Source organism: Nocardia sp. XZ_19_231 (genome assembly GCF_015355705.1).
Taxonomy (GTDB): Bacteria; Actinomycetota; Actinomycetes; order Mycobacteriales; family Mycobacteriaceae; genus Nocardia; species Nocardia salmonicida.
On sequence record NZ_JACUZI010000002.1, the window covers coordinates 1,199,696 to 1,256,748 of the forward strand.

General features: G+C 67.4%; 52 protein-coding genes, 1 tRNA gene and 1 pseudogene (2 of these 54 running past the window's edge). 24 read left to right on the plus strand and 30 right to left on the minus strand.

Annotation, left to right across the window (positions count from 1 at the left end):
- Positions 1 to 1,487, minus strand: partial view of a glycerol kinase GlpK gene (glpK, locus tag IBJ82_RS12620; protein WP_194826042.1) — the 5' portion only. The gene continues 10 nt to the left of window position 1, outside the view; only the first 1,487 of its 1,497 coding nucleotides appear in the window; it begins with the start codon at positions 1,485 to 1,487; its stop codon lies off the left edge, out of view.
- Between the two features lie 203 nt (positions 1,488 to 1,690).
- On the opposite strand from glpK, the gene glpD reads away from it, so the two are divergent.
- Entirely contained in the window at positions 1,691 to 3,481 is a 1,791-nt protein-coding gene (gene glpD, locus IBJ82_RS12625; protein ID WP_228536862.1) for a glycerol-3-phosphate dehydrogenase, read from the plus strand.
- Positions 3,482 to 3,484: 3 nt separating this feature from the next.
- On the opposite strand, the gene IBJ82_RS12630 is transcribed toward glpD, so the two are convergent.
- From IBJ82_RS12630 to IBJ82_RS12640, 3 genes are all read right to left on the minus strand, one after another.
- Positions 3,485 to 3,865 carry a VOC family protein gene (locus IBJ82_RS12630; RefSeq protein ID WP_194826043.1) on the minus strand — a complete coding sequence of 127 codons (381 nt, stop codon included), beginning with the start codon at positions 3,863 to 3,865 and terminating at the stop codon, positions 3,485 to 3,487.
- A gap of 94 nt (positions 3,866 to 3,959) precedes the next feature.
- Complete coding sequence (locus IBJ82_RS12635; protein WP_194826044.1) at positions 3,960 to 4,733, minus strand: Fpg/Nei family DNA glycosylase; 774 nt, start codon at positions 4,731 to 4,733, stop codon at positions 3,960 to 3,962.
- A 4-nt stretch (positions 4,734 to 4,737) separates the two neighbouring features.
- Positions 4,738 to 9,741 carry a DEAD/DEAH box helicase gene (locus IBJ82_RS12640; protein ID WP_194826045.1) on the minus strand — a complete coding sequence of 1,668 codons (5,004 nt, stop codon included), beginning with the start codon at positions 9,739 to 9,741 and terminating at the stop codon, positions 4,738 to 4,740.
- A gap of 136 nt (positions 9,742 to 9,877) precedes the next feature.
- On the opposite strand from IBJ82_RS12640, the gene IBJ82_RS12645 reads away from it, so the two are divergent.
- Positions 9,878 to 10,426, plus strand: a complete 549-nt coding sequence (locus IBJ82_RS12645; protein WP_194826046.1) for a histidine phosphatase family protein — start codon at positions 9,878 to 9,880, stop codon at positions 10,424 to 10,426.
- Positions 10,427 to 10,469: 43 nt separating this feature from the next.
- Here the strand turns inward: IBJ82_RS12645 and IBJ82_RS12650 are convergent.
- Positions 10,470 to 10,543 (minus strand) — tRNA-Met (locus IBJ82_RS12650).
- Between the two features lie 120 nt (positions 10,544 to 10,663).
- Positions 10,664 to 12,181: an aldehyde dehydrogenase family protein gene (locus tag IBJ82_RS12655; RefSeq protein ID WP_194826047.1), complete on the minus strand. Its 1,518-nt coding sequence runs from the start codon at positions 12,179 to 12,181 to the stop codon at positions 10,664 to 10,666.
- A 118-nt stretch (positions 12,182 to 12,299) separates the two neighbouring features.
- Between IBJ82_RS12655 and IBJ82_RS12660 the strand changes: the two genes are divergently transcribed.
- Together IBJ82_RS12660 and lat are read left to right on the plus strand one after the other, a co-directional pair.
- A complete protein-coding gene (locus IBJ82_RS12660) occupies positions 12,300 to 12,752 on the plus strand; it encodes an Lrp/AsnC family transcriptional regulator (protein ID WP_194826048.1) in 453 nt (150 codons plus the stop codon).
- Between the two features lie 66 nt (positions 12,753 to 12,818).
- Positions 12,819 to 14,156, plus strand: coding sequence for an L-lysine 6-transaminase (lat, locus tag IBJ82_RS12665; RefSeq protein ID WP_194826049.1), 1,338 nt, complete (start codon positions 12,819 to 12,821; stop codon positions 14,154 to 14,156).
- 62 nt (positions 14,157 to 14,218) lie between these two features.
- Here lat and IBJ82_RS12670 read toward each other — a convergent pair whose 3' ends face one another.
- From IBJ82_RS12670 to IBJ82_RS12685, 4 genes are all read right to left on the minus strand, one after another.
- The gene (locus IBJ82_RS12670; RefSeq protein WP_194826050.1) at positions 14,219 to 14,563 is read right to left on the minus strand and encodes a hypothetical protein; all 345 of its coding nucleotides are present in this window, start codon (positions 14,561 to 14,563) and stop codon (positions 14,219 to 14,221) included.
- A gap of 36 nt (positions 14,564 to 14,599) precedes the next feature.
- Positions 14,600 to 15,571: a patatin family protein gene (locus IBJ82_RS12675; protein WP_194826051.1), complete on the minus strand. Its 972-nt coding sequence runs from the start codon at positions 15,569 to 15,571 to the stop codon at positions 14,600 to 14,602.
- Positions 15,572 to 15,671: 100 nt separating this feature from the next.
- Positions 15,672 to 17,471, minus strand: coding sequence for an acetyl/propionyl/methylcrotonyl-CoA carboxylase subunit alpha (locus tag IBJ82_RS12680; RefSeq protein ID WP_194826052.1), 1,800 nt, complete (start codon positions 17,469 to 17,471; stop codon positions 15,672 to 15,674).
- A 188-nt stretch (positions 17,472 to 17,659) separates the two neighbouring features.
- Complete coding sequence (locus IBJ82_RS12685) at positions 17,660 to 18,550, minus strand: sulfurtransferase (protein WP_194826053.1); 891 nt, start codon at positions 18,548 to 18,550, stop codon at positions 17,660 to 17,662.
- A gap of 148 nt (positions 18,551 to 18,698) precedes the next feature.
- Here IBJ82_RS12685 and IBJ82_RS12690 point away from each other — a divergent pair, with 148 nt between their 5' ends.
- Positions 18,699 to 19,463 (plus strand): metalloregulator ArsR/SmtB family transcription factor, encoded by a 765-nt coding sequence (locus IBJ82_RS12690; RefSeq protein WP_194826054.1) that lies wholly within the window; start codon positions 18,699 to 18,701, stop codon positions 19,461 to 19,463.
- On the opposite strand, the gene IBJ82_RS12695 is transcribed toward IBJ82_RS12690, so the two are convergent.
- The 3 genes from IBJ82_RS12695 to IBJ82_RS12705 all read right to left on the minus strand — a co-directional run bounded on the left by IBJ82_RS12695 (position 19,389) and on the right by IBJ82_RS12705 (position 22,145).
- Positions 19,389 to 20,024 (minus strand): nucleoside triphosphate pyrophosphatase, encoded by a 636-nt coding sequence (locus tag IBJ82_RS12695; RefSeq protein ID WP_056818052.1) that lies wholly within the window; start codon positions 20,022 to 20,024, stop codon positions 19,389 to 19,391. The two genes, IBJ82_RS12690 and IBJ82_RS12695, sit on opposite strands and share 75 nt — an antisense overlap.
- 21 nt (positions 20,025 to 20,045) lie before the next feature.
- Positions 20,046 to 20,375 carry an acyl-CoA carboxylase epsilon subunit gene (locus IBJ82_RS12700; protein WP_194826055.1) on the minus strand — a complete coding sequence of 110 codons (330 nt, stop codon included), beginning with the start codon at positions 20,373 to 20,375 and terminating at the stop codon, positions 20,046 to 20,048.
- A 129-nt stretch (positions 20,376 to 20,504) separates the two neighbouring features.
- Entirely contained in the window at positions 20,505 to 22,145 is a 1,641-nt protein-coding gene (locus IBJ82_RS12705) for an acyl-CoA carboxylase subunit beta (protein WP_194826056.1), read from the minus strand.
- A 190-nt stretch (positions 22,146 to 22,335) separates the two neighbouring features.
- On the opposite strand from IBJ82_RS12705, the gene IBJ82_RS12710 reads away from it, so the two are divergent.
- Positions 22,336 to 23,124, plus strand: a complete 789-nt coding sequence (locus IBJ82_RS12710) for a biotin--[acetyl-CoA-carboxylase] ligase (RefSeq protein ID WP_194826057.1) — start codon at positions 22,336 to 22,338, stop codon at positions 23,122 to 23,124.
- A 36-nt stretch (positions 23,125 to 23,160) separates the two neighbouring features.
- On the opposite strand, the gene IBJ82_RS12715 is transcribed toward IBJ82_RS12710, so the two are convergent.
- Positions 23,161 to 24,129 carry an acyl-ACP desaturase gene (locus IBJ82_RS12715; protein ID WP_194826058.1) on the minus strand — a complete coding sequence of 323 codons (969 nt, stop codon included), beginning with the start codon at positions 24,127 to 24,129 and terminating at the stop codon, positions 23,161 to 23,163.
- A 127-nt stretch (positions 24,130 to 24,256) separates the two neighbouring features.
- Between IBJ82_RS12715 and IBJ82_RS12720 the strand changes: the two genes are divergently transcribed.
- The 3 genes from IBJ82_RS12720 (at position 24,257) to IBJ82_RS12730 (ending at position 26,910) form a co-directional block, all read left to right on the plus strand.
- A complete protein-coding gene (locus tag IBJ82_RS12720) occupies positions 24,257 to 24,790 on the plus strand; it encodes a PH domain-containing protein (RefSeq protein ID WP_194826059.1) in 534 nt (177 codons plus the stop codon).
- A 107-nt stretch (positions 24,791 to 24,897) separates the two neighbouring features.
- Positions 24,898 to 25,596 carry a response regulator transcription factor gene (locus IBJ82_RS12725; RefSeq protein WP_194826060.1) on the plus strand — a complete coding sequence of 233 codons (699 nt, stop codon included), beginning with the start codon at positions 24,898 to 24,900 and terminating at the stop codon, positions 25,594 to 25,596.
- A gap of 6 nt (positions 25,597 to 25,602) precedes the next feature.
- Positions 25,603 to 26,910, plus strand: coding sequence for a HAMP domain-containing sensor histidine kinase (locus IBJ82_RS12730; protein WP_194826061.1), 1,308 nt, complete (start codon positions 25,603 to 25,605; stop codon positions 26,908 to 26,910).
- A gap of 1 nt (position 26,911) precedes the next feature.
- Here the strand turns inward: IBJ82_RS12730 and IBJ82_RS12735 are convergent, their stop codons facing one another.
- Positions 26,912 to 27,460 carry a GtrA family protein gene (locus tag IBJ82_RS12735; RefSeq protein WP_194826062.1) on the minus strand — a complete coding sequence of 183 codons (549 nt, stop codon included), beginning with the start codon at positions 27,458 to 27,460 and terminating at the stop codon, positions 26,912 to 26,914.
- A gap of 39 nt (positions 27,461 to 27,499) precedes the next feature.
- Between IBJ82_RS12735 and IBJ82_RS12740 the strand changes: the two genes are divergently transcribed.
- Positions 27,500 to 28,723, plus strand: a complete 1,224-nt coding sequence (locus IBJ82_RS12740) for a 5-(carboxyamino)imidazole ribonucleotide synthase (RefSeq protein WP_194826063.1) — start codon at positions 27,500 to 27,502, stop codon at positions 28,721 to 28,723.
- 43 nt (positions 28,724 to 28,766) lie between these two features.
- A complete protein-coding gene (gene purE / locus IBJ82_RS12745; protein ID WP_370585284.1) occupies positions 28,767 to 29,276 on the plus strand; it encodes a 5-(carboxyamino)imidazole ribonucleotide mutase in 510 nt (169 codons plus the stop codon).
- A 16-nt stretch (positions 29,277 to 29,292) separates the two neighbouring features.
- On the opposite strand, the gene IBJ82_RS12750 is transcribed toward purE, so the two are convergent.
- Both IBJ82_RS12750 and IBJ82_RS12755 read right to left on the minus strand, forming a co-directional pair.
- Complete coding sequence (locus IBJ82_RS12750) at positions 29,293 to 30,201, minus strand: hypothetical protein (protein ID WP_194826064.1); 909 nt, start codon at positions 30,199 to 30,201, stop codon at positions 29,293 to 29,295.
- 53 nt (positions 30,202 to 30,254) lie between these two features.
- On the minus strand, positions 30,255 to 31,286 hold the full coding sequence (locus tag IBJ82_RS12755) for a hypothetical protein (RefSeq protein ID WP_194826065.1): 1,032 nt from the start codon (positions 31,284 to 31,286) through the stop codon (positions 30,255 to 30,257).
- Between the two features lie 561 nt (positions 31,287 to 31,847).
- On the opposite strand from IBJ82_RS12755, the pseudogene IBJ82_RS34665 reads away from it, so the two are divergent.
- The 6 genes and pseudogenes from IBJ82_RS34665 to IBJ82_RS12780 form a co-directional block, all read left to right on the plus strand.
- Positions 31,848 to 31,928 (plus strand): annotated as a pseudogene (locus tag IBJ82_RS34665) (TetR/AcrR family transcriptional regulator); the annotation flags it as partial.
- A gap of 15 nt (positions 31,929 to 31,943) precedes the next feature.
- Entirely contained in the window at positions 31,944 to 32,369 is a 426-nt protein-coding gene (locus IBJ82_RS12760) for a hypothetical protein (RefSeq protein WP_228537097.1), read from the plus strand.
- A gap of 15 nt (positions 32,370 to 32,384) precedes the next feature.
- Complete coding sequence (locus IBJ82_RS12765; RefSeq protein WP_194826067.1) at positions 32,385 to 33,044, plus strand: TetR family transcriptional regulator; 660 nt, start codon at positions 32,385 to 32,387, stop codon at positions 33,042 to 33,044.
- Positions 33,045 to 33,217: 173 nt separating this feature from the next.
- Positions 33,218 to 34,378: an acyl-CoA dehydrogenase gene (locus IBJ82_RS12770; RefSeq protein ID WP_067447997.1), complete on the plus strand. Its 1,161-nt coding sequence runs from the start codon at positions 33,218 to 33,220 to the stop codon at positions 34,376 to 34,378.
- Between the two features lie 144 nt (positions 34,379 to 34,522).
- A complete protein-coding gene (locus IBJ82_RS12775; RefSeq protein ID WP_194826068.1) occupies positions 34,523 to 34,960 on the plus strand; it encodes an SgcJ/EcaC family oxidoreductase in 438 nt (145 codons plus the stop codon).
- A 169-nt stretch (positions 34,961 to 35,129) separates the two neighbouring features.
- Entirely contained in the window at positions 35,130 to 35,813 is a 684-nt protein-coding gene (locus tag IBJ82_RS12780) for a hypothetical protein (RefSeq protein ID WP_194826069.1), read from the plus strand.
- A 10-nt stretch (positions 35,814 to 35,823) separates the two neighbouring features.
- On the opposite strand, the gene IBJ82_RS12785 is transcribed toward IBJ82_RS12780, so the two are convergent.
- A complete protein-coding gene (locus IBJ82_RS12785) occupies positions 35,824 to 36,108 on the minus strand; it encodes a GNAT family N-acetyltransferase (protein WP_194826070.1) in 285 nt (94 codons plus the stop codon).
- A gap of 19 nt (positions 36,109 to 36,127) precedes the next feature.
- A complete protein-coding gene (locus IBJ82_RS12790) occupies positions 36,128 to 37,501 on the minus strand; it encodes an FAD-linked oxidase C-terminal domain-containing protein (RefSeq protein ID WP_194826071.1) in 1,374 nt (457 codons plus the stop codon).
- A gap of 324 nt (positions 37,502 to 37,825) precedes the next feature.
- Between IBJ82_RS12790 and IBJ82_RS12795 the strand changes: the two genes are divergently transcribed.
- On the plus strand, positions 37,826 to 38,137 hold the full coding sequence (locus IBJ82_RS12795) for a hypothetical protein (RefSeq protein ID WP_228536864.1): 312 nt from the start codon (positions 37,826 to 37,828) through the stop codon (positions 38,135 to 38,137).
- Between the two features lie 65 nt (positions 38,138 to 38,202).
- Positions 38,203 to 38,694: a GtrA family protein gene (locus tag IBJ82_RS12800; protein ID WP_370585285.1), complete on the plus strand. Its 492-nt coding sequence runs from the start codon at positions 38,203 to 38,205 to the stop codon at positions 38,692 to 38,694.
- A gap of 3 nt (positions 38,695 to 38,697) precedes the next feature.
- Here the strand turns inward: IBJ82_RS12800 and IBJ82_RS12805 are convergent, their stop codons facing one another.
- From IBJ82_RS12805 to IBJ82_RS12815, 3 genes are read right to left on the minus strand one after another with little or no spacing between them, the layout of a single operon-like run.
- Positions 38,698 to 39,339, minus strand: coding sequence for a Type 1 glutamine amidotransferase-like domain-containing protein (locus tag IBJ82_RS12805; RefSeq protein ID WP_194826073.1), 642 nt, complete (start codon positions 39,337 to 39,339; stop codon positions 38,698 to 38,700).
- On the minus strand, positions 39,339 to 40,178 hold the full coding sequence (locus tag IBJ82_RS12810) for a maleylpyruvate isomerase N-terminal domain-containing protein (protein ID WP_194826074.1): 840 nt from the start codon (positions 40,176 to 40,178) through the stop codon (positions 39,339 to 39,341). The genes IBJ82_RS12805 and IBJ82_RS12810 overlap by 1 nt, the downstream gene beginning before the upstream one ends.
- The gene (locus IBJ82_RS12815) at positions 40,175 to 40,627 is read right to left on the minus strand and encodes an HIT domain-containing protein (protein WP_194826075.1); all 453 of its coding nucleotides are present in this window, start codon (positions 40,625 to 40,627) and stop codon (positions 40,175 to 40,177) included. The genes IBJ82_RS12810 and IBJ82_RS12815 overlap by 4 nt, the downstream gene beginning before the upstream one ends.
- Positions 40,628 to 41,021: 394 nt before the next feature.
- Between IBJ82_RS12815 and IBJ82_RS12820 the strand changes: the two genes are divergently transcribed.
- The 4 genes from IBJ82_RS12820 (at position 41,022) to IBJ82_RS12835 (ending at position 45,149) form a co-directional block, all read left to right on the plus strand.
- Positions 41,022 to 42,140, plus strand: coding sequence for a Re/Si-specific NAD(P)(+) transhydrogenase subunit alpha (locus IBJ82_RS12820; RefSeq protein WP_194826076.1), 1,119 nt, complete (start codon positions 41,022 to 41,024; stop codon positions 42,138 to 42,140).
- Positions 42,140 to 42,442 carry an NAD(P) transhydrogenase subunit alpha gene (locus IBJ82_RS12825; protein WP_056818017.1) on the plus strand — a complete coding sequence of 101 codons (303 nt, stop codon included), beginning with the start codon at positions 42,140 to 42,142 and terminating at the stop codon, positions 42,440 to 42,442. The genes IBJ82_RS12820 and IBJ82_RS12825 overlap by 1 nt, the downstream gene beginning before the upstream one ends.
- 17 nt (positions 42,443 to 42,459) lie before the next feature.
- The gene (locus IBJ82_RS12830) at positions 42,460 to 43,878 is read left to right on the plus strand and encodes an NAD(P)(+) transhydrogenase (Re/Si-specific) subunit beta (RefSeq protein ID WP_194826254.1); all 1,419 of its coding nucleotides are present in this window, start codon (positions 42,460 to 42,462) and stop codon (positions 43,876 to 43,878) included.
- A gap of 119 nt (positions 43,879 to 43,997) precedes the next feature.
- Entirely contained in the window at positions 43,998 to 45,149 is a 1,152-nt protein-coding gene (locus IBJ82_RS12835) for a mechanosensitive ion channel family protein (protein ID WP_228536865.1), read from the plus strand.
- Here IBJ82_RS12835 and IBJ82_RS12840 read toward each other — a convergent pair.
- Genes IBJ82_RS12840 through IBJ82_RS12850 form a run of 3 tightly spaced genes read right to left on the minus strand, consistent with a single transcriptional unit; the run spans position 45,101 to position 47,787 of the window.
- Positions 45,101 to 45,769: an isochorismatase family protein gene (locus IBJ82_RS12840; protein ID WP_194826077.1), complete on the minus strand. Its 669-nt coding sequence runs from the start codon at positions 45,767 to 45,769 to the stop codon at positions 45,101 to 45,103. The two genes, IBJ82_RS12835 and IBJ82_RS12840, sit on opposite strands and share 49 nt — an antisense overlap.
- 32 nt (positions 45,770 to 45,801) lie before the next feature.
- On the minus strand, positions 45,802 to 46,989 hold the full coding sequence (locus tag IBJ82_RS12845) for an isochorismate synthase MenF (protein WP_194826078.1): 1,188 nt from the start codon (positions 46,987 to 46,989) through the stop codon (positions 45,802 to 45,804).
- 9 nt (positions 46,990 to 46,998) lie between these two features.
- Positions 46,999 to 47,787, minus strand: a complete 789-nt coding sequence (locus IBJ82_RS12850; protein WP_194826079.1) for an SDR family oxidoreductase — start codon at positions 47,785 to 47,787, stop codon at positions 46,999 to 47,001.
- Between the two features lie 87 nt (positions 47,788 to 47,874).
- Between IBJ82_RS12850 and IBJ82_RS12855 the strand changes: the two genes are divergently transcribed.
- Complete coding sequence (locus IBJ82_RS12855; protein ID WP_194826080.1) at positions 47,875 to 49,524, plus strand: AMP-binding protein; 1,650 nt, start codon at positions 47,875 to 47,877, stop codon at positions 49,522 to 49,524.
- Between the two features lie 85 nt (positions 49,525 to 49,609).
- On the opposite strand, the gene IBJ82_RS12860 is transcribed toward IBJ82_RS12855, so the two are convergent.
- The 5 genes in view from IBJ82_RS12860 to IBJ82_RS12880 are tightly spaced (at most 38 nt apart) and all read right to left on the minus strand, a layout consistent with a single transcriptional unit that may run on beyond the window.
- Positions 49,610 to 49,825 carry a phosphopantetheine-binding protein gene (locus IBJ82_RS12860; protein ID WP_194826081.1) on the minus strand — a complete coding sequence of 72 codons (216 nt, stop codon included), beginning with the start codon at positions 49,823 to 49,825 and terminating at the stop codon, positions 49,610 to 49,612.
- Positions 49,826 to 49,828: 3 nt separating this feature from the next.
- Entirely contained in the window at positions 49,829 to 50,668 is an 840-nt protein-coding gene (locus IBJ82_RS12865) for a siderophore-interacting protein (RefSeq protein WP_194826082.1), read from the minus strand.
- On the minus strand, positions 50,665 to 51,894 hold the full coding sequence (gene entS / locus IBJ82_RS12870; RefSeq protein ID WP_194826083.1) for an enterobactin transporter EntS: 1,230 nt from the start codon (positions 51,892 to 51,894) through the stop codon (positions 50,665 to 50,667). Before entS ends, IBJ82_RS12865 begins: the two co-directional genes overlap by 4 nt.
- Complete coding sequence (locus IBJ82_RS12875; protein WP_228536867.1) at positions 51,891 to 52,907, minus strand: ABC transporter substrate-binding protein; 1,017 nt, start codon at positions 52,905 to 52,907, stop codon at positions 51,891 to 51,893. Before IBJ82_RS12875 ends, entS begins: the two co-directional genes overlap by 4 nt.
- Positions 52,908 to 52,945: 38 nt before the next feature.
- Positions 52,946 to 57,053 carry the 3' portion of a non-ribosomal peptide synthetase gene (locus tag IBJ82_RS12880; protein ID WP_194826084.1) on the minus strand. Its footprint extends 3,467 nt past the window's final position, so 4,108 of the gene's 7,575 nt are visible here — the last part of the coding sequence; its start codon lies off the right edge, out of view; it ends in the stop codon at positions 52,946 to 52,948.

Sequence of the window (57,053 nt, forward strand, 5' to 3'; positions counted from 1 at the left end):
TTGTAGGTGCGTTCGACGGCCTTGTTCCAGTCGGCGTAGCGCTGGGTCCGTTCCTCCTCCGACATCGAGGGGGTCCAGGTTCGATCGGCGGACCAGTTGGCGCGGAGGTCGTCGAGGCCGGACCAGTAGCCGACCGCCAAACCGGCGGCGTAGGCGGCGCCGAGGGCAGTGGTTTCGCGGACTACCGGGCGGACGACGGGGACGTCGAGGATGTCGGCTTGGAATTGCATGAGCAGGTCGTTGCCGGTCATGCCGCCGTCGACCTTGAGGGTGGTCAGTTCCAGGTCGAGGCGTTGGGCGGCGGCGTCGGCGCGCATGGCATCCACGACCTCGCGGGTCTGGAAGGCGGTGGATTCGAGTGCGGCCCTTGCCAGGTGGGCCTTGGTGACGAAGCGGGTGAGGCCGGCGATGACGCCGCGGGCATCGGGGCGCCAGCGGGGGGCGAACAGACCGGAGAAGGCCGGAACGAAGTGGGCGCCGCCGTTGTCGTCGACGCTGCGGGCCAGCGGTTCCACTTCCTCGGCGGAGGAGATGATGCCGAGGTTGTCGCGCAGCCACTGGACCAGCGAGCCGGTGACGGCGATGGAGCCTTCGAGGGCGTAGACGGCGGGCGCGTCACCGAGCTGGTAGCAGGCGGTGGTGAGCAGACCGTGCTGGCTGAACACCGGGGTGGTGCCGGTGTTGAGGAGCATGAAATTGCCGGTGCCATAGGTGTTCTTGGCTTCGCCGGGGGACAGACACGCTTGGCCGAAGGTGGCCGCCTGCTGGTCGCCGAGAATGCCGGCGACGGGGATTCCTTCGAACGGACCGGAGGCGATGTCGGCGTAGACCTCCGACGAGCTGCGGATCTGCGGCAGCAGCGACATCGGGATGCCGAAGTCCGCGCAGATCCGCGAATCCCATTGCAGGGTACGAAGATCCATCAGCATGGTGCGTGAGGCGTTGGTGACGTCGGTGAGGTGCTCACCGGTCAGCTTCCACAGCACCCAGCTGTCCATGGTGCCGAAACACAGGTCGCCGGCTTCGGCGCGTGCCCGGACGCCGTCGACATTGTCGAGAATCCAGCGCAATTTCGGACCGGCGAAGTAGGTCGACAGCGGCAGCCCGGTGCGGTCCGCATAGCGTTGCGGTCCTTGCTCACCGGCCAGTTCGGTGCACAGTTGATCGGTGCGGGTGTCCTGCCAGACGATCGCGTTGTACACGGGCTCGCCGGTGGCCCGGTCCCACACCACCGTGGTCTCGCGCTGATTGGTGATCCCCACCGCGGCCAGATCCCCGGCCGAGCACCGGCTGTTGCCCAATGCCGCACCGAGCACCGACTCGGTATTGCGCCACACCTCCGCCGGATCGTGCTCCACCCAGCCGGGCTTCGGAAAGATCTGCCGATGCTCCCGCTGCGCGGTCCCGACGATCCGACCCTGCCGATCGAAGATGATGCACCGACTCGAAGTCGTGCCCTGATCGATGGCAGCCACATAGCGACGCATTGCTGCAGGTTACCGAAAGCGGAGCCCGCGGCCGCGGGATTTGTCGTCGCCGACGAATTTCGCGGCCGCGCCCCGCCGCGCACGTCCCGAGCGTCGAGCGGGCACTACGTTTAGCCTGTACGCAGCGGCGCCGCCGAACGCGGCGCTCGCCCCCACTGTCGACTGGGACCGGCCGTTCCTCGGCCGGCGGCGAGGAGTCGAGGATGTCGCAGACACCGGAGTTTCCGTTCCTGCACCCGGGTGAGCTGGTCGCGGGCGGGAAGCGGGACCGGCTCGGGCCGGGTGAGCTGGGGCCCGAGCATCGACGCAGCGCCTGGGAGCGGTTGGGCAAGGATCAGTTCGATGTCCTGGTCGTCGGCGGCGGAGTTGTCGGCGCCGGTATCGCGCTCGACGCCGCGACGCGCGGTCTGTCGGTCGCGCTGGTCGAAGCCCGTGATCTCGCGTCGGGCACGTCGAGTCGCTCGTCGAAGATGTTCCACGGCGGCCTGCGCTACCTCGAACAGCTCGAATTCGGGCTGGTCAGGGAAGCGCTGAAGGAACGTGAGCTGGCGCTGTCGACCTTGGCGCCGCACCTGGTGAAGCCGCTGCGCTTCCTCTACCCGCTGACCCACCGCGTGTGGGAGCGACCGTACGTTGCCGCCGGTCTGACCCTGTACGACTCCATGGGCGGCGCGAAATCGGTTCCGGGACAGCATCATCTGACCCGGCACGGCGCGCTGCGCCTCGCTCCCGGCCTGCGCCGGGATTCGATGATCGGCGGCGTCACCTACTACGACACCGTGGTCGACGACGCCCGCCACACCATGACGGTCGCCCGCACCGCCGCCCACTACGGCGCGGTCATCCGTACCTCCACCCAGGTCGTCGGGTTTCTGCGCGAAGCCGACCGGGTCGTCGGGGTGAAACTGCGTGACACCGAGGACGGGCGCACCGCCGAGGCGCGCGCGAATGTGGTGATCAACGCGACCGGCGTCTGGACCGACGAAGTGCAGGGTCTGTCGAATCAACGCGGCCGATTCCATGTGCGCGCGTCCAAGGGTGTGCACATCGTGGTGCCGCGCGACCGCATCGTCAGCGATGCCGCGATCATTCTGCGCACCGCCACCTCTGTGCTGTTCATCATCCCGTGGGGCGCGCACTGGATCGTCGGCACCACCGACACCGACTGGAATCTCGACCTCGCCCACCCCGCGGCGACCAAGGCCGATATCGACTACCTGCTCGGCAGGGTCAACGAGGTGCTGGTCACCCCGCTCACCCACGCCGACATCGACGGGGTCTACGCGGGCCTGCGCCCCTTGCTCGCGGGGGAGAACGACGAGACGTCCAAGCTCTCGCGCGAACACGCCGTGGCCAGGGTCGCGCCCGGACTGGTCAGCATCGCCGGCGGCAAGTACACCACCTATCGGGTGATGGCAGCCGACGCGATGGATGAAGCCGCACAAGACATTCCGGCGCGCGTCTCGCCCTCGATCACCGAAAAGGTCGCGCTGCTCGGCGCCGACGGCTACTTCGCGCTGGTCAACCAGACCGTGCAGCTCGCCGAGCACTACCGCATCCACCCGTACCGGATGACGCACCTGCTCGACCGCTACGGCTCCCTGGTCGACGAGGTCCTCGCCATGGCCACGGGCAAACCCGAACTGCTGCAACCGATTACCGACGCCCCCGCCTACCTGCAGGTCGAAGCGGTGTACGCGGCCGCAGCGGAGGGCGCGCTGCACCTCGACGACATCCTGGCCCGTCGCACCCGCATCTCGATCGAATACTCCGATCGCGGCGCGAACAGTGCCGAACAGGTGGCCCACCTCGTCGCACCCGTACTCGGTTGGGACGCCGACGATATCGACCGCGAGGTATCCACGTACCAGGCGCGCGTGCTGGCCGAAATCGAATCGCAGACCCAACCCGACGACAAGTCGGCCGACGCACTACGCGCCGCCGCCCCCGAGCCGCGCCCGCAACTACTGGAACCGGTACCGCAGGACCGCTGAGTCTCAGACCGGGTCGATGCGAGCCTTCAGCAGGCAGAACGCATTGTCCTCGGGGTCGGCCAGGACATGCCACGGCTCCTGGCCGGTCTGGCCGACGTCGACCGGGCGAGCCCCGAGCTCGAGCAGGCGCTGGAGCTCGGCATCCTGATCGCGGTCGGTGGGGTTGACGTCGAGGTGCAGTCGGGATTTCCCGTGCTCGGGATCTTCCCTGCTGCTCAGGATGATCGTGGCCTGCGGACCACCGAAACCCCCGCGCGGCCCGATCTCCACCGTGCCGTCGTCCTCCCGATCGAGCACCACGAAGTCCAGTACCGCGCACCAGAATTGGGCGAGAGCTTCGGGGTCGCGGCAACCGAGCACGAGCTCACTGATCCGACATGCCATCACGAAACCTGCTCTCTATCCGGGGAACCGGGTCCTTAGCGATGAAAACGATCCCGCGATCGTATCGGACGAACAGTTGCTCAGCGAGGTGTTTTCAGGGAGGAGGCTGACAGCTCGGGCAGAAGAAGATGCCGCGTTCGCGCTGGGTGATGCGGTCGGCGGGATCGTCCTCGCCGAGGAGTTGGGAGGCGATGGGGGTGCCGCAGCGGGGGCAGGAACGGCGGGTGCGGCCGTAGACCATGGCGCGCCATGGTGGTTGGTGTGCGGCCTTGCCGAGGACGCGGTGAGCTTCGTCGACGAGCGCCACGAGATCGGGGATGTCGCCGACGGGGGTCACCGGGTGGACTTTGCGCAGGAAGCAGATCTCGCTGCGGTAGATGTTGCCGATGCCTGCCAGATTGCGCTGGTCGAGCAGGGCGAGACCGATGGCGCGGCGGGGGTACTCGGTGAGCCTGCGCAAGGCCTCGGCCGCATCCCAGTCCGGACCGAGGAGATCGGGGCCCAGGTGGTCGATGACCGTGTGTTCGTCGGCGCGCGGCAGCACTTGAACCTTGCCGAGCGAGAAGCCGACGGCCTCGAACTCGTCGTTGGCGAGCACCAGTCGCGCGGTGACCGCGGGTTTGGTCCAGCGCTGGCCGCGGTGGAACACCCGCCATACGCCTTCCATCTTCAGGTGGGTGTGGATGCTCGCGCGGTCGGTGCGGATGAACAAGTGCTTGCCGTAGCTGGCGACCTCATCGACGAGCTCGCCGACCAGATTCACGGTGGCGTAGCGCGGTACCCGGAAGTCGCTGCGGGTCAGAGTTCTACCGACCAGGGCCTTGCGTAGGCGCTTCGCGGCGTGGAAGACGGTGTCGCCCTCGGGCATTCGGCTACACCTGCCTTCGCAGTCGCAGACCGCTGGGGGTCATCGAGAAACCGGCTTCGATCAGGACTTCGACGAAAAGGTTGCCGTGCACTGTTTCTCCGTTGATCTTGTCGATCACCAAGCTGTCGACCCTGCGGTCGCGCACCAGTCCGGCCAGCGCGATCGCTGCCGCACGGCGCAGGCCGATGTCCTCGGTGAAACTGAGCAGAGTCTTGCCGCCGCGCTCGGAGTAGAGCACCAACTCGCCGCCGACCAGCACCACCACCGCGCCCGCTTTGCGGCCCGGCCGATGACCGCCCTCGGCGTCGCCCTTCGGCCACGGCAGGGCCGCGCCGTAGGGATTGGCGGGGTCGCACGCCGCGAGGGCGAGCGCGACGCCCGCTCTGGTGTTGTCACGGTCGGTGTCGAACGAACGCAGGCGATCGACGGTATCGGTGGTGGAGAACTGGGCTCCGCCGAGCGTGTCGACGAAATAGCCGCGCCGGCAACGGCCGCGATCCTCGAACTCGGTGAGCACCCGGTACATCAGCTGGAACCCACCGGAGATCCCTTCGTTCTGCACCGAACCACGAGTCAGCACGCCGTAGCGTTCGACGAGCTGATCGGCGGTGGCGTGGGCGCGCACGGTGTTGTCCTGCACGCGTTCGGGCAGGATCGACCAGCGACCCGCCAGCGTGGGCGGACCGGACCGGGTCGGCATCGACGGTCGCGGCAGGTACGCGCGGCCTCGGGGAGCGCGGCGCGGGGTGCGGTGCGCGGTGGTGCTCCGGGCGGTGCCGGACAGCAGGGCGCGCACCGGGGCGAAGGTGTCACCGGAGACGTATCCGGCCCAGACCAGCTGCCACAGTGCGTCCGCGGCCGCCTTGTCGTCGAGCAGACCGGCGGCATCGGAGAGCTGGCGGAAGAAATAGGCGCCGCCGCCGGTCAGCGTGGGTGGTAATCGTGTGGCACCACCGGACTCGGTCGGCGTCGGCTCGGCGGCGTCGAGGTTCACGACCTTGTCGGCGGATGCTTTTCCACGAGCAGCCTTCGCGCGCGTGCCGGGCGCCTTCGAGTCGGTGCCGGGTGGGGGCCATGGCTCCAGGTTCGCGCCGAGGGCAACCAGAAGGCTGAGCTGGATCTCGGTGGGGTCGATGTCATCGGCGGGAGGCAGCGTGAACGGGGCCTGGTCGGCCAGGTGCAGGGCGATCCAGCCGTCGCGAGCGGTGATGGCGCCGTGGCCCGACCACACCACCTCACCGGTCGCCATCAGCTCGTCCAGCATGGCGGGGGAGTAGTCGCGCACTCGCGTCGGCAGGATCAGCGACTCCCATGCCGAGGCCGGAATCGGCACGCCCGCAAGCTGTTCCACCACTGTCGCCACACCGTCGACGCCGCGCAGCTCGCCGGAACCGACGTGTTGCCAGGCGGGCAGGAAGCGTGCGAAGGCAGCGGTGGACACCGGCTCGACCTCGTGCCGGGCGGCAGCCAGCGAACGGCGGCGCAACCGACGCAAGACCTGGGCATCACACCACTCGCCGCCGGCGGTACCCGGCGTGAACTCACCTTCCACGACCCGCTTTTCGGCGAGCAGGCGGTGCAGCGACGTCGCGGCGACGGCGGTACCCAAGCCGAAGCGGTCGGCGACAGCTGCCGTCGTGAACGGCGCATGGGTGCGCGCGTAGCGGCCGACGAGGTCGCCCAGCGGATCGGGCACCGGTTCGATGAACGCCGCGGGCACCCCGATCGGCAGAGGCACCCCGAGTGCGTCCCGCAGGCGCGCCGCGTCTTCGACCGCCACCCACCAGGTTCGACCCGCGAACGAAACCTCCAGCGCCCGACGCGAATCCCGTAGTTCCGCGAACCACGCGGGCGCGTCGGAGTCGATGAGGAGGTCACGCTCACCCTGACCGGAAGCTAGACCACCATCTACCCCGTCGACGGAAGGGGTAGTACTCGCTGCGGTTGCAGCGAGATCGGACGGCTCGGCTGCGAGCGCACCCCCGTTGGGTCCTACGGCGAGCTCACCGGACTCCGAGGCGCGTTCATGCGTGCGGTAGTCGTCGGGTGCTCGGCTTTCCATGGCCTCGGCGTAGCGGGCGGCGGATGCGGTGCCGGGCCGGGGGACACAGCGGGCCGCGGCTTCGGCGGGCGTGAGGGGTCCGAGCAGACGGAGGAGATCGGCCAGACCTTCGGCATCGCGTGCTCGACGTTCGGGGGTGAGGCGTTGGAGTTCTTGTTCGGTCAGGGTGATGACGTCGGGGTCGAGGAGTTCGCGGAGCTCGACCCGGCCGAGGAGTTCGGCGAGCAGGCTGGAGTCGAGGGCCAGTGCGGCGGCTCGGCGTTCGGCCAGCGGGCTGTCGCCGTCGTAGAGGAATTGGCCGATGTAGGAGAACAGCAGCGCGCCCGCGAAAGGCGACGGGCTCGCGGTTTCGACCTCGATCAGGCGGATCTCGCGGCGGGCCACCTTGGTGAGCAGGTCGCGCAGGGCAGGCAGGTCGTAGACGTCGCGCAGGCATTCGCGGACGGTTTCCAACAGGATCGGGAACTGCGGGAATTTGCGTGCCACGTCCAGCAATTGGGCCGAGCGCTGCCGCTGCTGCCACAGCGGTGCGCGCTTGCCGGGATCGCGACGCGGCAGCAGCAGCGCCCTGGCGGCGCATTCGCGGAAGCGGGACGCGAAAAGGGCTGAGCCGCCGACCTGTTCGGTGACGATGTCGTCGATCTCGTCGGGCTCGAAGGCGAACAGTTCGGCGCCGGGCGGTTGATCGGTGGTGTCGGGGAGGCGCACCACGATGCCGTCGTCGGAGGCGGTCGGGGTGGCGTCGATGCCGAACTGTTCCTGGAGGCGCGCGCCCACCGCCAGTGCCCACGGTGCGTGCACCGGGGTGCCGTAGGGGGAATGCAGGACCAGGCGCCAATCGCCGAGTTCGTCGCGGAACCGTTCCACGACCAGCGTGCGGTCGGTGGGCAATTGACCTGTCGCACTGCGCTGTTCTTCGAGCAGACCCACCAGGTTCGCCGTCGCGTTCTGATCGAGTCCAGCGGTACGCACCAACTGCTCGAGCTTTACCGCGGGCTTGCTCTGCTCGGCGGACGACTTCGCCTTCTTGGCAGTGCCGACCTGCCCCTCGGCGTCGCCGGAGCCCATGTTCGCCACGATCCGAGACAGCTCGTCGCCTGGTACCTGACCCGCCGTGCGCACGAATTCACCCAGCGCGGCGCCTAATTCGGCCGGGCGACCCAAACCGTCACCATGCCAGAACGGCAACCTGCCCGGCAGTCCGAACGCGGGCGAGACCAGCACCCGATCGAAGGTGATCTCCTCGATCCGCCAACTGGTCGCACCGAGCGCGAACACATCGCCGACGCGTGATTCGTAGACCATCTCCTCATCGAGTTCGCCCACCCGAGAAGCCTTTTCCCCCACCATGAACACCGCGAACATGCCACGGTCGGGGATCGCGCCGCCGGAGGTCACCGCAAGGCGTTGCGCACCGGGACGACCGGTGATGGTGCCCGCGTCGCGGTCCCACACCACGCGCGGCCGCAGTTCGGCGAACTCGTCGGACGGATAGCGTCCGGCCAACAGGTCGAGCACCGATTCGTAGGCCGAGCGCGGCAGGTTCGCGTAGCTGCCGGTGGATCGGACGATATCGAACCAGCCGTCGACGTCGATCGGTTCGAGCGCGCAGGCCGCCACCGTCTGCTGGGCGAGGATGTCGAGAGGGTGCGCGGGGATCTGGAGCTTCTCGATCTCACCCGAGAGCATGCGCTGGGCGGCCACGGTGCAGTGGATAACATCGGTGCGGTGCTTGGGAAACAGCACGCCCCGCGAGATCTCACCCACCTGGTGCCCGGCGCGGCCGACTCGCTGCAGTCCGCTCGCCACCGACGGCGGCGCCTCCACCTGCACCACCAGGTCCACCGCGCCCATATCGATGCCGAGTTCGAGACTGCTGGTGGCCACCACACAGCGCAGGCGACCGGTCTTGAGATCATCCTCGATGATGGCGCGTTGTTCCTTGCTGACCGACCCGTGATGCGCGCGCGCCAACAGGTGCTCGGCCCCGTGGATCACCTCGGTGGACGGCCCCAGCTGGGCGGGTGGCTTGTGCTCGGTGTCCACCGGCTCGCCGAGTCGGGCGGCGTAGGTCTCGTTGAGTCGCGCGGTCAGCCGCTCGGAAAGCCGTCGCGAGTTGGCGAATACGATCGAGGATCGGTGCTCGAGCACCAGGTCGACGATCGCCTCGTCGACATGCGGCCAGATCGAGCCCGGCTGATCGGAGTCGCCCCCCGGGTCGGTCATATCGGCCACCGGCACCCGCACCGACAGGTCGAAGGTCTTCGGCGCGGGCGGGCGCACGATGGTGATCGGCGCGTTCCCCACCAGGAACCGGCCGACCTCCTCGGGCGGGCGCACCGTCGCCGACAACCCGATCCGCTGCGCGGGCTTCTCGGTGAGCTGGTCGAGCCGGGCCAGTGACAGCGCCAGGTGGGCACCGCGCTTCGACCCGGCGATGGCATGCACTTCGTCGACGATCACCGTGTCGACCTGGGCGAGCGTCTCGCGAGCCGCCGAGGTCAACAGCAAGAACAGCGACTCGGGAGTGGTGATGAGAATGTCCGGCGGCGTGCGCAGCATGGCCCGGCGCTGAGCAGGCGGAGTGTCACCGGAGCGTACTCCCACCGAGATCTCCGGTGGGTCGAGTCCCAACCGTTTCGCCGTCTGCGTCACGCCGACCAGCGGCGCCCGCAGATTGCGCTCCACATCCACGGCCAGCGCCTTCAACGGCGAGACATAGAGCACCGACGTGCCACGGGACGCTCCCGGCTCCGGTGGGTCCCGGTGCGCCAGCTGGTCGATGGCCCACAGGAACGCCGACAAGGTCTTGCCCGATCCCGTCGGCGCGATCACCAGCGTGTTCTCCCCGGCGGCGATCGCGTCCCACGCGCCGAGCTGGGCCGGCGTCGCGCCGGGGAAGGCGCCGTCGAACCACTGTGCCGTCGCGGGGGAGAACCGATCCATAGCACCAAGTGTGCACCGACCCACCGACAACTTCGCCGACATCATGCACCCCCACCTGCGTGGATATGCCGATGACCGGGGCGGCCCTCGGACCGGGTTGTGGCGTGGATCGCATTCGTCGCTACCCTCGACTCTCGTGCAAACGGTGCTGAGAGTCGACCTTGTCGGCCATGGCCTTACCGAGGCGGTACGTAAGGCGCGTTTTCCTGTCGACGAACCCCTGGACGAGTCGGGGCGGGCCGCTGTGCGTGCCTGTGTGCCGCTCGATGAAGCGTTGGTGCGGACAGGGCCGGAGCGGCGGGCTCGGGAGACGGCGGAGGAATTGGGCCTCGTCGGCGAACCGGACGTGCGATTACGCGATCTCGATGCGGGGTCGTGGCGCGGTAGTGAGATGGGCAAACTCGCGCAGGATCAGTTGTTCGCCTGGTTGACCGATCCCGAATTCCGTGGGCACGGTGGCGAATCCGTCACCGATCTGGTCGATCGGGTGCGGTTCTGGTTGGCCGAGATCGCGTCGTCGGGGCAGAACACCGTGGCGGTGACGCATCCGGCCGTGGTGCGCGCGGCGCTGCTCGTGGTGCTCGACGCACCGGCGAAGTCGTTCTGGCGCATGGATGTTCCGCCCGCGAGCATCACCCGGCTGCACTATCGCGGGAACTGGACCCTGCGGCTCGGCGACGGATAACGAAGAAGGCCCCGGATTCGAAAATCCGGGGCCTTCTTCGTAGTAGCGGGAACAGGATTTGAACCTGCGACCTCTGGGTTATGAGCCCAGCGAGCTACCGAGCTGCTCCATCCCGCGTTGCAAATACCACTTTACACGGGGTGGGTCAGAAGGTGAAATCGCCTGGTGGGCGCAGTCGCGCAGCGTTCCTCGGCCCCTGCGCACGGCCGGAGCGAAGGCGGAGGTACGCCTGGCTGATCAGCCGAAATGGATGCCCTGCGCGAGCGGGAGCTCGGTGGAGTAGTTGACGGTGTTGGTGGCCCGACGCATGTAGGCCTTCCAGGAGTCCGAGCCCGATTCCCGGCCGCCGCCGGTGTGCTTCTCCCCGCCGAACGCGCCGCCGATCTCCGCACCCGATGTCCCGATGTTGACATTGGCGATGCCGCAGTCGGACCCGGCCAGGAACTGTTCGGCCTCGCGCTGGTCGAGGGTGAAGATCGACGAGGAAAGTCCCTGTGTCACACCGTTGTTGAGTGCGATGGCCTCATCGATGTCGTCGTAGGTCAGCACGTACAGAATCGGTGCGAAGGTCTCCTCGCGCACGAGTTCGGTCTGCGCGGGCATCCGAACAAGGGCGGGGCGCACGTAGTAGGCGTCGGGGCCGAGTACCTCGACTCGTTCACCGCCACAGATGATGTCGCCGCCCTCGGCCACCGCGCCGACCAATGCCTGCTGCATCGCCGCGAAGGCGCGCTCGTTGATCAGCGGCCCGACCAGCACCCCGTCGTCGAGTGGATTGCCAACGGGGAGTTGGCTGTACGCCGCGGCGAGCCGGTCGACCAGCTGGTCGGCGATCGAACGATGCACGATCAATCGCCGCAGACTCGTACACCGCTGCCCCGCCGTCCCGGCCGCGGAGAAGACGATGCCGCGCACCGCCAGCTCCAGATCGGCGCTCGACGCCACGATCGCGGCATTGTTGCCCCCCAGTTCGAGCAGGCACCGCCCGAACCTCCCGGCCACCCGCGGGGCGACGGTGGCGCCCATCCGCACCGAACCGGTCGCGCTCACCAGGGCGACCCGGGGATCGTCGACCAAGGCGGATCCGACCGTGGCGTCCCCTTGGATCAGTTGGTGCACTTCGGGATCGGCGCCCACCTCGACCGCCGCACGGCGCAGCAGCGTGTGGCACGCCAACGCCGTCAGCGGCGTGGTCTCCGACGGCTTCCACACCACCGTGTCCCCGCACACCAGCGCGATCGCGGTATTCCACGCCCACACCGCGACAGGGAAATTGAACGCCGAGATCACCCCGACGACGCCGAGCGGATGCCACGTCTCCATGAGCCGGTGTCCGGGCCGCTCGGAAGGCATTGTGGCGCCGTAGAGTTGGCGCGACAGCCCGATCGCGAACTCGCAGACATCGATCATCTCCTGCACTTCGCCCAGTGCCTCGGGGCCGATCTTGCCCGCTTCCAGGGTCACCAGCTCGGCCAGCTCGTTCTGATTGGTCACCAGCAACTGGGCCAGCCTGCGCACCAGCGCCGCCCGTACGGGCGCGGGGACCGTGCGCCACGTCTCGAACGCGGTTGCGGCGCGGCCGATCGCGGCATCGACGCCGTCGGGGGTGTCGGCGGTCAGGGGCAACAGGACACCGCCGGAGATCGGCGTGCGCGCGAGCAGCGGGCCGGGTTCCGGCACTGCGGCGCCGAGGCCCTGCAGTAGCGCCCTGGCTCGCAGGGAGAGCTGCTCGGAGAAGTTCACGGTCTGCGTCATCGGTACTCTGCTCACCTTCTGCTGTTTGGTACGACTCACGGAAAAGTTCGGGAGATTTCGGTGGGGAACGGAAAGAAGTTTTCCCCGCGTGGGCCCCACGCTGCGTTAGCCTTCGCTGATGGCGGAAACACCGGCTCGACCCCAGCTCGATGACATCGATCGACTATTGATCAAAGAACTGATGGCCGACGGTCGCGCTACATTGTCGAATCTGGCGGAGAAGGCCAGTCTCTCGGTTTCCGCGGTGCAATCACGGGTGCGCAGGCTCGAAGCGCGCGGGGTGATCCGGGGGTACGCGGCGCAGGTGGACCCCGAAGCGCTCGGGCACTTGTTGTCGGCGTTCGTCGCGATCACTCCTCTCGACCCGTCCCAGCCCGATGACGCGCCCGCCTTGTTGCAACACATCCCCGGCATCGAGGGGTGCCACTCGGTGGCGGGCGAGGAGAGCTACGTCCTACTGGTGCGGGTGGCCTCGCCTCGGCATCTGGAACATCTGCTGCAGGAGATCAGGGCCACGGCCAACGTGCACACCCGCAGCACCATCATCCTGCAGACATTCTATGACAGGTAGTCATCTTCCGTAATTTGATCCGTGATTCCGTAGAACTTCCGTAAATATTTGCGTATCGTCGGTTTCATGACCATCGAACTGGAGCGCCCCGGCGCGGCGGTCATCCCCGCCAACCGGGTCCACGAAATCCTGTCCTCGCACATCCTCGCGGACGGTTTCGAGCTTGTGCTCGACCTACACGAGTCGCACGGCCGCACGCTGGTCGACGAACGCGACGGCACCAGCTATCTCGACATGTTCGGCTTCTTCGCCTCCAACGCGCTCGGGATGAACCATCCCGCGCTGGCCGGCGACGAGAGCTTCCTCGCCGAACTGGCCACCGCCGCGCTGAACAAGCCGAGCAACTCCGATATCTACACCGTCGAGATGGCCCGCTTCGTCGACACCTTCGCCCGCGTTCTCGGTGATCCGCGTTTACCGCATCTGTTCTTCGTCGACGGCGGTGCGCTCGCGGTGGAGAACGCGCTGAAAGTCGCTTTCGACTGGAAGAGCAGGCACAACGAATTACACGGCCGCGCAACGGAACTCGGCACCAAGGTGCTGCATCTGACCGGCGCCTTCCACGGGCGAAGCGGTTATACGTTGTCGCTCACCAATACCGACCCGGTCAAGACCGCGCGATTCCCGAAATTCGATTGGCCGCGAATCGACACTCCGCACACCTTCGCCGGGCCCGACATCGCCGCCCTCGAAGCGCACGCCGTGGCCCAAGCCGAACAGGCCTTCGCCGACAACCCACACGACATCGCCTGCTTCATCGCCGAGCCGATCCAGGGCGAAGGCGGTGACCGTCATCTGCGGCCGGAATTCCTCGGCGCCATGCAGCGGCTGTGCCACGCCAACGACGCGCTGTTCATCCTCGACGAGGTGCAGACCGGTGTCGGCATGACCGGAACCACCTGGGCCTTCCAGCAATTGGACGTGCAGCCCGATGTGATCGCCTTCGGCAAGAAGACCCAGGTCTGCGGGATCATGGCGGGCGGGCGGGTCGACGAGGTGGCCGACAATGTCTTCCAGGTGAGCTCGCGGCTCAACTCCACCTGGGGCGGCAACCTCACCGATATGGTGCGCACCCGGCGCATTCTCGAAGTGCTGGAGCGGGATCGGCTGATCGAGGGCGCGGGGCCGCTCGGTGCGTATCTGCTCGACCTGCTCGGCAAGCTCGCCATCGCACACCCGGACACGGTCAGCGAGGCGCGTGGGCGTGGGCTGATGTGCGCGATCACCCTGGCGACGCCGGAGCTTCGCGATCGGGTGGTGACGGAGCTTCGTGACCGTGAACATGTGCTGCTGCTCGGCACGGGGGAGCGCAGCATCCGGTTCCGTCCGCCGTTGACCGTCACCGAGGACGAGCTGAGTCAGGCCGTCGGCGCACTCGACGCGGTGCTCACACGAGAACACTGACGGTGTGGCCGCGTGCCCGGAGACTGTTCCACCGGGCACGCGGTGCCATGCGGTAGCGGCGATCAGTTCTGCGGGACGGTCAATCCGAGTGCGCCCGCGACGAAGCGGTGGACCGAGGCCAGACCGGCGGCCAGTGCCTCGTCCGCGCCGGGACGAGCCCAGCCCGTGACGGTGGCGGTGTCGTCGGGGCCCGGTGTCACGCCGATCTCGGCGACCAGCTCGGCCGTCGTCGGAACGCAGACCGCCCAGGAGAAGTGGGATTCATCGGCCCACTGCGCCGACCGGGTGGCCACGTAGTCGGGATCGGTGATGCCGCCATCGGCCAGCGCGGGTCGGTCGTCGATGCGCTCGTCCGCGCGAAGGGCGCGCAGATACCAGGACCCTGCGTTGATCTCGATCGGTTCCACGCGAGCAGCCTAGTGGTGCCGTTCGCCGGGCTCGGGTCAGGCCGTGCGCAGGGCGCCGCCGCCGAGCAGTGAGTGAACCGCTGTGCGACCGATGTCGAGGGCGCGGGTGAGCAGGTCGGTGTCGCGGGCCGCGCTGTCGATGGCGGGGGAACCGGCGGGTGGGTGCACCTGGAGGACGTGATCGCCGAGGCCGTCGAGATAGGTGTCCTCGATCGCCTGCTGGCCGGGCCGCTTGCTCCACGCCCGGAACGCACCGGGCGCGATGGCACGCATATAGCCGCCGCCGACCACCCGATGCAGCAGGGGAGCGGGTGGGCGGAGTTCATCGGTCCGGCGGGTCCGCAGGACCAGGGCGTGGGTGGTGCCCGCGGCCACGGCGGTGCGGATCGGGACGGTCTCGGTGAGCCCGCCGTCGAAGTAGCTGCCACCCGCGAGGGTCACCGGTGGTCCCGCCAGCAGCGGTAGGCCCGCAGAGGCCCGCAGCGCCGTCATGAGGGTGTTTTTGTCGGTGATGTAGGGCCCGAGGTCCACCGACTGCCCGGTGCGGATATCGGTCGCGATCGGGTGGAAGGTGGTCGGATTGGCCAGGATGGCCGGAAAGTCCATCGGCTCGATCCCGTCGTACACGCGATGCACCAGATAGTGCAGATCGAAGACGGGGCGACCGCGGAAGATCCGCACCGGATCGACCACGCGGCGCATGATCGCCGGGTCGGTCCACGAACGCATACCCGTCGCCGCGCGCCCGCACAGCAGCCACGCGCCATTGATCGCCCCGGCCGAGGTGCCGTAGACAGCGTCGAACACCTTCGACAGCCCCAGCTCCTCGAGCGCCTGGACCATGCCGCTGGAGTACACACCGCGGCTGCCACCGCCCTCGATCACCAACGCGAGCCGATTGCCGTCGGCGCGCTGCCCGGATTCCCGGCGAGCCTGGATGACCTCGGCCACCGTGGCCGAACCCGGCGTCGAGAGCGGGTCCAGATCGGTGTGCGCAGTACGGGTCATCAGACAACGATAAGCCTGGAAACTGAAGACCCGCTGCCTGAGGCAGCGGGTCTTCAGTTTCCGTTCACTCACGCACCAACTGATCTCAGCGGTACATGTACTACTTGATCTCCGCCAGAACGGTGCCCTGGGTGATCGCTGCGCCCGCCTCGACGGCCAGTCCGGTGACGACACCGGCCTTGTGCGCGTTGACCGGGTTCTCCATCTTCATGGCCTCGAGCACCACGATCAGGTCGCCCACCTCGACGGTCTGGCCCTCTTCGACCGCGACCTTCACGACAGTGCCCTGCATCGGCGCGGTCACCGCGTCACCCGACGCGGCACCGGCACCGGCGCCGCCACGCTTGCGCGCCTTCGGCTTCTTGCGGACCACACCGTTGCCGACCGGACCGGCCGCACCGCCGCCGAGGGTGAACTGACCGGGCAGCGACACCTCGACGCGACGTCCACCGACCTCGACGACAACCTTCTGCCGGGGCAGATCGTCGTCGTCATCGTCGGCGGCACCGGCGGCCGTGTACGGCTCGACGGTGTTCTTCCACTCGTTTTCGATCCACTTGGTGTAGATGTCGAACTTCTCGCCGTCACCGATGAACGCCGGATCCTCGATGACCGCGCGGTGGAACGGGATGACCGTCGCCAGGCCCTCGACGTCGAACTCGGCCAGCGCGCGACGCGCGCGCTGCAGCGCCTGCTCGCGGTTCTCGCCGGTGACGATCAGCTTGGCCAGCATCGAGTCGAACTGACCGCCGATGACGCTGCCCTGGACCACACCGGAATCGACGCGCACACCGGGGCCCGTGGGCTCGCGGTAGACGTTCACCGGGCCGGGAGCGGGCAGGAAGCCGCGACCGGCGTCCTCACCGTTGATCCGGAACTCGAACGAGTGGCCACGCGGGGTGGGGTCTTCCTTGATGGACAGCTCGTCGCCGTTGGCGATCGCGAACTGCTGACGCACCAGGTCGATGCCCGCGGTCTCCTCGGTGACCGGGTGCTCCACCTGCAGGCGGGTGTTCACCTCGAGGAACGACACGGTCTCGCCCTGCACCAGGTACTCCACGGTGCCCGCACCGTAGTAGCCCGCCTCGCGGCAGATGCGCTTGGCCGACTCGTGGATGGCGGCGCGAACCTCGTCGGACAGGAACGGCGCGGGCGCCTCCTCGACGAGCTTCTGGAACCGGCGCTGCAGCGAGCAGTCGCGGGTACCGGCGACGACCACGTTGCCGTGCTGATCGGCGATGACCTGGGCTTCGACGTGGCGGGCCTTGTCGAGGTACTGCTCGACGAAGCACTCGCCGCGACCGAAGGCGGCGATGGCCTCACGGGTGGCCGACTCGAACAGCTCGGGGATCTCTTCGATGGTGTGGGCGACCTTCATGCCGCGGCCACCGCCACCGAAAGCGGCCTTGATGGCCACCGGGACGCCGTATTCCTTGGCGAACGCGACGACCTCGTCGGCGTTCTTGACCGGGTCCTTGGTGCCCGCGGCCATCGGCGCCTTCGCCTTCTCGGCGATGTGGCGCGCGGTGACCTTGTCACCGAGGTCGCGGATGGACTGCGGCGACGGGCCGATCCAGATCAGCCCGGCGTCGATGACGGCCTGGGCGAAGTCGGCATTCTCGGAGAGGAAACCGTAACCGGGGTGGATCGCGTCGGCGCCGGACTTGGCCGCGGCGTCGAGGATCTTGTCGAACACGAGGTACGACTCGGCAGAGGTCTGGCCACCGAGGGCGAACGCCTCGTCGGCGAGCTTCACGAAGGGAGCGTCGGCATCGGGCTCGGCATACACCGCGACGCTGGTGATTCCCGCGTCCTTGGCAGCCCGGATCACGCGAACCGCGATCTCGCCGCGGTTAGCTACGAGTACCTTTGTGATCCGTGCGCTGGCATGGCTGGGCACTGAGCCTCCTGTGTGCAATCTTTGGTCGCGTCGGGGAACGGGTCGCCGGTTAGGCCCCGTGCCCGGTATCGACAACTTTCGTCTCGGGCGAGTGTAGGCAGTGTGCCAACCCTGCTCGAACTCGGCTAGCCCTACTGTCGAGTAGGTCGCAGGTCACACTACGCGGCGTCCAGTGATGTGAACATGTTTCAAATGATCTGATTCGCGACACCTGGTTCGGTGCCCTTGGCGATCGGTACACGCACCGAGTTGCCCCATTCGATCCACGAACCGTCGTAATTGCGGACCGACCTGCGGCCGAGCAGAAATGTGAGGACGAACCAGGTGTGGCTGGACCGCTCGCCCACCCGGCTGTACACGACCAGGTCGTCGGCCGGAAGCGCGCCGTAGACCTCGTCGAGGTCGGCGCGCGAGCGGAAACGGCCGTCGATCGTGGCCGCCGCGGTCCACGGAATGTTCACCGCGGTCGGCACGTGTCCGCCGCGGAGGGCCGCGTACTCCTGGTTGAGCGGCTTGTCCTCGAGTTCGCCTGAGTACTCCTGCGCCGAACGCACGTCGACCAGGGGCTTGCCGAGCCTGCCGAGCACCTCCTCGCGGAACGCGCGCGCGGTGGAGTCGTCGCGCACGACCTCGGGGTAGGCGCTGGGGGTGGGGTAGGGCTGGTCGAAGGTGGTGTCGCGCTCCTCGGAGATCCAGGCGTCGCGGCCGCCGTCGAGCAGGCGCACGTCCTCGTGGCCGAACAGCGTGAAGATCCAGGCGGTGTGCGCGGCCTGGGCGTTGCCGCGATCGCCGTAGATCACGATGGTGTCGTCGCGCTCGATGCCCTTGGCGCGCATCAGCTCGGTGAAGCGCCCGCCGTCGATATAATCGCGGGTCACCGGGTCGCTCAGGTCGCCGCGCCAGTCGATCTTGACCGCGCCCGGGACATGGCCGATGTCGTAGAGCAGGATGTCATCGTTGGACTCGATGATTCGTAAACCACGCACGCCGATGTTTGCGGACAGCCATTCTGTGGTTACCAATCGATGCGGGACTGCGTAGGAACCGAAGGCGGGGTGCGGATCCGGGGCGACGGGCACGGTGTGGTCCTTCACGCGAGTTGGGCGGGTGCGAGCACTTGGTGGTCGCAGCCGATGGTAAGTGTGTGGTGGCACATCACGAATCGACACAATGGGCGAATAAAGCGCACGGATGTCCGATAAAGTCTCTGGAGAGGAGGGGTGAGCTATGTCCGATTCTTGGCCGCGACGGCGACTGCTCGCGATCCTACGTGGCGCCACCGAGCCCCTCGATGCCCAGGAACTGGCCCGCATCACCGGACAGCACGTCACCACCGTCCGATTCCACCTCGATGTCCTCACCCGTGAATCGCTGGTTCGCCAGTTCCAGCAGCCGCCACGCGGCCGCGGACGTCCGCGGATCGGCTATCGCGCGGTGCAGCGCTCGGTGGGATATCAGGAGCTCGCGCAGGTACTGGCCGACCATCTCGGTCCCGATCCGGTCACCCGATCCGCCGCCGCCGTCGCTGCGGGCCGCGCGTGGGGTGCGCGGATGGATATCGGCACGCAGCAGGTGGAGACCCTCGCCGATGCCAGGGACATCACCATGTCGCTGATGTCGGAACTCGGGTTCGCGCCCGAGAAGGAGCCCGCCGGGGAGACCTCGGAGCACGTGCAGATCAATCTCACCGCCTGTCCGCTGCGTGAACTGGCCCGCTCACACTCCGAGGTGGTGTGCGGTGTGCACATGGGTCTCATGCGGGAGGTGCTGGAGCGCAACGGCGCCCGCGGGCGGGTGGACGTGCAGCTGCATCCGTTCGTCGAGCCCGAACTGTGTACGGCCCGGCTCGACCTGACGATGAACGCGCCCGACCGCACCCCGGCCAAGGAGCCGGGGGATCAGCACGTGATCGCGCCGTCAGCCCCGCGGATCCCGCCACAGCTGCGTGACACCGACACCGACGTCTTCGAGCAGTCGGCGCAACAGCGGTAATCCGATCCCGATGACGCTGGACGGGTCGCCCTCGATCCGGTCGACGAACCAGCCGCCGAGCCCGTCCAGAGTGAACGCGCCCGCGACCTTCAGCGGTTCACCCGTCGCGATGTAGGTATCGAGCTCGTCGGGCGTCGGCTTCGCGAAATGCACCGTGGTACTGCTGCATTCGGCCGACTCGGCGACGATCTCGCCGTCGCGGAGACGCAGCACGCAGTGCCCGGTGATCAGGTCCGCACTGCGGCCCGCCATCGTGGCCCAGCGCTCGCGGGCCACCTCGGGGGTGTGCGGTTTGCCCTGCAGCTGCCCGTCGACGAGCAACATCGAATCGCAGCCGACGACAACACAGTCGGCGGCGAGTTCCGGAATAGAAGCGGCGACGTCGGCCGCCTTGGCGCGAGCCAAGGCGACGACGACATCGTGTGAGGAGGTGTCCGCGGGCAGTGCCGCCGACACCGCGTCCTCGTCCACGCCCGAGACCCGCACCACGGGGTCGATGCCCGCGGTGCGCAGGATCCCGAGCCGGGCCGGCGACGCCGATGCCAGAACCAGTCTGGTCATCTCAGCACCAGCCCGGTCACCTCAGCGCAGGTGCGACAGCATCGGGTACACGTACGGCGAGAACGGGTTCGTGCCCCGATGCATCATCGTCGATGTGCCCCATGCGTCGGCCGGTCCGTTCGAGGCACCGGCGGGCGCGTTGGCGGTTGCCGCGCTCAAGACGGCGACCAGAGCCGCGATGTCCTGATCGGTGGGCGAACCCTTGAGAATGCGGAACATCGGCTCGCCGGTGGCCGACACGGGGGCCTCGACAGCCGCGTCCACCGACAGTTCGGCTTCTTCGACGAGTGGTTCGACGACGAGCTCGAGCTCGGCGACTGTCAGCACGTCTTCTTCTGCCACAGTTGTCACAGTGCCAGATCCTTCCTGCACTTACTTCGCTTCACAGCGCGGTTGACGCGATCATTCCCGGTGTAGCCGCGCCGATCAATAGTTGTTTTCCACAACAAGTGTGCGCGGCCTATCCGGGATATCGCGTTTTCAGAGCGGAATGTTGCCGTGTTTCTTCGGCGGCATGGTCACCATCTTGCGCTCGAGCAGTCGCAGCGCCGACACGATCTGGCCACGGGTGTGCGAGGGCGGGATGACCGCGTCGACGTATCCGCGCTCGGCGGCGACGTACGGGTTCACGAGAGTGTCCTCGTACTCGTTCTGCAGCTCGAGGCGCAGCGCATCGACATCGTCGCCGTTCTTGGCGGCATCGGCCAGCTGCTTGCGGTAGACGAAACCGACGGCGCCGGAGGCACCCATCACGGCGATCTGAGCGGTCGGCCACGCCAGGTTCACATCGGCACCCATGTGCTTGGAACCCATGACGTCGTAGGCGCCGCCATAAGCCTTGCGAGTGATGATCGTGATCTTTCCCACAGTGGCCTCACCGTAGGCGTAGAGCAGCTTCGCGCCACGGCGGATGATGCCGTTGTATTCCTGGCCCGTGCCGGGCAGGAAGCCGGGCACGTCCACCAGGGTGATGATCGGGATGTTGAAGGCGTCGCAGGTGCGCACGAAGCGCGCGGCCTTCTCCGAGGCGTCGATGTCGAGGCAGCCGGCGAACTGGGTCGGCTGGTTGGCCACGATGCCGACGCTGCGCCCGTCCACGCGACCGAAGCAGCAGATGATGTTCATCGCGCGCTCGGCCTGGACCTCGAGGAACTCGTCGTCGTCGAGCAGACGGCGGATGACCTCGTGCATGTCGTAGGGCTGGTTCGGCGAGTCCGGGATGATCGTGTCGAGCTCGATGTCCTCATCGGTGAGGGACTCTTCGATCGCGCCGTTGATCGGGTCGGTGGGCGCGTGGCGCGGGGCCTCGGCGCGGTTGTTGCTCGGCAGGTAGCCCAGCAGATCCTTGACGTAGTCGAGGGCGTCCTGCTCGCCGGAAGCGACGTAGTGGGCGACACCCGACTTCACCATGTGGGTGTGCGCGCCACCCAGGTCCTCCATCGAGACCTCTTCACCGGTGACGGTCTTGATCACGTCGGGCCCGGTGACGAACATCTGGGAGGTCTGATCGACCATCACCACGAAGTCGGTGAGCGCGGGGGAGTACACGTGACCACCGGCGGCGGCACCCATGATCAGCGAGATCTGCGGGATCACGCCGGAGGCCTGCACGTTGCGGTGGAAGATCTCGCCGTAGAGGCCGAGCGAGACGACGCCCTCCTGAATGCGCGCGCCCGCGCCCTCGTTGATGCCGACCAGCGGACGACCGGTCTTGATCGCCAGGTCCATCACCTTGACGATCTTCTCGCCGTAGACCTCGCCGAGGGAGCCACCGAACACGGTGACGTCCTGGGAGAAGATGCACACGTCGCGGCCGTCGATGGTGCCGTAACCGGTGACGACGCCGTCACCGAGCGGGCGGTTGTGCTCGAGGCCGAAATTCACGCTGCGGTGCTTGGCCAGGGCGTCGAGTTCGACGAAGGAGCCTTCGTCGACCAGGGCGAGGATGCGCTCGCGCGCGGTCATCTTGCCCTTGGCGTGCACCTTGTCGACCGCGGCCTCACCCATCGGGTGTTGCGCTTCTTCCAGCCGATTCCGCAGATCAGCCAGCTTCCCGGCGGTGGTGTGGATATCGGGGGTGCCCGCCGATTCCGATGCGGGCTGCTGCTGGACACTCGTCATGGGTTGCGAGTGTAACGAGTGACACCGTCGCGCACCACGGCAGTCTCGCTTACCGGCCAGTAGAGAAACCCCAGCTAGGCGTACCTTCGCATTCGCTCCGGCCATGCGCGGTCTGAGGATGGGCCGCGCCCACAGCGCCTATTCCGTGTGGTCATGATCGTTCACAGAGAACTCCAGTAACGTGCCGAGAATGAACAGGGCACCCATCGATGTACAGGGTCTGCGCAGCTCGCAGGGACTGTCGTTCTACGACCGGATCGATGTAGTCGAATCGACCGGATCGACCAATGCCGATCTGGTCGCCCGCGCCGCCGACCCGTCCGCCGACCGTCAGGCGCTGCTCGCCGAGGAACAGGTGAGCGGTCGCGGCCGACATGCCCGCGCCTGGGTGAGTCCGCCCCGCGCGCAGATCTCGCTGTCGATCCTGGTGCGCCTGCCCGGCATCGACCCCACCGCCCTCGGCTGGCTGCCGTTGCTCACCGGCATCGCGGTCGTCGACGCGCTGCGCGACACGGCCGGGGTCTCGCCGGAATTGAAGTGGCCCAACGATGTTCTGCTCGACGGCCGCAAGCTCGCGGGCATCCTGGCCGAGGTCGCCACGACCGGCGCCTCGCCCGCGGTAGTGGTCGGCATCGGGATGAATGTCGACCTCGACGAGTCGGAACTGCCTGTCGCGCACGCGACTTCGCTGTCCCTGGCCGGTGCGCGAGATATCGACCGCACCGCGCTGGTCGCGGCGATCCTGGCCGAGTTCGCGCGCCGCTTCACCGCGTGGGAGCGGGCAGGCTGGGAAACCGCCGATCTGGTGGCCGAATATCGCGAGCGGTGCGCCACCATCGGGATCGAGGTGCGCGCCGAACTGCCCGGCGGGACGGTGCTCACCGGGGTGGCGTCCGGCGTCGACGACACCGGACGGCTGCTCATCGGCGAGCGGGCCGTGTCCGCGGGCGACGTGTCCCACCTGCGCGGACAGTACTGACGACGGGCCCGAACCGGGCCCGTCGCCAGAACGGGGTCAGCGTGCGGCCGAACCCGCCGTCGCACGCTCGGCCACCTCGCGCTCGCGCGCGAGCAACCGGTCGCGCTGCTCCTCGAACCGCAGCACGTCCTTCTCCAGCTTGTCGATGAACAGTGCGAGTTCATCGCGCGCCGCCTCGCCACGCGCACCGAAGTCGTTGCGCTCGAAGACATCCCACTGCTTGAGGACCGGACGCACCACCTCGTCGAGGTGCTGGCGCAGGTCGTAGATGCCGTGCTTGGCCATCAGCACGCCGTTGCGCCGCCAGTTGGGCATGCCCGCGCCCGGCATCTGGAAGTTGGTGAGCACCTCGGTGATCGCGGGCATCGCCTGGTCCGGCGCGAGATCGAGAGCCGCCGCGCACAGGTTGCGATAGAAGATCATGTGCAGGTTCTCGTCGGTGGCCACGCGAGCCAGCATCTTGTCGGCGACCGGGTCGTCGCACACGCGGCCGGTGTTGCGGTGGCTCACCCGGGTGGCCAGTTCCTGGAACGTCACATACGCGACGTTGACCAGGAATCCACCCCAGTTCGCCGGTGCGTGCGCGCCCTGGGTCATGTGGACCATCCGCGCTTCTTCCAGCGCCACCGGGTCGACGCCGCGGGTGACGACGAGATAGTCGCGGATCACGATGCCGTGGCGGTTCTCCTCGGCGGTCCAGCGGCCCACCCAGGTGCCCCACGCGCCGTCGAGCGAGAAGTTCTCGGCGATCTCGCGGTGATAGGACGGCAGGTTGTCCTCGGTGAGCAGATTGGTGATCATCGCCGCCTTGGCGACGTCGGTGAGCCGTGATTGTGATGGCTCCCAATCGGTTCCGCCCATCGCGGCGAAATTGCGGCCTTCCTCCCACGGAACGTAATCGTGCGGATTCCAGTCCTTGGCGATGGAAAGGTGCCGGTTGAGGTTCTGTTCGGCCACTGGTTCGAGGGCCGTGAGGATTTCGAGCTGAGTCAGATCTACGGTCACGCGTGCCTCCACTGTCGGTGTCGAGCAAGCAGATATGGGCAAAACCTGGCATCTAGCGTGTAATCCACAGTATCGCCTCGGCCGTGGCATCGAGAAATGCGGTGTGCCAGCGCGGTACTGTCACATCATGGGTTACCCGGAGGATGTCCTCGCGCCCGACGAGCAGTTGATCCTGCACCGCCACCCGCACTGGAAAATGTTGGTGTGGCCCATCGTCACTCTTATCGCCGTGACCGCGATCGCCGGTTTCCTCGGCGGCTTGGCCTGGCGCAATACCACCGGTCACGTCCGCACGGTGCTGCTGATCCTGCTCGGCCTGGCCTGGCTCGGGCTGATCGGCTGGCGGGTCGTCGCGCGCGTGATCGCCTGGAAGTCGACGCATTTCATCGTCACCGGACGGCGGGTACTGGTGCGCCAGGGCGTGCTCACCCATACCGGCATCGATATCCCGCTCAGTCGCATCTCCAGTGTGCAGTTCCGCCACGGTCTCCTCGACCGGGCGTTCGGTACCGGCACACTGATCATCGGTTCCTCGTCGGAGGAGCCGCTCGAATACGACGACGTGCCCCAGGTGCAGCAGGTCCATTCGCTGCTCTATCACCAGGTGTTCGAGGCGGGACGTTCCGCCAACGAGCAGCACTGGGGTGGCGGATACCGGTGAGCTGCCCGTCCTCACTGATCAGAAACACAGATCAGGGCGCCGACGCGCAGCGTTCCTCAGCTGCGCATGGCCGGAGCGCAGGCGGAGGTTTCGCCTAACCTGTGCAGATGACCGCTGTACTGCTGGCCGAAGACGACGAGGCGATCGCCGCACCCCTGTCACGTGCACTGGGGCGTGAGGGCTACACCGTCACCGTCGAGCGCTTCGGTCCGGCGGTGTTGCGCCGCGCGCTCGAGGGCAACCACGACCTGCTGATCCTCGACCTCGGTCTGCCCGGAATGGACGGGCTGGAGGTGTGTCGGCAGGTGCGCGCGAGCGGCGCCGATCTGGCGGTGCTGATGCTCACCGCCCGCACCGACGAGGTCGACTTCGTCGTCGGCCTCGACGCCGGCGCCGACGACTACGTGGGCAAACCGTTCCGCCTTGCCGAGCTCTTGGCCCGCGTGCGAGCTCTGTTGCGGCGCAGCGGAATCGGTGACGACGCCGTGGAGGTCGGCGCGATCCGGCTCGAACCCGCGGCGCGGCGCGTCCTGGTCAACGGGGCCGAGGTGAACCTGGCCAACAAGGAATACGAGCTGCTCAAGGTGCTCATCGACCGGGCCGGTCAGGTGGTGTCGCGCGAGACCATCCTGCGCGAGGTCTGGGGCGATGCCGACCTGCGCGGTTCCAAAACCCTCGACATGCACATGTCCTGGTTGCGTCGAAAGATCGGCGACGAGGGCCCGATGGCCGAGCGTCGCATCGTCACCGTGCGCGGTGTCGGGTTCCGGCTCAATACCGACGGACCCACCTCGCACCGAGGCTGACGGACAGTGCGCCGTCGCATCCTGCGTTCCATCCTGACCGTGCTGACCATCACCACGGTGGTGCTCGGTGTGCCGTTGATCTACACCGCCTGGCTGTGGGTCGAAGACATCACCCGCAACGATCTGCAGAGTCGCCTCGAGCGGATCTCGACCGAGGTGATCGCCCAGGAACGCGTCGACGGGACCGTCCACGACGGCCTCGACGTGCGCGCCATGAGCGCCCTGGTCCCCGAGGGCGGCAAGCTCACGATCGTCTATCCGACCCCGGCCGACAATGCCGCGCGCACCGATGTCGGTGTCGGGGAGGTCACCGATCCGCTGGTCGAATCGCTGTCGATGGGCACCTCCGGTTCACTGCGGCTCGAGGTGCCGGCCGGGCCGATGCATTCGAGGCAGGAGCAGGCGGTGGCCGCGGTGGCGCTGGCCGTGCTCGCCTCACTCGGTGCGGCATTCTCGGTCGCCGTGGTGACCGCGCGTCGGGTCGCCGATCCGCTGCGCGATGTGGCCGCGAGGGCCGCCCGCCTGGCGATGGGCGACTTCCGGCCCGATCCCCGCCGCCACGGTATCGCCGAACTCGACCGGGTCTCCGATGTGCTCGATTCGGCGACCGTCGAGATCGCGGGCCGCCTGCAACGCGAGCACGCGCTGGTGGCCGACGTTTCCCACCAGCTACGCAGCCGCCTGACCGCCGTGCGGCTGCGTCTGGACGAGCTGTCCACCCACGCCGACCCCGAGGTGGTTCACGAGGCCGAGGAGGCGATGGCGCAGGTCGACCGGCTCACCGAGGCCATCGACGACCTGGTCCGCGCCTCCCGCGACGAAGACGCCACCGACCGCGATCCGGTCCCGGTGATGGCGGAATTGCGCGGTGTGGTCACCGAGTGGACCCATCCGTTCCACGAGACCGGGCGCGAACTGCTCCTGCTCGGCGACGAATCCCTGCAGGCCCCGATCACCGGTTCGCGGTTGCGCGAGGCCGTCGCGGTGCTGGTCGACAATGCCCTGATGCACGGCGCGGGCACCTGCACGATCTCGGTGCGCACGGTCCCGACGATGAGTTCGCGCGACCCGCTGATCTGTGTGGAAGTGTCCGACGAAGGAGAGGGTGTGCGCGATGAACTCGCACCGCACATCTTCGATCGTGGTTTCTCCGCGGGCGGGTCGACCGGCGTGGGTCTCGCGCTGGCCCGCGCGCTGGTCGAAGCCGACGGTGGTCGTCTCGAGCTGCAGCGTCGCCGTCCGGCGCTGTTCGCGGTGTTCCTCGGTTCCAAGCTCAATCGGCCGCAGAACGCGACGTTGACCGAGCCGCGCTGACTCAGCTCTGGCCGAGTGGTTCCTGTTCCCCTTCGACCATGACCTCGAGCTCGGCGACGATGTCGTCGATCTCGTCGGGAAACACCCAGCGCCGCATCGCCCAGAACCGGAACGCCATCTGCAGCAGATTGCCGATCACGAAAGCGCTGACGAAATCGGCGATGTTCTCGACGAGGAAGCTCACATGGGGTTCGCGCAGATCGAGCACATAGATCGAGATCCACAACGGGATATTGCTCAGGATCACCCCGATCCCGCTCACCCCGAAGAACAGCAGTGCCTCGTGATGCTTATCTCGCCCGCCCCGGTTCTTGAATGACCATTCTCGGTTGAGGACGTAAGACGCGATTACCGCCACCACACCCGAGATGATCTTGGCGGTGATCGGCTTATCCGAGAGAACCGTCCATTTCAGGAGGTAGAACAGGCCGCTGTCGATCACGAACGTCGTCGCCCCGACGATGGCGAACTTGATCAGCTCTTTATGCCTGATCGCGGTTTCGCGAAGGCGCGGGGGAAGGACGCTGACCACGTCGTCGACGATTGACACGAGTTCTGAGTGTACCGGTCGCGAACATTCGCATTCGACATGACAGCATTGCACAACGTGAGTGCACGTTCATTCGATCCGTCAGCCATGCCCACCGTCACGATGGTCGGTGGAGGCCAGCTCGCGCGCATGACGCACCAGGCCGCGATCGCCCTCGGCCAGCGTCTACGGGTGCTCGCCGAGCGGCCCGACGACCCGGCCGCCCAGGTCACCCCCGACGTCGTGTTCGGCAGCCACAACGACCTGTCGGCGCTGCGCAGAGCCGCCAACGGCTCGCACGCGCTGACCTTCGACCACGAGCACGTGCCGACCGAGCACCTCGACGTGCTGGTCGCCGAGGGCGTGAACGTGGCGCCGCCGCCGCAGGCGCTGATCTTCGCCCAGGACAAGCTGGCCATGCGGACGAAGCTGTCCTCGCTCGGTCTGCCGGTGCCCGCGTTCGTCGAGGTGAACGCGCCCGCGGACGCGGTGGCGTTCGGCGACGAGCACGGCTGGCCGTTCGTGCTGAAGGCCGTGCGCGGCGGGTACGACGGCCGTGGCGTCTGGATGCCCGCCGATGCCGCCGAGGCCACCCGGCTGGTCACCGACCAGCTCGCGCACGGTGTGCAGTTGCTGGCCGAGTCGAAGGTCGACTTGAAGCGTGAGCTGTCGGCGATGGTGGCGCGTTCGCCGTTCGGGCAGGCCGCGACGTGGCCGGTCGTGGAGACCGTGCAGCGCAACGGTCAGTGCGCCGTGGTGATCGCCCCCGCCCAGGATCTGGACGAGGACCTGGGCGCGCGCGCCGAGACCATGGCACTGGAGCTGGCCGCCGGTCTCGGTGTGGTGGGTGTGATGGCTGTCGAGCTGTTCGAAACCCACGACGGCGAACTCCTGGTGAACGAGCTCGCGATGCGCCCGCACAACTCCGGTCACTGGGGCATGGACGGTGCCCGCACCGGCCAGTTCGAGCAGCACCTGCGCGCGGTCCTGGACTACCCGCTCGGCGACACCAGCCCCCTCGCACCGGTGACGGTGATGGCGAACATCCTCGGTGCGGCGCAAGCGCCCGAGATGTCGATGGACGAACGCCTGCACCACCTGTTCGCCCGCCTGCCGGAGGCCAAGGTTCACCTCTACGGCAAGGGCGAGCGCCCCGACCGCAAGATCGGCCACATCAACATCCTCGGCGACGACGTCACCGAGGTCCGCGAGAAAGCCGAGCGGGCGGCGCACTGGATGTCGCACGCCGTCTGGACCGACGGCTGGGACCCGCACGGTGCGTGAAACCGTTTCCGCCACAACGCTTTCGACGACTTAAGGAACCCACGTGAGCACCAACGGACCCCAGGTCGGCCTGATCATGGGCAGCGACTCCGACTGGCCCACCATGGAAGCCGCCGCTGAGGCACTCGCCGAATTCGGCATCCGCTTCGAGGTCGGCGTAGTCTCCGCCCACCGCACTCCCCAGCGCATGCTCGACTACGCGCGCGAAGCTGCCGGTCGCGGCCTACAGGTGATCATCGCGGGCGCGGGCGGCGCCGCCCACCTCCCGGGCATGGTCGCCTCGGCCACCCCCCTCCCGGTCATCGGCGTCCCCGTCCCCCTGAAATACCTCGACGGCATGGACTCCCTGCTCTCGATCGTCCAGATGCCCGCAGGCGTCCCGGTCGCCACCGTCTCCATCGGCGGCGCCCGCAACGCGGGCCTGCTCGCCGTCCGCATCCTCGCCGCCGCCGACCCGGCACTGCGCACCCGCATGGAACAGTTCCAGGCCGGCCTCGAAACGATGGTTCTGGAAAAGGACAAGGCGCTGCGCGACAAGCTCCTGGGCAGCTGAACCGGGAGTCGGACGGTTACGAGGCGCGATAGGTCTTGATCGCCGCCACCGCGATGTCTCGGATGGTGGCGCAGCCGTACCCGTGCACCTTGATCGCCTCGACGTAGGTGTCAGGTTTGGCATTCCATCCAGGTCGGGTGAACGGCTGGTCGATCCCGACGAAAGCCGTCACCTCGCAACGATCTTCGCCGCTCGAGCTCTCGTTCGCCGGGACACCGGCAAGCCGGAGTTGCCGGGCGGCCGAAGGCGGGGCCTCGACCGAGGCGCGGCTCGTCGTGATCGTGTTGACCACGTACCTGTTCCCGTCGTTGGGTGTGCGCACCCCGAGCGAGTAGTCGCAGGTCGACGGGTTCAGACCGACCAGGAAGAATTTCTGCTCAGCCGGGTAGAGCGTGTCGAGGAACGAGCAAGGGTCCTTCAGCGGGGTATCGCGGAGGCCAGGCCGGTCGAGCAGCGGCACCGAAGCGGCGACGACTGTGCGCAACTCAGGACAGGGACTACTTCCGACGACGCCGGACGCGAAGTACTGGAAAGCCCGATTCTCGTTGTAGGCGACGGCGATCGAACAGAGATTGTCGCCGCTCGGCACGGTGCCGACGCGGCCGCCATAAGTGGTTGTGTGACCGCTGAATACAGGCATTACCGACATCGAGACCGACAGACTGATCACCGGGCCCGTCGGGTCGGCGAACAGAATCTCGCAGTCACCGAGGGATTGTTGTGGGCCGCTGTAGGTCACAGTCCCGAGCGCGCTCGCCGCGGCCATATCGATGACCGAGCATGGATCGATGCGCCGGGCAGCGTCCTTTTCACTCTGCTCGGTGACCAGTGTGGGGTCGGGTTGACCGTTGCCCTTCACCAGTGATCCGCGATAGCGGGCACCCTCGGGGGTCGCGACGCCATCGGTTCTGAGACAACCGGACAACAACAGGATTGTCGCCAGTCCTAGCGCAACCACCGTGAACGTGCGCCGCGCGCTCACGCCACTGCCCCGAACAGCTTCATCGCCACAGGCCGCAATTGTTCGGTGATCATGCACAGGCTCGAGATCTGTACGATCGGCTGAACCACGCTCCTGGAAGCGTCGCCGACTCCGTTGGCCGGATCGAGTTCCGGACCGACAGCAAAGGATTCGACACATGTCGGCGGGGGGATCGTCTCGTCTCGATAGATCAGCACGGGAACGCCGTCGACGTCGATGAGATGGTTTGTCGCGCCGAAGGGCTTCAGTGGCCGCCGGGTCAGACCGAATGACACCGATGCGGCTTCCGACAGTTCTCGTGGCCCGTCGACCATGAAACTGCAACGGGTGTGATCGAATTCGGCGTTGAGATGGGTCAGCGGCACTTGTACTGGCAGGGCCGCCACGATTTCGCATGGGTTGTGTCGCAACAGCTCGATATCGGACACGGGCGTCAGCGCCGCGGAGCGCAGCGGGATCTTGTCGTTGCGGAACGCCGCGACGATATCCCCTGCGAGCTGCTCGCCCAGACGACATCCGAGTTCCGCCGAGTCGAAGCTGGACGACGACACCTCCGCATAGGCAACGGTGGGTACCTCGACGATGTCGGGTTGGCCAGATGCCGTTGGGGTCACCGGAAACCGCAACGGAACGCTGAAGGCGCAGTTGCCGTAGGTGTTCGGCCCCTCGACCGCGATCGATTCCCCGGAGATCTGCCGGGTCTGATTGTTGCCGGGTGTCGGAATATGGCCGAGATCGATGTAGAGAAACGACGGATTCCGCGCACCGTTCGGTGTGAAGAGGATCGCGCACTGGTCGATCTGAGTGGTCGGGCCGAACAACGAGATCACACCTTCAGCGCTGATCCGGGCCCGATCGACGAACCCACACGGATCGACCGACCGCACCTGATCGAGGGTGTCGAACGTTAATTTGTCGGCGGCCGGGACTGGCACTCCGAACGCGGTTGCAGGGGGCGTCGCGCTGTCCGGGTGCGCCGCACCCTGGACGGTCTCTGAACAACCACATGCCACCAGTGCCAGCGCCATCGCCGGCACAGACAACTTGAACCTCATATTCATCCCCACCCTCTCGGACCTTCTCGGACCTCGATTCGGAAGGATATCGACCCGGTGCGTCGGCTGCCGGACACGCCTGCGCCGACAGTGCGCACCACGACGTCGGCGAATCCAGGTACGCGGCCTACCGGAATCCCGGCGCGAATCCCTGTCGCGAACCGAGCCGGACTCCGAACGCGGGCGCTCTGCGCGATCGTGATCAGCGACGGACGGGAGACCGCGACGAGCCCGGGAGGATAGATCGCGCAACGGAAGTCGGGTGCCTGGTCGATCAGCACGACAGCACTCGCCCGGCCTGCCGCGGCCAGATCGATCGGATATCGGTGCTGAAGTGTGCTATCGCGGCGATCTCGGCTCGACCGAGGAGTCCTTTCAGGGGTGCAGGAACTCGACGAGGGTGTCGATGACCGCATCGGGGCGGTCGACCTGGACGAAATGGGAGGTCCGGTCGACGCGCACCATTCGCGCGGACGGTAGGCGGGCGGCGAGGGTGGCGGCTACCCGTGGCGAAACGATCGGGTCGGGCTCGGCGCCGTGACCAATCGACGGATCGCCACTGAGGCGGGTATTTCGCTGGGTACCCTCACCTACCATTTCTCGACCCAGCGCGATCTCGTCGAAGCGGGTATGGCCGCCTTCGTCGCCGCGGAGACCGTCAAGTTCACGCAGCTCGCCGACCGCGCCGCCGCGGGCGAGATCGATCTGGCTCAGGCGGGTGAGATTTTCGGCGGCATTGTCACCGATACCGACTTCGGCGGCGACTACCTCGCGTGGTTCGAACTCTTCGTCCAGGCCGCCAGATATCCGGCCCTGCACGCCGCGACCGCCGAATTCTTCGATACCTACGACCGTCTCGCCGTGTCGATCCTGCGCGCACTCGGTGTCGCCGACGCTGACTCGGCGGCGCCGCTGGCAGTCGCGACGTTGGTCGGCCTCCAACTGCGCCGTCTCGCGAGCGGTAGGTCGCCTGACCAGGTCGTCGGCGGGATGGCCCGACTGGTCGCCGCAGTCGCCGCCGCATTCGCCTGCCTGAATCCCGCCACATGGCAGTGACTACGGTTGACCCCCGTGGCACACGATGACGCGGCGCAGTTTCGGCTTACGGTGGTTGATCAGGCGCTGCGGTTGTTCGCCGAGCGGGGGTACGAGGCGACGACGGTGGATGAGATCGCGGTGGCGGCGGGGATCTCGCGGCGAACGTTCTTTCGGCAGTTCCGGTCCAAAGAGGATGTGATCTTCGCCGATCACGAGTTCCAGCTGGCTTCGGCGCAGGAGTTCCTCGAAGGGGCGGGGGGTGATCCGTGGGAAGCGATATGCGAGGCCGTGATCGGGGTGTTCGAGCGGTTCACGCAGTGGCGTGACATCGCGGCACGCCGGTATCAGGTGGTGCGGCGGGTGCCCGCGTTGCGTGAGCGCGAGATCGTCACGGTGTTCCGGTACGAGCGGCTGTTCACCGAGTTCCTGCGCGGCCGATTGCCGGAGGTGCCCGACCTCGCCCGGGTGCAGTACACCGCCGCTGTCACCGCCACGCACAACTACTTGTTGCGCCGGATGGTGCGCGGCGAATCGGGGGCCGCGGTGGCGGATCTGCGCACCGAACTGGCCATGATCCCGCGCGGCAGACGCGTGCAGACCCAGCCCGACGAGCTGGTGCTCGCGGTGTTCCCCCGCGACATGCCGCCGCGCAAGGTGGCCGATCTCCTTACCGCCCGCCTCGGTAACCTGTGAGCGCCGCTCGCACCGGCGCACGCAGCAGTGACACTGAGTGCCACCCATATATCCGCATGTAGCGATAGAGTGCCGGGCGTATAATCCTCGGTAGATTGGCACTGCGTGCCGACGCGCCACGCGCTGTGAGCATCGTCGCAGCGATCACGACCACGACCAGGAGTGTGCCCCCGATGGCTGGAAACCCCGATTTCGACCTGTTCAAGCTCGAGGACTTCCACGACGAGCTGCGCGGTGCCATCCGCGGCCTCGCGGAGAAGGAGATCGCTCCTTACGCCAAGGACGTCGACGGCAACGCCCGCTTCCCCGAGGAGGCGCTCACCGCGCTCAACGCCGCGGGCTTCAACGCTGTGCACGTGCCGGAGGCCTACGGCGGCCAGGGTGCCGACTCGGTCGCCACTTGTATCGTGATCGAGGAAGTCGCCCGCGTCTGTGGCTCCTCCTCGCTGATCCCCGCTGTGAACAAGCTCGGCACCATGGGCCTGATCCTCAACGGCTCCGAAGAGCTCAAGACCAAGGTCCTTGCCGACATCGTCAACGGCGAGATGGCCTCCTACGCGCTGTCCGAGCGTGAGGCAGGCTCCGACGCCGCCGCGATGCGCACCCGCGCCAAGGCCGACGGCGACGACTGGATTCTCAACGGCTCCAAGTGCTGGATCACCAACGGCGGCAAGTCTTCCTGGTACACCGTGATGGCCGTGACCGACGCCGACAAGGGCGCCAACGGCATCTCCTCGTTCCTGGTCCACAAGGACGACGAAGGCTTTGTGGTCGGCCCGCTCGAGCACAAGCTGGGCATCAAGGGTTCGCCCACCGCCGAGCTGTACTTCGAGAACTGCCGCATCCCCGGCGACCGCATCGTCGGCGAGCCCGGCACCGGTTTCAAGACCGCGCTGCAGACCCTCGACCACACCCGCCCGACCATCGGTGCGCAGGCCGTCGGCTTGGCCCAGGGCGCGCTCGACGCCGCGATCGCCTACACCAAGGATCGCAAGCAGTTCGGCAAGACCATCGCCAGCTTCCAGAACACCGAGTTCATGCTGGCCGACATGGCCATGAAGATCGAAGCCGCGCGCCTGATGGTCTACACCTCGGCCGCCCGCGCCGAGCGCGGCGAGAAGAACCTCGGCTTCATCTCCGCCGCCGCCAAGTGCTTCGCCTCGGACGTGGCCATGGAGGTCACCACCAACGCCGTCCAGCTCTTCGGCGGCGCCGGCTACACCACCGACTTCCCGGTCGAGCGCATGATGCGCGACGCGAAGATCACCCAGATCTACGAGGGCACCAACCAGATCCAGCGTCTGGTGATGGCTCGCAACCTGCTCAAGGGCTGATTCCCGCACCGACCGGGTGTTCCACATCGCCTACGTCCCCTCGGCCAAGCCGTTCGGGGTGGGTAGGCCGGAGCACCCGGTCGATTGCTGTGCGGAGACAAGCGGATTCGTACCGAGAGCAGACGGAATACGTATGTTGGAACGATGACTGTCGATGCACAGAGCGCACGCCCGAAGGCCGCTGTCGCCGCAACGGATCATGACCTCGTTCTAGCCACGATCACCAAGGTGTTCGACAGTCTCGAAGCCGCACTCGCGGCAAAGGATGCCGATGCCTTCGACAGCGTCTTCACCGACGACGTGGTTTTCATCAATCCGGCGGGCTCTGTCTTTGTAGGCTGGGATGAGCTGCACGCCTACCACCTCACCGCGTTGCGGAACATCCCGGATGCCGAAGCGAACTACCAGATTCTCGCCGCGCGTTTGCTTGCCGGAGGGCATGCGATCGTCAATGTCGAACAGACACTGCGGTCTTCGAATTTCTCCGTAACCAACCGCGGAACATGGGTTTTCACGGAACAGGACGACAGCTGGTGGGTCAGTTCGGTTCACAATACGAATGTGGCGAGCAGCGCCGAATAACTGGCGAAGCACCCACATGAGCGCGTGAAGGCTGGACCGCTGACGTCGATATACGGGAATCTTTGGTAGATGCCATAACTCGGCGCGAGCGGCCGGACCAGGACGTCTCGCACCATTAGCGTGATCGGCCGAGTGGTCCGGAGATACCGGCCCGTGAGGTGGTTCGAGGATGACGTCGGTCGCTGGGGTGCGTCGAAATCGGTGGGCAGCGGTGGTGCTGGTCGGGATGGCGTTCGCGACGGCGGGGTGCGCCGAGGAACGGCCTGCGATCGTGGCGCTGAAATCGTTGCCGCGGCTGGTGGAGTATCCGGAGGGGTATTCGATGCCGAGCAAGCCCGAGAGCATCTCCGCGGACCAGCCGGGCACGGCGGTACCGCTCACCTTCACCGACGACAGCTGTCGGTCGCTGATCGAGAATCCGGTGGGTGCCGGCGCGAAAGAGTCGGTCACCTCCGGCACCAACCCGGCCGTATTCCTTGTGCAGATCGTCGAATCCGACCTGTCGGTGGCCGAGTTGACCACCCTCGCGCGGCGTTGCGCCGATGTCGAGGCGCGCACCGGGACCGGCAGCACATTGCGCATGGCGGTGACTGCGATGGACCCACCGAAAACCGGCGCCGCGGAAAGTGTCGCCATCCGGACGACCGGAACGCAGGAGACGCGCATCGGCGACGCACCGCCCACCCGGACCCAGATCGGCCAGCAACGCTACGTCGCCCGCGTCGGCAAGTACGTCGTCTCGGCCCTGGCGATCCTGCCCCCGATGCCCGAGCAGGGCTTGGCCGCCGAAATCGGCGTGCTCGGCCACGTCTACGAGATCGCGGTCGGCCGGCTGGTGAACGAGACGCGATGAACGCGTCGAACTACGGGACGAGTGCGGCGTATTCGGGGTGTTCGGCGATGTACTTCTCGACGTACCAGCAGGTGGGGATGATCTGGTAGCCGCTTTCGCGGGACTCGTCGAGGCCGTATTTCACGACCTCGGCCGCCACTCCCCGGCCCCGGAATTCGGGGAAGGTCATGGTGTGGTGGAAGTCGCGGACCTTGGGGTCTTCGCGTTCGGCGTAGTCGGCGTATCCCGCGAGGACATCGTCGTGGTAGATCTCGTAGCGGGTGTCGTCGACGTTGTGCTCGAGCCTGGTGGTCATGCCTCGGATGCTAACCCGCTCAGAGGACCGCGCCGGGGTTGAGGATGCCTTCGGGGTCGAGGGCGTCCTTGATGCGGCGGGTCAGGGCCATGACCTCGGGGCCGACCTGGTCGGGGAGCCAGGCCTTTTTCAAGCGGCCGACGCCGTGTTCGCCGGTGATGGTGCCGCCGAGGGCGATGGCCAGGTCCATGATCTCGCCGAAGGCGCGGTGGGCGCGGGCGGTGTTGTCGGGGTCGGTGGGGTCGTGCACGATCAGCGGGTGGGTGTTGCCGTCGCCCGCGTGCGCGATGACCGACACGAGCACGTCGTTGCGTTCACCGATCGCGGTGACCCCGGCGATCAGGTCGCCGAGGCGGGGGAGCGGCACGCCGACGTCTTCGAGCAGCAGCGGCCCGATCTTCTCCACCGCCGGAATCGCGAATCGGCGTGCGGCGGTGAAGGCTTCGCCTTCGGTGGCATCGGCGGTGTGGAAAACCTCTGTCGCCCCGGCCTTCTCGCACAGACCCACCATCAATTGCGCTTCCTGCCCGGCGTATTCGCCCGGTGCGTCGGAGCGGGCGACGAGCAGGGCGGCGGCGGTGCGGTCCAACCCCATGCGCATCTCGTCCTCGACGGCGTTGATCGCCACGGTATCCATGAATTCGAGCATCGCGGGCCGCAGTGTCGAGGTGATCGCCAGGATCGCGTCGGTCGCCGCGGTGAGCGAGCCGAAGCTCGCGACGACGGTCGACTGCGGCGGCTGCGCGGGCAGTAGCCGCAGTGTGAGCTCGGTGATCACGCCGAGCGTGCCCTCGCTCCCGACGAACAGTTTGGTCAGCGACAGCCCGGCCGAATCCTTGAGCCGCGGCCCACCGAGCCGCACTACGGTCCCGTCGGCGAGCACCACTTCCATGCCGAGCACATAGTCGGTGGTCACGCCGTACTTCACGCAGCACAGCCCGCCCGCGTTGGTCGCCGCGTTGCCGCCGATCGAGCAGATCTCGAACGAGGACGGGTCCGGCGGGTACCACAGACCGACCGCGGCGACGGCCCGCTTCACCTCGGCATTGAGCAGCCCTGGCTGCACTACCGCGATCCGGGTCACCGTGTCGACGTCGATCTCGCGCATCAACTCGGTACTGAGCACGATCCCGCCGTCCACCGCGGTCGCCCCGCCGGACAAACCCGTCCCGGCCCCGCGCGGCACGATCGGCACCTTGTTCGCGTGCGCCCACCGCAACGTGGCGGCGACGTCGGCGGTATTGCGCGCCCGCACCACCGCCAGCGGCGTGCCCGCATCGGGATCGCGCGCCCAGTCCTGCCGGTATCCCGCCAGCAGATCGGGGTCGACGACGACCGCCCCGTCCGACAGCGCCGAAATCAACGAATCGAGGTCACCGCTGGGCTCGTCCACGTGTTCACGCTAACCCGCACACCCCCTCCGCCGCGGGCAGTTCGTCCTGGTCGATCCTCACCAGGGAGTCACACCAACATCGCCTGTGTGATCGACCAGATGTGATGTGGGCCCGAACAAGGAATTTTCCGCATCGATGTGATCTGGCGCGCCCCGTTGGTGTATACGCCGTCCAATCCGTCACAATGCCCGTACAGGGTGTGTTCGATGGTGAATCGCCTCGCCGCCCAGCGTGTTTCGAGTTCCTGCTCCACGGGTGCGCTCCGCGCGCATCGATCATGCGACGCCGTTGCGCCGCACCGCTTTTCGTAGGGAGGACTGGCGATGATGAAACAACCGCAGGATCGCGGCGAGCTGGTGGGTGCTCTGTTGGCCGCGGAGTTCGCCGACGCGGGCCTCGACACCGAGGCGATGCGTTGTGTCCACACCGGCGCACATCAGGAATGGCTGTCCGCGCTGGAATCGACCGGGATGTTCGACGTCCGCGCGATGGCCGAGATCGCCGCGCGCTGGTCGGCCGACCCCGCGCTGCTGCGTGACGCCCTGCTCGCCGAGGCCGACGAGCTCACCCGTCGTCGCTGCCTCGCCGCATGGGCCTCGTTCGATACTCGCCCGTTCGCGGCGGTCAGCCGCTAGCTGGTCGGCCCGCCCGTTTGCCGGTTGCTCACCCTGGCTTCATCTGCCGCTGGCAGGCTGGCCGCGTGGAGCATCAGGCGAGTGTCACCGAGTCGGTGGCCGACCGATTCACCCGTTGGTGCGAGGCGGTCGTGGCCCGGCTGCCGTGGGGCCTCGACCGGTATGTGCCCGCGACATTTCTCGGCTTCGCACTGATCAACAGTTTCACCTTCGGTGTCGACCTGCTGCTGCTCACGCTGCTGCACAGCGGGCTCGGCCTGGCGATCTGGCTGTCGATCACCCTCGCCTACATCGTCGCGTTCGGGCTGAGCTTCCTGCTCAACCGCACCTTCAACTTCCATTCCCACGCGCCGATGGGCAAGCAGGCCGCGGTGTATGTGGTCGTCGTCCTGGTGAACTACCTGGCGTTCATCCTCGGCGTCGGCTCGGGTCTCACCGCACTCGGCGTGGAATACCACCTGGCCAGGCTGCTCGCGGGCGGCTGTGAGGCCGTGTACATGTACTGCGCGATGCGCTGGATCGTCTTCCGCCGCACACCGGCGATGACCGCTGCGTGAGGCTCAGCCCCTCAGCACCTCGGTGCGATCGCCGTCGACCAGGACCACGTCGTCGTCGGTGAGTGCCCAATGCGGGATCTGCTCGGCGACGCAGTGGGCCAGCATCGCGGCGGAGTCGCCGTCCGGGTCGGTGGGAGAGTCCAGGTGGACCACCAGCCGACGATCCACCACACCCAGTCCGTCCCACAGCGGTTCGATACCGGTGGCGGGTAGGACCTCGGCGGGGTCGTCCATGGTTTCCAGCCCGTGCAGATCGGGTCCGAGCAAGCACGCGCCCGCGCTGTAGCCCGCGTAGACCAGCGCGTCTTCACGCAACAGGGTGGCGAACACCGAATCCGCGCCGCTGCGGGCGAATTGCGCGCGCAGGACGAAGGTGTTGCCACCGCGCACCCAGACCATCGGGAACCCACGCAGGTGCCGTTCCAGCCGATCCGGTTGTCCCACATACTCGCGCAGATCGAGAACGTCCGGCGAATAACCCTGCTGTTCCAGCGGTTTCACATCGCTCATCACCGCCGACGACCAGGCGTCCGGCCACGCGTCACACGCATTCGGAATCACCGCCACCCGCCCGGGTGCACCGACAAGCCCGACGAGCCGGTCGGCGAAACCGCCGAACCTGTACGACGCCAGGAAAAGTCGCATCAGATGGTGAACGCCAGATTCTGCACGAGCCGCTCACCGAGGGCCGTATCGCCCTCGACGACAACCTCGCCGGGGTGTCGATCAGCCGTTGTCCGCCCACCCCGCAGCCGCGCGAAGAGACCGGAGTCCAACCGGAGCACGGTAGTGGGTTGCTCGGAGATCTCGTCGAGAACCGTCCCACGCCCACCGGCCACCGACAGGTGCACCTGCCTGGTCACCGGCCCGGTCAGATCGAGAGTGATCAGCGAACCATCCGGCGCTTTGGCGCCTTTCACCACCGCGCGGCCCAGTCCGATGGTCAGTTCGGCGAACGCGGCCTCGGCCCGCGCGCCACCCTCTGGCACGCTGCGGCCGATCCCGTCGGCGAGGTCGAGTTCGTGCATCCAGCAATCGAACAGCCGCACCCGCATGAATCGCCCATAGGGCACCTGCCCGACCGGCGAGACGGTCGAGGCCTGCCAGGCCTCGTCGTCCATGGCGGCCAGCGCGGCCCGGCGACGCTCGGTTGTCTCGTCGAACAGCGCGAGCAGGCGCTTGCCCGACAGCGGGCGCAACCGGTCGACCCAGATCTCGTTGAGCACGGCCACTTCGTTGCGCACATGCGGCAGCGTGCGCACGTCGGCCTTGGGGCGCAACGGATCATGCGGCGGCGGCGTCTCGCCGAGCAACCAGGACTCGGTGCCGATCACGTGCGCGACAACATCGAACAGGGTCCAGCCGGGCAGCGGAGACGTTCGGCGCCAAGCCTTTTCGTCGAGGTCGGCGACCAGTAGCGCGATGGCTTCCCACTGTTCGGCGAGCAGATCGGTGAGTTGCTCGCGCCCCGGGGTCTTGGTCATCCCTGTGCTCCTTCTGCATCGCTCTGGTCGAGCGCGGTGAGGCCCGCGCGGATCGCCGCTGCGGTCGAATTCGGTTCGTGCGGACGACGCAGCAGCAAACCCTTGGCGAAGGTGAGTTTGTCACCGTGTTTGCGAGGGACCACGTGCAGGTGGACGTGGCCGACGGTCTGGAACGCGGCGGTACCGTCGTTGAGGATGAGATTGGCCCCGTCGCTCGCGAGTCCGCTCACGCGCAGGGCGCGGGCGAGACGGTGGCCGGTGCGAAAGATCTGTGCGCCCAGCTCGGGATCGAGATCGTCGAGCTCGGTCGCGTGGACCTTGGGAACGATCAGGGTGTGGCCGCGGGTGATGGGACGGATGTCGAGGAACGCGCACACCGCGTCGTCGGAGTAGACCATGGTTGCCGGTGCGGCACCCGCCACGATCGAACAGAAGACGCAGTCGTTCACGGCCTCGACCCTACGGTGTGATCTGGGTCGCGCAACAGCCCGAATGGGCCATCGTCATGACCCGCGTCACGTCCCGTGTGAGGCGGCGGTGCTCGGGCGCCGCGGTGAGTGATCGACGCGGGCCTGTGGTCTTGGGTGTCCCACCTGCGGCGACGAATCCGGGTGCGCGCGCCGATCGGTGTCTACCGGGTCGGGAGGTCGTTGTCATGGGTGATCACGTCGGTGGTGTCCGTTTTGTGGTCGTCAGTCCAGTTCTCCGTTGTGACGGGCATCTCCGCTAGGCTCACCGCGAGCCGAGTACAGTGGCGAGGATTTCAGTCGAACTTACTCACAGGTAACTTCGGCGCCCCGTTGTTCCCAGGCTCGAAGCCAGCACGAAAAGGAAGTCTGACTAGTGGAGACAACGCAAAACGTGGGCGAGGGTTCGCCGCGCGGAGCGCGGGTCGGAGTCGTTCGCGAATCCGGCCCGGGTGAGCGGCGAGTCGCATTGGTGCCCAAGATCATCCCCACCCTGTCCAAGCAGGGTGTCGAGGTGATCGTGGAAGCCGGTGCCGGCCTCGGCGCTCTCATTCCCGACGCTGCCTATGTAGAGGCGGGTGCGACCATCGGTGATCCGTGGTCGGCCGAGGTCGTCGTCAAGGTGGCCCCGCCCAGCGATGCCGAGGTGGCCAAGCTGTCCTCCGGGCAGACCCTGATCGGTTTCCTGGCGCCACGCAATGCCGAGAATCAGATCGGTGCGCTGAAGTCTGCCGGTGTGCAGGCCTTTGCCGTCGAGGCGATTCCGCGTATCTCGCGCGCGCAGGTGATGGACGCGCTGTCCTCGCAGGCGAACGTGGCGGGCTACAAGGCCGTGCTGCTCGCCGCGTCGGAGTCGACCCGATTCTTCCCGATGCTCACCACCGCCGCGGGCACCGTGAAGCCGGCCACCGTGCTGGTGCTCGGTGTCGGTGTCGCCGGTCTGCAGGCGCTGGCCACGGCCAAGCGTCTCGGCGGGCGGACCACCGGTTACGACGTGCGTCCCGAGGTCGCCGATCAGGTGCGCTCGGTCGGTGCGCAGTGGCTGGATCTGGGAATCGACGCCGCCGGTGAAGGCGGGTACGCCCGCGAACTCACCGACGAGGAGAAGGCCCAGCAGCAGCAGGCGCTCGAAGACGCCATCAAGGGTTTCGACGTCGTGATCACCACCGCGCTGGTGCCGGGTCGTCCCGCACCGCGTCTGGTCACCGCCGCCGCGGTCGAGGGTATGAAGCCCGGCAGCGTGATCGTCGACCTGGCCGGTGAGACCGGCGGCAACTGCGAGCTCACCGAGCCCGGCGAGGTCGTCGTCAAGCACGAGGTGACCATCGCCTCGCCGCTGAACCTGCCCGCCACGATGCCCGAGCACGCTTCCGAGCTGTACTCGAAGAACATCTCGGCGCTGCTGGAACTGATGCTGGTCGACGGCAAGCTCGCCCCCGACTTCGAAGATCAGGTCCTGGCGGATTCCTGCGTCACCCGTGAGGTGGAAGCCTGATGTACACCGAACTTCTCGCCAATATCGCGATTCTCGTTTTGTCCGGCTTCGTCGGCTTCGCGGTGATCTCCAAGGTCCCCAACACCCTGCACACCCCGCTGATGTCGGGCACCAACGCCATTCACGGCATCGTCGTGCTCGGTGCGCTGGTGACCCTGGGCAATGTGAAGGACCCCTCGCTGCTGGTGCAGGTGATCCTGTTCGTCGCGGTGGTGTTCGGAACATTGAACGTCATCGGTGGCTTCGTGGTCACCGACCGCATGCTCGGCATGTTCAAGGGTAAGAAGAAGGCGGCCGAGTGATGCACGCAGTCGACAATATGACCTACCTGGTCAACGGCCTCTACATCGTGGCCTTCTCCATGTTCATCTACGGCCTGATGGGCCTGACCGGCCCGAAGACCGCCGTGCGCGGCAACCAGATCGCCGCTGTCGGTATGGGCCTGGCCGTTGTGGCTACCCTGATCTCGGTGCGCGACGCGGCGCTGCTCAACTGGATCCTCATCGCGGGCGGCCTGATCGTCGGTGTGGCACTGGGTGTTCCGCCCGCCATCCGCACCAAGATGACCGAGATGCCGCAGCTGGTCGCGGCGTTCAACGGCGTCGGTGGTGGCACCGTCGCGTTGATCGCGTGGGCCGAATTCGTCGACAGCGCGGGCTTTTCCGAGCTGCACGAAGAACCGACCATCCACATCATCATCGGTTCGCTGTTCGCCGCGGTGATCGGCTCGATCTCCTTCTGGGGCTCGATCATCGCCTTCGCGAAGCTGCAGGAGATCCTGTCCGGCAAGCCGATCGGCATCGGTCGGCTGCAGCAGCCGCTGAACCTGATCCTGCTCGTCGGTGCGATCGTATGCGCCGTGGTGATCGGCCTGGGCGCCGACAACGGTGGCGTCTCGCAGCTGTGGATGATCGGCCTGCTCGTGCTCGCCGGTGTGCTCGGCCTCATGGTCGTGCTGCCCATCGGTGGCGCGGACATGCCGGTCGTCATCTCGCTGCTCAACGCTCTCACCGGTCTGTCGGCCGCGGCCGCCGGTCTGGCGCTGAACAACACCGCGATGATCGTGGCGGGCATGATCGTCGGCGCCTCGGGCACCATCCTCACCAACCTGATGGCCAAGGCCATGAACCGCTCCATCCCCGCGATCGTGGCCGGTGGCTTCGGTGGCGGCGGCGCGGTGGCGGGTGCGGGTGACGGTGAGGCCAAGACCGCGAAGGCGACCTCCGCCGCTGACGCCGCGATCCAGATGGCCTACGCCAACCAGGTGATCGTGGTCCCCGGCTACGGCATGGCCGTGGCCCAGGCCCAGCACGCGGTCAAGGAGATGGCGCTGCTGCTCGAGGCCAAGGGCGTCGAGGTCAAGTACGCGATCCACCCGGTCGCCGGTCGGATGCCCGGTCACATGAACGTGCTGCTGGCCGAGGCCGAGGTGTCCTACGACGCGATGAAGGAAATGGACGACATCAACGGTGAGTTCAACCGTACCGATGTGGTTCTGGTCATCGGCGCCAACGACGTCACCAACCCGGCGGCCCGCGACGACAAGTCCAGCCCGATCTACGGCATGCCGGTGCTCAATGTCGATCAGGCCAAGAGCGTCATCGTGCTCAAGCGCTCGATGAACTCCGGCTTCGCCGGCATCGACAACCCGCTGTTCTACGCCGACCACACCTCGATGCTGTTCGGTGACGCGAAGAAGTCCGTCGGTGCTGTGACCGAGGAACTGAAAGCGCTGTAAGACAGCCGAATACATCCGCAAGAGGCTCCGCTGTTCTCGCCGAACAGCGGAGCCTCTTGTCGTTGTGCCGACCGCGACTCGCCATCAGACGGTCATGTCTGTCGGGAGCGGGTGTGGGTATGCCCCAAGCTGAGAAGAGCCGACAACGAGAGGAGTTCGATCTCGTGGAGGAGATATTACGGCCGATCATCGTGCTGCTCGGTACGGTGGCGATCACGGTTTCGGTGGGTTTGCTGGTAGAGCGTCTGCTGCGTTACGCGGCGCGCCGCAGCCCCGGCGTCCGTCTGCCATCGCTGCGGCGACTACAACTGCCGCTTCAGGTCCTGCTCGGCACTGTCACGTTGCACGCGGTCTACCCGCTTGCTGAACTCGACCTGCGCCAGGACGGGGTAATCCGGAACTTCCTGGCAACGGCGGCCATCATCGCCGCGGTGTGGTTGGTCATCCGGGCCACCGACGTGGTCGCCGACAGCCTGCTGGGCCGCTACGCCCAACGCGCCAGCGAGATTTCGCGCGTGCGCCAGTTGCGCACCCAGTTCGGACTTGTACGCCGCATCGTCACCTCGGTGCTGGTGGTCACCACCGCCGCGGTGGCCATCATGTTGCTGTTCCCGAGTCTGCGGACCCTCGGCACGTCGATGTTGGCCTCGGCGGGCGTGATCGGCATCATCGTCGGTGTTGCCGCCCAGTCGACATTGAGCAATCTCATGGCCGGGCTGCAGATCGCCTTCGGCGACTCGGTCAAGATCGGCGATACCGTTGTCGTGGAAGGGGAGTGGGGCACGGTCGAGGAGATCACCCTGACCTTCCTGACCGTGCGGATCTGGGACGACCGCAGGCTCACCATGCCGGTGTCCTACTTCAACAACAAGCCCTACGAGAACTGGTCGCGGGGCGGCTCGCAGGTCACCGGCACAGTACTGCTGCACCTCGACCACAGCACCCCGGTGCCCGCGCTGCGCGAGCACCTGCACGCCTACCTGCGCGACTGCCGGGAATGGGACGGCCGCAACTGGAATCTGCTGGTGACCGACAGCACGCCGACCGACATCGTCGTGCGTGCGACGATGTCGGCCGCCGATGCCGACGATGCGTGGGACCTGCGCTGCGCGGTCCGCGAGGAGCTGCTGGCCTGGATCGGTCGCCACTACGCCCACGCGTTGCCGAAGATCCCGACCTCGATCTCCCACTCCGTCGAGGAGGCTCGCGCAGGTGATGAGGATCAGGCGAATCGGCGCTCGGTGGATTCCACACTCGCGCTGCCGAGTTGACCGATCAGACCGTCGGTGCTCGTGACTGCACCGCAGCGGCGGGCGACGTAGTTCAGCGCCATGATGTGGTCGTCGCGGGTGAAGTCGGCGGTGGCGTCGTGGACGAGGAAGGGGCGAACGTCGCCCATGAAAGCCTCTGCGGCACTGAGCATGCAGCCCATGTGGGCGTAGACGCCGGTGATGAGAAGCTGGTCGCGACCGTAGTAGCCGAGTAGTTCACGTAGGTCGGTGCGTTGGAAGGCGGAATAGCGCCATTTGGTGACCTGGATGTCCTGTGGGTCCGGTGCGATGGCGTTGATCACCTCGGTATCGGCACCCTCGGCCATGCCGGTGCCCCAGAAATCGGCGAGAATGCCGCGCCGCGATGGATGCTGGTCGCCGGGCTGCATGGTGTAGATCACCGGGATGTCGAGCTGGTGGCAATGGTCGCGCAGCCTGGCGATATTGGCGATGAGGGTGCGGGCGGGGTCGCGATACAGATCGTAGGCATCGAGGAAGTACTGCTGCATATCGTGGATCAGCAGTGCGCTGCGGCCTGCTTCGGCGGTCCAATCGACCTGGTCGGCGGTGAACTCGTCCGCGGTCGGCATCGGATAGGGCGCGATCGAGGGAATGGGCATAAAAGTCTCCGTTGGCGTAGTGGTCGGCGGCGTCAGCCGACGGTGACGGGCAGGTCGGTGATACCGAGCGGCCCGAGAATGCGCTGGAATTTGCCGGTGGTCTCGGCCAATTCGGCGGCGGGGTCCGAGGCGGCGACGATCCCGCCCCCGGCGTGGGCGAGCAGGGTGGTGCCGTCGGCGGACAGCTCGGCGCAGCGGATGCTCACCATCCACTCGCCGTTGCCGTCGGCATCGCACCAGCCCACCGCGCCCGCGTAGAAGCCGCGTTCGCCCTCGAGTTCGGCGATCACGCGGGTCGCCGCGGCGGTGGGTGTGCCGCAGATCGCGGGCGTGGGGTGCAGGGCTACAGCCAACTCGAGCGCCGACGGTCCGGCGAGCGGGACGGTGGCGGTGATCGGGGTCCCGATGTGCCACATCGCCGGGGTGGCCATGAGCTCCGGTGCCGGAGTGTGGACTTCGGCGCAACGGTCACGGAGTACGGCGGAAACCTGATCGGTGACGAAGCGGTGTTCAGCCAGGTCTTTGGTCGAGGCGAGCAGGGTGTCGGCGGCGCTCCGGTCGGCGCCGCTGTCGTCGAGCACCCGGCGGGCAGAACCCGCCAATGGATGGCTGAGGACCCGGTTTCCGTTGCGGCGCACCAGGATCTCCGGGCTGGAGCCGACGAGGTGTCGTCCGGGATATCGACCACCCGCCGCTGAGAGGTCGACCAGGAAGCCGTTCGACATCGGGTCCGAGGCGACCATCATGTCGAGAATGTCGAGCGCACGAACCGGATTCGCGGACCGCGCACGAATCGCTCGGGCCAGCACTACCTTCCGTAACGGATGCGCGATGTCGGCGAGCAGTTCGACAGCCGTGGCGACGCGCTGCCGGTGCTGCTCCGCTGCGGGCAGCGCCGCGTCGAATTCGAACTGCGGGAGCGCTCGCGAGCGGGTCAGGTGTGCGCCCGCCTGCGGATCGAGCTGGGGCGCGAGCACCCGGGAACCGGGCTGGTGCGGTGACTCGGTGATCGTCACCGATTCCGGCGCCCACAGCGCGGTCGGGGCACCGGGGGTGAAGGGTAGCGCCCCGACGATGTGGCTGATCCGGCCACTACGCAGCGCGGTGATCGCGTCGTGTGCCGAGCGGAAGACCGTCCCGCCCGCGGTGGCGGACACGGTCCGCTGCGGACGGGACAGTAGGAAGGCGGGGTCTGAACTGTCGGTACTGATGGTGATCATTCCTCTCGGTCACATGTCGAGCGTTGCGCCACCGTCGACCCGCAGGTCGTGCATGGTGATGTGGCGAGCGTCCTCGGACGCCAGGAAGTGGACTGCGCCCGCGATATCGGCGGGAGTGGCGATGCGCCGCAAGGGGATTCCGAGGCGGTAGGCACTCGGATCGCCGTCGAGCAGGGCATCCTCTGCTGCGTCGTCGAGGGGGCTGCCGCCGAACATGTCGCGCAGCATCGGGGTATCAGTGGAGCCGGGCGAGACCAGGTTCACCCGTACGCCCAGCGGCGCGACCTGTAGGGCCAGGGAGCGGGTGAACGAGGTCGCGGCTGCTTTAGCCGCGCCGTAGGCGGCCATCCCGACGCGGGGCGTGGCGGCGGCATTCGAGGAGACGACCACGATCGCGCCGCGGCCCGCGGACACCATGTCGGCGGCCGCGCGCTGGGTGACCAGCATCGTGCCGGTGGCATTGACGGTCAGGCAGCGTGCCCAGTCCTGGGGATCGAGCTCGAGTGCGGAGCCACCGACCATCAGCCCGGCCGCGTGCACGACGACGTCGGGGGTTCCGTGATCGGTGGTGAGGCGGTCGAAGGCTGCCTGTACATCGGCGCCATTACTGACGTCCACCTCGACGCCATGAGCGGATCGCGCCGTGAATTCGGCGGCGACCTTGTGCACGGCGGGGTCGCGATCCCACAGGGAGAGGACCTGGGCTTCGTCGGCGAAACGGGCGGCGATCGCGGCGCCGATTCCCCCGGCCGCGCCGGTGACGACAACGATCCGCCCTCTGGACTCACCACTATGCATGAGGTTAGCCTAACCTGATTTCATCGTCGGTTGGTTAGCTTCCCTCACATCATTCGACGAGGAATTCCGAAGACCCGCTGGAAAGAGGTGCTCGACTTGACCGATCCCGTGCTCCCCGGCTTCACGCCGTGGCCCGCTGACCTGGCGCAACGATACCGAGAGCAGAACTGTTGGGCCGGTGAGACATTCGGTGATGTGCTCATCGCGCGCGCCGTTGCGGCGCCGGACCGGATCGCGGTTCTGGACGACGCGAACAGCTGGACCTACGCCGAACTCGACCACCGCTCCAGCTCGCTCGCCACCGGTTTGGCCCGGCTCGGCATCGCGTCCGGCGACCGCGTGCTGGTGCAGCTGCCCAACCGTGCCGAATTCGTCGAGGTGATCTTCGCGCTGTTCAAGCTCGGCGCGCTGCCGGTGTTCTGTCTGCCTGCCCATCGCAAGGCCGAGTTGGTGCCGATCGCCATGGCCGCGGCGGCGAAGGCCATGATCACTTGCGGCACGTACCAGCGTTTCGATTACGCGGCGCTGGCCGTGCAGGTGCGCGACGAGGTCGAGAGTCTGGCCCACCTGTTGCTGGTCGACAGTGACTCGCTGCCCGACGACGCGCACGACATCGACGAATACCGCGACACCCCAGCCGAATTGGTCGGTCCTTCGGCGTGCGATGTGGCGTTCTTGCAACTGTCGGGCGGCAGTACCGGTATCCCGAAGCTCATCGCCCGCACCCACGACGACTACCTGTACAGCGTGCGCCGCAGCGCCGAGATCTGCGAACTCGATCACGCCACTGTGTATCTCGCGACGCTGCCGGTCGCGCACAACTTCCCGATGAGCTCGCCGGGCATCCTGGGCGCGCTGTGGGCGGGTGGAGCGGTCGCGATGACACCGGATCCGACTCCGGCGACCGCCTTTCCGCTGATCGAGCGGTTCGGTGTCACCATCACGGGTCTGGTGCCCCCGCTGGCGCGGCTGTGGACCGAGCGCGCCGAGGCGGGCGCGACCCCCGATCTGTCCAGCCTGCGAGTACTCCAGGTCGGCGGGGCGCGATGCCAGGACGAGCTGGCCCGCCGGATCGGACCCGCGCTCGGCGTGACCTTGCAGCAGGTGTTCGGCATGGCCGAGGGCCTGGTCTGCTACACGCGGCTCGATGACCCGATCGACGTGGTGGTCAGCACCCAGGGGCGCCCGATGTCGGAGTACGACCAGCTCGCCGTCGTCGACGACCACGGCGTCGAGGTCGCGCCGGGTGCGACGGGGAACCTGATCACCCAGGGCCCGTACACAATTCGCGGTTACTACAACAACCCTGACGCGGATGCCCGCAGCTTCACCGCCGACGGCTGGTACCGCACCGGCGACATCGTGTCGGTGCGCCCCGACGGCAACCTCGTGGTCGCGGGCCGCGCGGGCGACTGGGTGAACCGGGGCGGGGAGAAGGTGTCGGCCGAAGAGCTCGAGGCGCACCTGCTCGAACATCCCGCGGTCCGCGATGCCGTGATCGTCGGAACACCGGATCCTGTTCTCGGTCAACGTATCTGCGCCTTCGTCCAGCCGATCGACCCGGCGCAGCGACCCACGCTGATCTCCGTGCGCTCGTTCGTCCGCTCGCGCGGAGTGGCGGCGTGGAAGATGCCGGACACGGTCGTGGTCGTCGACGAGTTCCCGGAAACCGGCGTCGGCAAGACCAGTCGCAAGGACTTGCGCCAGGCCCTTGTCGACGGTGCGCACGGCAATTGACGGGCTGACCAGGCGCACGATATCCGGGCGGGTCGGCGGCGGCACAGCAGTACTGCCACCACCGACCCGCACCCGAACAGCGTGCTCAGGCCAGCAGTTCGATCCACGACCCGAGCACGGGATCACCGGCGAGCGTAGGGAAGTCGATATCTGCATGTCCGGCCGACCGCCATTTCTCCACGAGCGACATGATGCGTACGGAGTCGAGCCCCGCGTCGAGCAGGTCGGTATCGGTGGCCAGTTCGGATCGGTCGACGCCGAGTGCCGTGGCCACGTCGGCGATGACTTGTTCGTCGGTCATCGTTCATTCCTCTCGATCGAAGTCGGCGACGCCGCGCTTCCAATAGCCGGCGATCAGCGAGTCCTTGGGGCCGATGCCGAGTTCGCCGCGCACCACCTTGCGGATTCCGCGCAGGCAGCCGGCCTCACCGGCGACCCAGGCGTAGACCCGCTGTCCGGCAGGCACTTCCACGCCGCGTACTGCCTTCTCCAGTGCGTCACCGGTACCGGGCTCGAGGTCGCCGCGGTGCAACCAGCGCACCTCGATACCCTCGGGCGCGTCGATCTCGATCTCTTCCTCGGGACCGGTCACCTCGATGAACGCCCAGCCCCGCGCGGTCCGGGTCAGCCGTTCCAGCCAGCGCGCGATGGCGGGCAGTGCGGTGATGTCGCCGACGAACAGGAACCGGTCGTAGGACTCGGGGACGACGACGCCGCCGGGAGGGCCCGCGATATGGATCTTGGTGCCCGGGGTCGCCGCGGTTGCCCACTCCGAGGCCAGGCCGCCTGGGTGGATCGCGAAATCGATATCGAGTTCGTTGTCGGCGATGCTGTGGCGGCGCACGGTGTACTCGCGCGACACCGGTCGCGGATTGCCCCACTCGAGTGACTGACCGTCGCGCTCGGGCAGCCGCAACACCCCGTCCTCGCACGGAAAGACCAGTCGCACATGCTCATCCGGCACATAGCTGTGGAAGCCCGCGATATCGGGCCCGCCGAAGGTGATCCGGAGCAGCCCGGCCCCGACGGAGACCGTGCGGATCACCTCCACTTCCTGTAGCCCGATCGGATACGGGACCTTGGCGCCGTGCTCACTGGCGAGCACTTCGGCGATGCGCGCGGCATAGCCACTGCGATCTGTCACTGCTGTTCCTTTCCGTGCAGCGGCCCGGCGGCGAGCGCCACCACACCGGTGAGGACCAGGACCGCGACGCCGTAGATCACGAGCGCGGAGCCCGGTGCGAAGAATTGGCCGACGAAACCGGCGACCATCGAACCGATCGCGGTGCCGGTCACCGACTGCACCATGAGCAACCCGGCCATCCGGCCGCGCAGTTCCTCGGGTGCCTGCTGCTGTAGCAGGGTGTAGCGCAGCACGATGTTCACCGCCCTGGCCAGGCCGAATCCGGCCAACCCGAGGAAGACCAGCGCCGCGTGCGACCACAGTCCGGCGGCGATCACGCCCAGCGGCATGAGAGCCAGCGAGATCAGTAGGGCGAGCCCGTTGTAGCGGGTGCGGCTCATCCAGCCGCTGGTGAGCGAGCCGATGACCGCACCGGCGCCGGGCGCGGCGTACAGCAGACCGAGAGTGCCGGGGCCCGCGCCGAGTTCGACGTCGGCGTAGGCGGGCAGCAGCACCAGCGGCCCGCTGACCAGCATGGCGATCAAGCCGGTCAGCAAGATGAGTCGAATAGTCTTGTGCTGCACGGCAAATCGAATGCCGATCGCCAATTCGCGCAGGGGGTTCTGCAGATCGCGGGCCGGTGGCGGGGCGGGGCCGATCGCGGTGATCAGCCCGACCGTGGCGACGGTGGCGCCCGCGCACAGGAAGAACGCGACCGACACCCCCGTCTGCGCGACGAGCACACCGGCGATCGCGGGCGTGATCATGGTGCCCAGATCGGTGGTGAGTGCGGTCAAGGCGCCCGCCGCCGCGATTTTGTCGCGTCCGACCAGCATCGGGACCAGTGCCATCAACGCGGAGCCGCTGATGCCGCCCGCGAGCCCGTCGATGACGGCGGCCAGATAGATCACCGACAGCATCGGATCCGGCAGCACCGCGTTGATGCCGAGGATCAGGAACCCCAAACCCGCTGCGCTACGCGACCATTGGATCACGTTGCGCCGGTCGTAGCGGTCGGCGATCACGCCGCCTGCGAGGCTGCCGACGAACAGAGCGGCGGCGGTGGTTGTCGCGATGCCGGCGACCTGCAGGGTCGAGCCGGTCAGTTGATAGACCTGCAACGGCAGGGCCACCATGAGCAGCCCGAGCCCCAGCACCGACACCAGCCGCGCCGCGAACGCGCACCGGAACGGACGCGAGGTCCGTAGCGGGCTGATGTCGATGAGCAGGCCGCCGACCGCTGTCACTTGAAGCGTTCCACGAGCAGATCGAGCGTGGTCATCACCGTGCGATAGTCAGGACGTGAGCTGGTCGCCGGGAGTTCGAAGACGGTGTTCGCCTTGAACGAGGGCAGCGACGCGTACATCGGGTCGGCCCGCAGCTGGTCGAGGGTGCGCGCGCCGGTGAGCGGGAGCACGAACAACACGGGCGCGTCGATCACGGTGTTCAACAGCTCAGGGCTGATGGTGAAGTAGTCGGCGCTTTCGGGTGTTTTCGGGTTGCCCGCTTTGGCTTCGATCTTGGTGTCGATGGTGAATCCCAGCTCGGCGAGCAGGGTCGGCAGTGCCGCGGTGGACATGAAGATCGTCGGCGTCTGGCTCTTGGTCGACTGAATGGCGGTCGTTGCGCCCTTGGGGGCCTTGATCGAGTTCTTGGCCGCGGTCAGCTTGGTCTGGTATGCGGCGACCAGGCTATCGACCTTGCCGGACTTGCCGACGACGTCGGCGATGAATCGCAACTGTTCTTCCCACTTGACCATGGTCGTCGGCACGAGGACCGTCGGGGCGACCGCGCTGAGCTGGTCGTAGGCATTGAGCGACTGCTGACCCGGATATCCCTGGCCGCCGCCGATGATCAGGTCGGGGCGCTGCGAGGCGATGAACTCGAGGTTGATGTTCTCCCCGGTCGGCAGCACCTTCGTGCCCTGCTTCTTGGCATCCTCGGCCCATGCCGCGGGGAATTCGCCTGGCGGGGTAGACGCCCCGAGCAGACGCGGATCCGCGGCGGCGACCGGTGCTTCGAGGTCGTAGAGGTAGCCGGCCAGGGTGCCGTTGAGCACGACGATGCGCTGCGGATCGGCGGGCACGGAGACGGGGCCCTTCGGAGTCTGGACCTCGCGGGGGCCGGTGGGCGCGGCGGTGTCGCCCGAGGAGCTGCTGCAGCCGGTGAGCGCCGCGATCAGCGCGAGAACCAGCAGGGCGAGGGTGGCGCGGAGCCTGCCCGATGATCGTGTGGTGAACATGGAAGGGGTTGTCCTCATCTTTCTTATAGAACGGTGAAAAGCGGTGTGCTGCATGCTCATCCGCTGATCACCGGGTCTGTGTCGAGTAATGCCGCGACCTCGGTCCAGCCGGTGGGCGACACGATCTCGAAGTGGGAGTAGGGCAGTCGGCGCACGACGAGCCGGGCCTGTGCGGACTGCCAGCCCGCCAGTTGCGCCTCGGTGCGGCCGGGTGTGGTTCCGGTGTCGGCGGCGTAGAGCGCCATACAGCCGTCGTATGCGGCCGCGCTCGACGTGGTGACCATGCCGAGCAGGATGGTTGCGGCTTCGCGCAGCTTGGTCCCCAGTTCTGGCGCGTCGTCCGGGATCTCGGGAAGCAGGTGGTCCAGGTCGGCGGGGTCGGTGAGTGCGCGCGTCGCCTGTTCGGTGAGATCGGACAGGGCGAACGCGTCGACCAACCCGGTGAAGGCGACCTGTTCGTCCGCCGCGGTCAGCGCGGCGGCCATGGCGTGAGCGATGGTGCCGCCGAGGGAGTAGCCGAGCAGGTGGTAGGGGCCGTGCGGTTGGATTCGGCGGATGGTCGATACGTAGTGCGCGGCCAGGTCGTCGATGGTCTCGGCGCGGAAGGCGTTGTCGCTCAAGGACGGTAGTTGCAATCCGATGATCGGCCGGTCGGACCGCAGGAGTTTCGCGAGGGGGCCGAACTGCCAGGCGGTACCGCCCACCGGGTGGATGCAGAACAGTGGCTCGCGCGATCCGGTGGTGCGTAGTTCGAGCACATGGTCGAGTCGGGAACCCCAGGCATTCGGAGCATCTGCCTGTGCGTCGGCACTGCCCTGTGACTTGTTGTCGGCCTGCGTGATTCGAGCGGACAAAGCGCGAGGTGTCGGTGCCTCGAAGACATCGTCGAGCACGACGGCCAGCCCTGCTCGTCGGAGCCTGCCCATCACCCGGACCGCGGTGAGGGAGTGGCCGCCCGCCTCGAAGAAGTCGTCGTCTGGACCGATGTCGGTGACGGACAGGACGGCGGACATCGCCGTACGGATGGCGCTGACGAGGTCAGCGTTCTGGTGCGGGGTGTTGTCGGTACCGCTCGCGGTCGGGAATCCGTCGCGACGGACGCCGGCCGCCGCGGTGCCCGATTCCGGGTATCCAGCGGTACTCGGTGCAGTGTCGGCATCGGCGGCGTACGTCGGGATCGGGAGGGCCTTGCGGTCGATCTTCTCGCTGGTCGTGCGGGGGATGTGGTCGAGGACGACGAATGCGGCCGGGACCATGTAGGCGGGCACCCGTGCTCGCAGACCGGAACGGACTGCGCTGACGTCGATGTCGGTGTCCGCCTTGGCGACCAGGTAGGCGGCGAGGCGCTGATCGCCGGGGGTGTCCTCGCGCAGGATCACCGCGGAGTGGGCTACGCCAGGGCAGGCGAGCAGGGCTGCCTCGATTTCACCGAGTTCGATGCGTTGACCACGCAGCTTCACCTGGCTGTCGGCGCGGCCCACGTAGTCGAGTTCGCCGTGTCGGCCCCAGCTCACGAGATCGCCTGTGCGGTACATGCATTCGCCGTTGCCCAGTGGGTCGGCGACGAACGAACCCGCGGTTCGGCCGGGGCGCGCCAGGTATCCGCGTGCCAATTGCGTTCCGGTGAGGTACAACTCGCCGATCACGCCTACCGGAACCGGGCGTAACTCGGCATCGAGGACGCGCACGTCGGCCCCGGTGGCCGGTAGGCCGATCGGGACATTGCCGCTGTCAGCGTCGGAGGTCTCGTGGTGGGTGATGCAGACCGCGGCTTCGGTGGGCCCGTAGAGGTTGTGCACGCGTGCGCCGGTCAGTGTCCTGATCCGCTGTGCGGTCGGTGGGGGCAGCGGTTCGCCGCCGGTGATCACACAGCGCAGGGCGGTGCAGCCGCTCAGATCGGCTTCCTCGGCGAGCACGGTGAGCATCGACGAAGTGAGCTGGACCATGCCGACTCGCTCGTTCGCCATCAGTTCGGCGAGATAGTGCGGGTCGCGGTCGAGCCGTCCCGAGACCGGTGCGGCGACGACCCGTGCGCCGACCAGCAGGGGCAGGAAGAGCTCGAGCAGTGACGCGTCGAAAGTGGCCGCGGTGCGGTACAGAACGGTGTCGCCCGCGCCGAATCGGTGCCGTCGCTGCATCCACTCGAAGGTGTTGAGGATGGCCTCGTGCGAGACGCTCACGCCCTTGGGCTCGCCGGTGGAGCCCGAGGTGAACAGTAGGTACGCGGCGTTGCGGGGGAGCAGTGGTGCGAGTCGGTCGAGATCGGTGACCGCGGTATCGGTGAAACCGGACAGATCCAGTGCTTCGACCTGGGCTACCGGCGCGCGATCGGTGGCGAAACCGTCGCTCGCCGTGGTGAGAACCAGTGCCGCGGAGGAGGTTCCGAGGATTCGGTCGGCTCGTTGCGCGGGGCTGTGTGGGTCCAGCGGGAGGTAGACCCCGCCCGACCGGCACACCGCGTGCGCTGCGACGATCGAGTCGATCCCGCGCGTCATCGCGACCGCGACAACAGTTTCGGGTCGAACACCCTCGGCGATGAGCCAGCGTGCGAGGCGATGGACCCGGCTGTCGAAGTCACCGAACGAGACCGTCACGCCGTTCGCGGTGACGGCAGGCGCATCGACGGAGATCGTCGCTGTCGATGACCAGTCGGCGAGCGTGCTGCCGTGGGTTTCCGACGGCATCGCGGCAGCCATGGCTTCCCCGGCGGCACCGTCGAGATCGTTTGCCAGCGTCGACAGTACGGCTCCGAGGCGATCACTCAGCCGCGTGGCGATCGGGCCGGGCACCGTGACCGCGTCATGGTGCAGCATCAGCGCGAACTCGGCCCCGGGCAGTGCGGTCACCGTGACCGGGAAGTCCGTCAATCCGTCCACATCGACGTCGACCACCTGCACCCCACCCGGATCCGGTTGCAGCAAACCGGCTTTCGGAAAGTTCTGGAACACGACGAGCGAATCGAACAACCGCCCGATCCCCACCGCCCGCTCGATAGTGGCCAGACCGAGGTATCCCCGAGCCTGCCCGTCGAACGAAGTCTGCTGCAACGCCCCGAACTGCTCGGTCACCCCGCGACTCGCCACCAGCGAGACCCGAACCGGCACCGTATTGCTGAACAACCCGACCATCCCGCCCACACCAGCCAGATCGGCGGGCCGCCCGGACACAACGGTCCCGAACACCACGTCCGTCCGCCCGAAGTGATCCGCCAGCACCATCGCCCACGCACCCTGCAGCACCGTGTTCATGGTCAGCCCGTGCTGCCTGGCGTTATCGGCCAAAGCCGTCGCCACGTCCGCGGCGAGCGGAACCCGCAGTCCGACGGGACGTCGGCGCGGGACTGCTGTCGAATCGGACGAGCGCGGTGTTCGCGCACCGGTGGTAGCCGACTCCGTTGTCGCGTCGGCGCCGATCGGGGCGAGCGCAGCCGAATCGGTCGCGGATGTGGGGGTGGCGGCGAGCAGGGTCGGTGCGCGCAGGCCGGTGAGGTTTTCGGTCCACCAGTGGAGGGTGGCGGTGGTGTCGCGGGTGGCGAGCCAGGTGAGGTACTCGCCGAAGTACGCGGGGGGTGGGAGGACCTCGTCGGCGTAGAGGGCGAGGGTTTCCCGGACCATGGTCGGCACCGACCAGCCGTCGGCCAGGAGGTGGTGGGCGATCAGAACCAGCCAGTGCGAGGTGTCGCTGAGGCGGATCAGGAGGCCGCGGATCAGTGGCGGGTGATCGATATCGAACGGCTCGGCCCCGGCTCGCTGCACCGAAAGTCGTGCTTGTGCTGCAGGATCTGTGCGGTCTCGGAGATCCTCGACCTGCCACGAGACGCCCGGTGTCCGCGGGACGATCTGTACCGGCTGGTCGAACTGCTCATAACTGAACGCGGCGCCGAGGTTCCGATGCCGCCGCAGCATGCTCGCGAACGCCGCACCCATCCGCTGCGGATCGACCACACCGTCGAGGGTGAACCGGGCCGTCATCGTGTACACGTCGTCGGCACCGTCGCGCAGCGCGTGGAACAGCAGCCCCTCCTGCAGCGGGGACAGCGGCAGCACGTCGGCGACCGGGCCGTAGGTGGCGCCGAACTCGTCGATGTCGGTCTGCGAGAGCGCTGCGATCAGGTGACCGGGCGCTGCGGCCGGGGACGCCGCCGCCTGCGGGTTCGACGTGAGT

Coding starts and splice junctions, on each gene's coding strand:
- glpD (WP_228536862.1), top strand. CDS start 1,691: ATGTCGCAGACACCGGAGTTTCCGTTCCTGCACCCGGGTGAGCTGGTC.
- IBJ82_RS12630 (WP_194826043.1), bottom strand. CDS start 3,865: ATGGCATGTCGGATCAGTGAGCTCGTGCTCGGTTGCCGCGACCCCGAA.
- IBJ82_RS12635 (WP_194826044.1), bottom strand. CDS start 4,733: ATGCCCGAGGGCGACACCGTCTTCCACGCCGCGAAGCGCCTACGCAAG.
- IBJ82_RS12640 (WP_194826045.1), bottom strand. CDS start 9,741: ATGGATCGGTTCTCCCCCGCGACGGCACAGTGGTTCGACGGCGCCTTC.
- IBJ82_RS12655 (WP_194826047.1), bottom strand. CDS start 12,181: ATGACGCAGACCGTGAACTTCTCCGAGCAGCTCTCCCTGCGAGCCAGG.
- IBJ82_RS12660 (WP_194826048.1), top strand. CDS start 12,300: ATGGCGGAAACACCGGCTCGACCCCAGCTCGATGACATCGATCGACTA.
- lat (WP_194826049.1), top strand. CDS start 12,819: ATGACCATCGAACTGGAGCGCCCCGGCGCGGCGGTCATCCCCGCCAAC.
- IBJ82_RS12675 (WP_194826051.1), bottom strand. CDS start 15,571: ATGACCCGTACTGCGCACACCGATCTGGACCCGCTCTCGACGCCGGGT.
- IBJ82_RS12690 (WP_194826054.1), top strand. CDS start 18,699: ATGTCCGATTCTTGGCCGCGACGGCGACTGCTCGCGATCCTACGTGGC.
- IBJ82_RS12695 (WP_056818052.1), bottom strand. CDS start 20,024: ATGACCAGACTGGTTCTGGCATCGGCGTCGCCGGCCCGGCTCGGGATC.
- IBJ82_RS12705 (WP_194826056.1), bottom strand. CDS start 22,145: ATGACGAGTGTCCAGCAGCAGCCCGCATCGGAATCGGCGGGCACCCCC.
- IBJ82_RS12710 (WP_194826057.1), top strand. CDS start 22,336: ATGAACAGGGCACCCATCGATGTACAGGGTCTGCGCAGCTCGCAGGGA.
- IBJ82_RS12720 (WP_194826059.1), top strand. CDS start 24,257: ATGGGTTACCCGGAGGATGTCCTCGCGCCCGACGAGCAGTTGATCCTG.
- IBJ82_RS12725 (WP_194826060.1), top strand. CDS start 24,898: ATGACCGCTGTACTGCTGGCCGAAGACGACGAGGCGATCGCCGCACCC.
- IBJ82_RS12740 (WP_194826063.1), top strand. CDS start 27,500: ATGACAGCATTGCACAACGTGAGTGCACGTTCATTCGATCCGTCAGCC.
- IBJ82_RS12755 (WP_194826065.1), bottom strand. CDS start 31,286: ATGGCGCTGGCACTGGTGGCATGTGGTTGTTCAGAGACCGTCCAGGGT.
- IBJ82_RS12760 (WP_228537097.1), top strand. CDS start 31,944: ATGGCCGCCTTCGTCGCCGCGGAGACCGTCAAGTTCACGCAGCTCGCC.
- IBJ82_RS12770 (WP_067447997.1), top strand. CDS start 33,218: ATGGCTGGAAACCCCGATTTCGACCTGTTCAAGCTCGAGGACTTCCAC.
- IBJ82_RS12775 (WP_194826068.1), top strand. CDS start 34,523: ATGACTGTCGATGCACAGAGCGCACGCCCGAAGGCCGCTGTCGCCGCA.
- IBJ82_RS12780 (WP_194826069.1), top strand. CDS start 35,130: ATGACGTCGGTCGCTGGGGTGCGTCGAAATCGGTGGGCAGCGGTGGTG.
- IBJ82_RS12785 (WP_194826070.1), bottom strand. CDS start 36,108: ATGACCACCAGGCTCGAGCACAACGTCGACGACACCCGCTACGAGATC.
- IBJ82_RS12795 (WP_228536864.1), top strand. CDS start 37,826: ATGATGAAACAACCGCAGGATCGCGGCGAGCTGGTGGGTGCTCTGTTG.
- IBJ82_RS12805 (WP_194826073.1), bottom strand. CDS start 39,339: ATGCGACTTTTCCTGGCGTCGTACAGGTTCGGCGGTTTCGCCGACCGG.
- IBJ82_RS12810 (WP_194826074.1), bottom strand. CDS start 40,178: ATGACCAAGACCCCGGGGCGCGAGCAACTCACCGATCTGCTCGCCGAA.
- IBJ82_RS12825 (WP_056818017.1), top strand. CDS start 42,140: ATGTACACCGAACTTCTCGCCAATATCGCGATTCTCGTTTTGTCCGGC.
- IBJ82_RS12830 (WP_194826254.1), top strand. CDS start 42,460: ATGACCTACCTGGTCAACGGCCTCTACATCGTGGCCTTCTCCATGTTC.
- IBJ82_RS12835 (WP_228536865.1), top strand. CDS start 43,998: ATGCCCCAAGCTGAGAAGAGCCGACAACGAGAGGAGTTCGATCTCGTG.
- IBJ82_RS12840 (WP_194826077.1), bottom strand. CDS start 45,769: ATGCCCATTCCCTCGATCGCGCCCTATCCGATGCCGACCGCGGACGAG.
- IBJ82_RS12845 (WP_194826078.1), bottom strand. CDS start 46,989: ATGATCACCATCAGTACCGACAGTTCAGACCCCGCCTTCCTACTGTCC.
- IBJ82_RS12850 (WP_194826079.1), bottom strand. CDS start 47,787: ATGCATAGTGGTGAGTCCAGAGGGCGGATCGTTGTCGTCACCGGCGCG.
- IBJ82_RS12860 (WP_194826081.1), bottom strand. CDS start 49,825: ATGACCGACGAACAAGTCATCGCCGACGTGGCCACGGCACTCGGCGTC.
- IBJ82_RS12875 (WP_228536867.1), bottom strand. CDS start 52,907: ATGAGGACAACCCCTTCCATGTTCACCACACGATCATCGGGCAGGCTC.